This is a genomic window from Psychroflexus sp. MBR-150 (genome assembly GCF_053628795.1).
On sequence record NZ_JBRJHB010000007.1, the window covers coordinates 57,672 to 115,342 of the forward strand.

The following is a 57,671-nucleotide window of genomic DNA, read 5'->3' on the forward strand; positions in this document are numbered from 1 at the left end:
CAATTTTTTCAATGGAGGTCAAGACATCATAAACATTTTCAAGCCCTAAAATGAGTTTTTCAACAGAATTTATCATTAATAAAATCACAATTTCAGCAGCTACAAATTGGCCAATATTCATTTGTTGATTGATGACTAATAATCCACCAATGAACAATAAGCCAGCTGTAACAATAGTTTTAAAGCCTATCATTTTAAAAAACTGCAATTTCAAGATGGCAAAATGATCTTCTCTTGCTTTTAGATAATCTGATGCCAATTGGTCATTTTTTTTAGAAGACAACGAAAAACTATCAGAGACCTTAAAGCTTTCGTAACTTCTGGCTATTTCTTCAATCCAATGCACATTTCTGTATTTATTTTTAGATTCTTTAAGACTGGTTTCAACACCTAAGGGTACACTATATTTGAAAACTACATAGAGTAAAATGACTAAGAAAAAGCCAAAAAGAATAAAAAATGGATGATAAAAGGATAACAAAATAAGCCCAAAAATAATCTGTAATAAAGATGCTGAAAAGTCTATTATAGCTTTAGGTAAGCCTTTTTGAATGACCATAGTGTCAAAAAACCTATTGGCTAATTCAGGTGGGTAATAACCCTCTAGAGCCTGAGATTGAATACGAGGGAACCTATAAATAAACTCAAATGAAGACCTGGTGTATATGCGTTGTTGCAAATCTTCTGCTGCTCTTAACTGCATATATCTTAGAACTCCTTGAAAAATAACTCCTAAAAGCACTAAGCTAATTAAAATAATAATCGACGCATTGAATTGCCCACCAACAACCAAGTTGATCGTAGCTTGAACCCCAAGAGGAAGAGACAGGCCTACTAATCCAGCAAAAACGGCATAGAGTAAAATCTTGAAGATGTCTTTTCGTTCAAGTTTTAGTAAATTTAATAAGCGTGTCCAAGGTGTCATCTTAATCATACCTATTGATTTAAAGTTTTAACAACCATAGCTTGAAAAAAATCGTAAACCTGACTCTCTGTTTTATGATCGTTTAATGAGCTAAAATGCCTTTGTGTATAATATTGCTGTAGTGCACCTTCTACAATATTACAAGCTAAAGCCTTTGGAAAGTTGTAATTTGGGTCAACTTTATTTATCATTTCAACGATTCTCAAGATTAAACGCTTATAGATTTTGAAATTCTCTTCTTCGTTATCAATATTTTTGTGATGATAAGATTTTGTAAATTCTTCAATTATTATATCCCTCAATTTTAATTGATCGTAATCTGCATAAGAATTAATTCTTTTTGGCTTTAAAGTTAAAATTTTGATTGCCATTTGGAGTTTTTTTGATGCATCTTCAATAGCGTTGGTTTCTATGACTAACCTGTATTCAATAATACTCCAATACATTGCTGATAGATATTGGAGTAATTTGTATTTATTTTCAAAATATCTATAAATAGAACTTTCATTAGAATCTATTTGGTTGCCCAATTTTTTAAAATTAAAATTTTCAATACCCAATTGGTGTATCATCTCAATACTTTGAGTTAATATTTTTTGACCCAATTCTGAGCTTTCTGGGTCTTTTAAATATAAGCATGAGCTAATATTTAATTTTAAAGATGATAGTAGACTTTCCATTATACAAAATAAAAATCGCTAATATAAAAGTATTACTATTATAAAATGTTAAAAGGAATATAAATATTCATAAATGAAAATAATTTTGATTATTAACATTATCAATACGAATAAACGTTTTTAAACCAGTAATGAGAATTTATGTCACACTGAGCGCAGACGAAGTGAAGAAGCGAACATTTGACTACGCTCATGGAGACATTTTAGCTTATGATTTAGAGTAATCATTATTACTGGTTTAATAGCGTAGAAATAAATACTAAATTCGAAAATCATAGTGGCTTGTTAAATCGTAGTTTAAGTTATTAAGAAAGTTTAAATTCGTTTGACTAAAATTGATTAGAAATTTATGGATAACAAAATTGAACAAGTAGAATTAAAATATCTTACATTAACTAATTTTGAAGAACTAAAAGAAGTTTTTATTGAAATATACGGCGATGCTCCTGATGTCTATTGGAAAAAAAGTGAGTTAAAACAACTCATTTCAAAATTTCCAGATGGACAAATCGTACTTTTTGTAAACGGTGAAATTGCTGGCTGTGCTTTTTCACTAATTGTTGAGTCTTCAAAAATTGATAACAAGCATACTTATGATGATATTGCAGGAGACGCCAAATTTAAATACCATAATAGCGATGGCGACATGCTTTATGGCATAGATATTATTATTAAAAAAAAATATAGAGGATTAAAATTAGGCCGAAGATTATATGATTACCGCAAAGAATTATGTGAAAAACTCAACCTTAAAGGTATAGTATTTGGCGGTAGAATTCCTAACTATCATAAATTCTCAAGTTCCTTAACACCAAGACAATATATTGAAAAAGTGCGTTTTAAGGAAATTGAAGACCCGGTATTAAACTTTCAATTATCAAATGATTTTAGACCCGTTCGGATTTTGTCTAATTACCTTGAAGGCGATACCGATTCAAAAGAATATGCCGTTTGGATGCAATGGGATAATATATATTTCACCAAAGATTCTGTAAAACCTTATACCAACAAAACCGAAGTTCGTTTAGGTTTGGTGCAATGGCAAATGCGTTCTTACGCTAATTTAGAAGATTTGCTACACCAAGTCGAATACTTTGTTCAATCACTTTCTGGCTACAGATCAGACTTTGCGCTATTTCCAGAGTTCTTTAATGCGCCGCTTATGGCGAAATACAACCACTTAAGCGAGCCTGATGCCATAAGAGAATTGGCTAAATTTACTCAACCAATCAAAGAGAAAATGGCAGAACTTTCTATTATATCAAATGCCATGGGTCAAACGGTGGCTAATGGTTTAAATATTAGTGCACTTTCATCTGGTATTTATTACGTGAAATTGAAGACCAATAAAGGCAATATTGTTAAAAAAATAATTAAAGATTAAGTCGTCTTATTTATTGATTGGATTGTTTTGTTGTTAAAGCCCAACATACCATGTTGGGTTTTCTATGCAATAATCCCATTCAATTTTCGCATTGTGGCTTATTGTCTTTCAGTTTAAATAACTTGGAATAATCTATGGTGTTTTCAACTCCATCTAGTTCACAAAGAAATGTGACTACGGCACATAACCAATTGATCAATGTATCTTTATCAGTAGGATTATTAGGCTTGATACATGCACTGTCAATAGCACTACTATGCCCACCGCAACCTTTTTAGTAATTCTAAAGAAGAATAGCCATTAAATGTCTTCCTTAGATTTTGATGGATTCTGCCATCATGATTCAGAAGGCTCATATTTCATAAAATACATTGTATCACCACTTGGATGTTGCCATTGGTGAAAGCAATTAAATTTGTATCTTCGATAGGCTATATATACTTTTTTAATTCGCGTTTCAGCGTAAATAGGCAAACCTTTTTGTCTTGAAATTTCCAAAAATTGATTTTTCATTTGGTAAGCTGTCCTTGTATTGTCAACGTCTCTTGCTTCTGGCATAATGCCCCAAAACCAACAATACAAATGTTTTTGGTCTTTTGGTCTTTGTTTTTTTACATAACTTTGAGTTTTTAGAGCTTTTAATCCTTTTTTTATACCAGTTACATTTAAGGCAAGTTTTAAATCTGTAATCAATTCTCCCCAAAAGTTGCCTTTTTGATTACCATCTTCTTCAAACATTATAGCTATGCCATTATAGTCTTCAGAAACAATTAAAGCATCACGTTCAATAGCTTTATCAATCATATGTTTAGCTAAATATCTGAATCGCTTAACTTTATGCTTGTCATTTTTTATGATTTCCATTGAAGATGGCACCTCTTGAAGCAAAGTTGCCATATTTGAAATAACCTTTTCTTTATCGATATTATCCAATTTGTTTTTTTTTCAAATGTAATTATATTGTGCTAAAGACATCGTGAGTATTTAAGATTAAATTTACAAATAATTAAAGGTTTTACAAGAGATTTACTTTTAAAATTTATAAAAGTCTTTAAGGTTTGGGAAAGAAATTGTGCTACTGCAATACATTCATTAATTATTAATAGATTTGTGTTTTTTAGCATTACTATGAAATTAAATATACAAGACGAAACATCAAGATTAAGACAAGTGATTCTCGGTAGAGCAGATAGCAATGGATCAGTTCCAAAATTAGAAGAAGCATACGATCCTAAATCTATTGAACATATCAAAAAAGGAACATATCCTAAAGAAAAAGATATGATAAAAGAAATGGATGAAGTTTTAGAAGTATTCAAAAAATATGATGTCAAGGTATATCGTCCAGAATTATTGAAAGATTGCAATCAAATTTTTTCAAGAGACATTGCATTTGTGATTGAAGATAAATTTATAAAATCTAATATTTTACCAGATCGTGAAAAAGAAATTGAAGCAATTCAATATATATTAGACCAAATTCCACAACAACAAATCATCAAACTTCCTGATGAAGCCCATATTGAAGGTGGTGATGTGATGCCACATCACGAGTATATTTTTATAGGCACTTATCGCGGTTCAGATTATCCTAATTATATCACTGCTAGGACGAATCCACAAGCGGTTGAAGCTATACAAAAAATATTTCCTCACAAAAAAGTAAAATCATTTAACCTTAGAAAAAGCAATACCGATGCCTATAATAATGCCTTACACTTAGATTGCTGCTTTCAACCCATAGGCGAAAAATATGCTATACTGCATAAAAATGGATTTCTTGAAGAAACCGAATACCAATGGTTGGTAGATTTTTTTGGAAAAGACAATATTTTTGAAATCACTGCTGAAGAAATGTATGATATGAATTCTAATATCTTTTCAATTGATAAAGATATAGTGATTTCAGATAGGTCTTTTACACGATTAAATCAATGGATGAGACATAAAAACATCACAGTAGAAGAAGTGCATTACAGAGAAATTGCCAAGCAAGAAGGATTGTTGCGTTGTTCTACATTACCTTTGCAACGAGACTGAAATTAGACACAAATGAAACAATCTACAGACAAAATTTTGATGATAAGACCCGTAGCTTTTGAAATGAATAAAGAAACTGCAGTCAACAATTATTTTCAAAAAACATTAAACTTAAATGCTGAGGCCATTAATGCTAAAGTGCAAAAAGAATTTGATGATTTTGTTGATATTTTAAAAGCCTCTGGTATTGACGTTTTTGTTTATGATGACATTGCTGATTTAAAAACACCAGATTCTATTTTTCCAAACAATTGGATTTCATTTCACGAGAATGGTAATATTGCTTTATACCCAATGTTTGCTGAAAATCGCCGTCGAGAAAGACGTCAAGATATTTTAGAAGATTTAGAACAAAAAGGCTTTCAGTTTCATCAAGTTTATGATTATACTTCTGCTGAAGACGAAAATATTTTTTTAGAAGGCACTGGGAGTTTAATTTTAGATCGAGTCAACAGAAAAGCTTATTGTGCACTTTCTCCAAGAGCTAATGAAGAATTGCTAATTGAGTTTTGCGAAGATTTTGAATTTTTACCAATACCTTTTAAAGCCTACCAAACTGTTGGTAGCAAGCGATTACCCATTTACCACACCAATGTAATGATGTGCGTTGGCACTGATATTGCTATAGTTTGTTTTGACAGTGTTGACGACAAAGCTGATAAAAAATTGCTGAGCAAAAGTTTAAAAGAAGACAACAAAACCATCGTTGAAATCTCTGAACAACAACTCGAAGCTTATGCTGGCAATATGCTTGAAGTGCAAAACAGAAATGGCGATAAATTTTTAGTCATGAGCACACAAGCCTATAAAAGTTTACAAGCAACCCAAGTTCAAACCATAGAACAATATCTAAAAATTTTGCACAGTCCATTAAACACCATAGAAACCTTAGGTGGTGGAAGTGCAAGATGTATGATAGCTGAAATTTTTAATGCAAAGAATTAAACAAACTTGAGTTCGTTGCAAAACTTCATAGATGCTAAATTTTATTAATCTATAAATTCAGAATGATTAAATATTGAAGTCTTATTTATTATTTATTCTCAGATTAATTTTCAATTAGAATGAATTGTTACTTTTTTAATGAAAGAAAAGAAGGGGCTCATTTCTTTAATGAACCCCTAACTACTACTCAAAAGGGAAGGAAAGAAGTTGCTATTTATCGATCTTCTTCTTTTTTACCAAGCAAAATTATAGGTATTTCCACTACCCATAGTTAGGGTTGCTGTTTGGTTTCCATTAAAAACTATTGTTCCTGAGTAATCATAAACGTTACCATTTGATACTTGTCCATTGAAAGCCACTGAAATACTGCCAGAAGTAATATTATGATTTGCCTTTAATACTTTTAAATTGGTTGTATTAAAGTTTAAAGAACTTGTAAAGGTATTTTGATTTCTAACAGAGGATATTTGAGTTCCAGATCTGGAATAAGTTTGATTTACAAGGTATTCTGTTTCTAAATCGTCTAATCCTGATACTACCAGAGTTCCATTAGTTGTATCATCAGATGACATTTTTGGAGAGTCATAAGAACTGGAAGCATTTAAATCAAAGCTAAAGTTTGTTGGACTATTATCATCTGTACAATATACAGTCCAACTCCATACGTAATTAATATTATAGCTATAGTTTCCGCTATCATGACTTCTTGCAAATGATGTACCATAAGTTTCCCCACATACATAATCAAAATCACTATTACTTAAGGATGTTTTACTATAATCACTAGAACTTCCTTCCACAATAGTTATGGTTTCAGTAGTCATTTCAATTAAACCTCCAGTTTCTGGCGAAACAGCCATGATAATTGCTTCCGAGGCTTCTTCCTCTGAAATGCTGGATTCGGATAAGTTATCATCATTATTATTACATGATGTAAATAAGAGTGTTGCAACACATAATCCAGTTAGTATTGATTTGTGTTGGTTTTTGAGTGTTTTTAAATTAATTGTTTTCATAATTTTATTTTTTTGATTTTCAGCTAAATTATTTAGGATATGCTTACTAAAGTTTTAAAAGTTATTGAAACTGACAAATTCAAGGATGAATCGTTATCTTTTATAATTGAATTTTTTTATAACCTGTTAAACCATAAAAATTAATAGAGAATAATTTACTGCTTATTTTACTTATATTGATTCCATGATTTGTTGTTAGAAATAAATTAAAGGAAAGTGACTTATGTAATTTTTGGATACTGTTTTATTCTGAAATTTTAGACCTCAATTTGGTTGTTCCATATCAAAATATGGATGTTTAAGATTTAAATTTTCATAAAAGAGATGATGAACAACTATTTTTAAATTAATTTAATCAGTTGATATGAAAACCATAAAAATAGTATTGGTCTTCTTCATCATGGCATGGATTACATCTTGCTCAACAGATAACAATCTAGATGAAATTGTTGATGAAAATGAGGTGTTTATTTACAGAATACCTGTTGTAGTACATGTAGTACATTACGGAGAGCCCATTGGGCAAGGAGCAAACATAAGTTATGAACAAGTAAAATCACAAATTGAAGTATTAAATGAAGATTTTAGAAAAATGGTTGGAACCAACGGGTATAATGACAATCCTGTTGGAGCAGACACAACCATAGAATTTGTTTTAGCTGATAAAGACCCTGATGGAAACCTGCTTACCGAACCTGGAATAGATCGTATAAACGGAGGACGGAGCGAATGGCCTAAAGGAGTTTTTAGAAATCCTATTGAAACCAGTTTAAAACCTACTTATTACTGGGATCCTAGTCAATATTTTAATATATGGACCATAAACTTTGGTGGTTTTGTTAGTCGTGACCTATTGGGTTATGCTCAATTTCCAAGCGAATCTGGATTGCCAGGTCTTAACGCCGATGGTGGAAGTGCTGAAACCGATGGGGTTGTTATTGGCTATAAGTATTTTGGAAGTAGTGAAAAAGGCGATTTTCCGGAGTTAGTAGCACCTTATGATTTGGGCAGGACTGCTACCCATGAAGTCGGTCATTGGTTAGGGTTAAGACATATTTGGGGTGATGGCGATTGCAGTATTGATGATTATTGTCTGGACACGCCCAATGCCTCAGCACCAAATTATGATTGTGCAAGCATAAAAATTTCATGTGATGAGCCTGAAATGCCCCAAAACTATATGGATTATTCTTACGACAATTGTATGAATATTTTTACCGAAAACCAAAAGGAGCGAATGATTACGGTATTAAAAAACAGTATTAGGAGGAAAGAATTAATCGGTTATTGATCTAACCATTTTTTAAATTCAGAGGCTTTGGCTTTGCTTATAATTATCTTATTGTGTGGTTTTGGCAGCACATTTAAAACCAGTCTGCCATTGAAATAGAAATCAATATCTTTTATGGCTTTTCTTTGAACTATAAATTGCCTGTTAGCTCTAAAGAATTGATCGGGATCAATCTCTGAGCTGATTTTTTCCAAAGTAGAATCAACAATAAACCTTGATCCTTCTTCAATATATGCATACACGAGTTCCAGTTCAGTATAAAACCAATTTATTTTGTTGATGTTTAATGGAATAAGTTTTGCTTGATAATGGACTAAATAGGATTTTTTATAGTCCTGTTTAAAGTCGGATTCCTTTAAAAAGTTGAAAAGTTCCAGTATTTGAGCAGTTGCCCCTGTAAGAGCGGTCCGTGCACCATACGTATATAATAGAGTAGTGGTGGGCACGCCCATTGTTGTACGAACAATACCAGCAAGTTGGATAACAGTTTATTATGGTGGAGTTCCATATTACTATTGTGATGGCGTGTATTATGTAAAAACCGAGGTAAAGGACGAATACACACCAGTACAACCTCCTGTAGGAGCTATAGTTCCTTCTTTGCCAGAGGGTGCTATTGTAAAAACCATAGACGGCAAGGTTTACTATGAGTATGAAAAGGTACTATATAAAATGGTAACTATAGAGAATGATGTAAAATATGAAGTAGTTAGTATTAATAATTAAACAGCAAAAAAACAAAATTTATAACGGTATCTAAACTTTAAATCTCAAAAAGCAGTTTATTGCCCCAAACTTACATTCAATTCTTATTCTGACTAATGTGAAATTATTTTACTGTAAATCAGTTGTTTATATTTTATTCAAAATTTCAATTTTCAATCCTAAATTTACTTATTTTATGTTAGTCGAGAGACTAAAGTTTCTACGAGTCTATGAGGGATTTTTGGAAACAACAGTACAGAAGGGATGATTTTGAATTGACTTTTAATGATGATGACTGGACTAATTATAGGTATTTCAGTATAGTAATAAAAGTTGGGCGGTCAGCACTCAATTTACCTATTTCACTTTTAAAAAATCAATACCTTTGCAACCGCTATAATACCTTGTAAATGTCTTTTATAAAAATACTTACCGAAAAAGACTTCTTAAAAAATGCTAAAGAAGGCTATCTTTTGCGTCCGTCAGGTAATAGTGTTATTTTTTTAGTAGAAGGAACTATTGAAATGGAAATAAACGGAAAACCTGTATCTTTTGATGACGAACATATTATACTCATTTCTAAAAAAAATATATATAAGCTCGTCCGTTTTACCAAAACATTGGAGATGTATGTTTTAATACATAACAGAGAAGTTACAAGAGAAAAGGTTCAATTTAATTTCAGTAGATACGATGTTTATCAAATCATTAATGCCGAGAAAAATCAAAACATCTTTAAACTGGAAAACACTGTTTTTCATCAAACCGTGGGTTTGGTAAAGTTATTAAATTATTACACCAATCATGACATTAAATTTTCTTCTCAAGAACAAATTATAATTGCATTATTTACAGCCATTATTCATATTTTGATGGATTCTCTGGTTGAAAAACTTCAATCTGAAACCAAAATTAATACACGAAAAGAAGAAATAGTACTGCGATTTATAGAATTGGTTTCAATCCATTTTAAAACTAAAAAAAGACTTGGTTTTTATGCCGAAAAGCTACATATATCCATAAAATATCTTTCTATTTGTGTGAAAGAAATCACGCACAGACCTCCAACCGAATTTATTGCAAATGCCTTAACCAATGAGGCAAAAACATTATTGCTCAGCACAAAAAAGACAATTTCTGATATTTCATCTGAGCTAAGTTTTTCTGACCAATATGCCTTTGGAAAATTTTTTAAAAAGCACACTGGTTTAAGTCCTAAGAATTATAGAATAAAAAATGGAACCATATTTATAGATACCATTTGAACCTCTTTTATCCCTTTTTCAACCTTTTATAGCACTGCGTATCTTCTTAATCTTGCACCCCCAACATAAAAACGCATAGTTTATAATGAAGTGTCATTTTTCAAGGCATCTGTTTTGGATAACATGCCTACTATTTCCAAGTTTTTTTATTTATGCCCAAAAGCCAATACAAAAGAAAAAACTAAGCATTGACGAACTTTTTTCTTTAGTTACAGAAAATAACCCATCATTAGCGGTTTCTAAAGCAGACATCAACATTGCTAAACAAGACATAGAAGTTACAAAAAACCAAAAACTCCCTGATTTTAATATGAATGCAAGTGCTATGTATATTGGTGATGGCACTATTTTGGACAAAAACTTTTCAAATGCCACTACTGTAGATATGCCACATTTTGGAAATGTATATTCTGTAGAAGCCTCTCAATTAATTTGGAAAGGAAATGCAGTAAACAATGCTATTAAGGCAAAAACACTACAAGAAAATTTAGCTTCACTGGGTTATCAGTCCGATGAACAGAATATCAAGTTGCTTGTTTTAGGTTACTATTTGGACTTGTATAAGTTACAAAATCAAGCAAGTGTATTTCGTAAAAACATAGCACTTGCAGAAGATAGATTACAGAATATCAACCATTTTTATAGCCAAGGAATGGTAACCCGAAATGATGTGATCCGTGGCGAATTGCAAATTTCAAATCTTAATTTGTCTTTACAGGTGATAGAAAATAATATTCAGATTTTAAACAAGCAACTTACCGTGGCTTTGGGTTTACCAGAAGAAACAGAAATTGTTGCAGACGAATCTATAATAAATGAAAATCCAGAAATTTCTCTTTTAGAAACCTATCAAAATAATATTCAGACTCATCCAAGCTTATTGATGGCTAAAAAGGCAGTTGAATTATATAAAGTTTCCGAAAAAATAACCAAAGCAGAACGTCTGCCTACCTTAGCAGCTTTTGCAAATAACACACTTCAACGCCCTATTACCAGTGTTTCACCTGCTTTGGATATGTATTCAAACGGGTGGAATATAGGTTTATCATTGAGCTATAATATCGCTTCAATTTATAAAACACCAAAAAAACTTCAATTGAATAAATTTGAAACAGAACGTGCCAAAGCACAAGCCAATGAAGCAGAACAAATGATTGGAGTAGCTGTGAATGCAGCTTACATTAAATACAACGAAGCCATAACCCAAAACAAAACCTTTGAGAAAAACAAAGATTTAGCCAATGAAAATTACAGGATTATGGAGAGCAAATACAACAACCAATTAGCCATTTTGCTGGATTTAATCGATGCCAGCAACGCCAAATTAGATGCTGAGTTGCAATACACCAATTCGCAAATCAGTATCATTTTTGCCTATTACAAGTTAATGAAAGAAAGCGGAAAACTGTAAAAATGTCATTTGCTTAATTTATAAAAAAATAAAAATCATGTCACAAGATCAAGATAAAAATCAAGAAGAAGTTCAAGAAACAGATTCTAAGAAAACGACCAAATCAAAACGAAAACCTCCTGTAAAGAAAAAAAATAAGGGTAGAATTATCAGTATGGTTATTCTGGTATTTGTCTTGGTCGGGTTATACTGGTTTGTAACGGCTTACTTGAACATTGGAAACGACCAATATACCAATGCGGCACAGGTAGAATCATACATCAATCCAATAAATACCCGAGTGTCGGCTTATATCAAAGAAATACGCTTTGTAGAACATCAGCATGTGAAAAAAGGAGATACGCTCATAATTTTGGACGACAGGGAGATAAAAACACAGTTAGGACAAGCAGAAGCAGCTTATATGGCTGCATTGGCATCTAAAAATGTAACTCTAAATTCTGTAAAAACAGTTACCAACAATATCAATACCGCACAAGCCAACCTTGAAGCCGCACAAGCTAACATTGAAGCAGCACAGGCAAAACTGTGGAATGCCGAGCAAAATTATAACCGCTATAAAAATTTGTTGGAAGACGAAGCGGTAACACGCCAGCAATTCGACCAGGTAAAAACACAATATGAAGCCAGTAAAGCTCAATTGGAAGCAACGATTTCTCAATATCAAGCCATCAAAAACACAAAAGGCACAAGTGAGTTGACCGTTAAGGAAGTTCATTCTCGTTTAGAAATGAACGAGGCAGAAATAAAACGTGCCAAAAACGCACTTGAAATGGCAAAACTCAACCTTTCCTATACCGTAATTACCGCACCTCACGATGGAATTATGGGGAGAAGAACCGTAAATGTAGGTCAGTTATTAAACGCTAGCCAACAAGTGGCAACTATTGTTGATATTAAAAATATTTGGATTTCAGCCAACTATCGTGAAAAACAAATGGATGAAGTAACTGTCGGAGGTATTGCAAAAATTACTGTTGATGCTTTGGGAGGCAAAGAATTTGAAGGAAAAATAACAGCCATTTCTGGAGCTACTGGAGCCAGATATGCTGCAATACCCGTTGACAATTCAACAGGAAACTTTGTAAAAGTACAGCAGCGCATTCCCGTTCGGATAGAATTTACAGAAAACAACAAACCCGAAGACTTAGATTTGCTTCGGGCTGGTATGAATGTACAAGTAACCTTAAAATAGCAAAGTTATGTACAATAGAGGTCCGTTTGCCAATTGGGTTCCTAAGCCTTTGATGTTGCTATTGATTATTGTTTTTTTGTTTCCACTCATAGCATTGAATGGTGTTTACAGAAGCAATAGTACTGATATTTCAGGGGCATTTGCAACTTATTCAGAATACATTTCATTGGCATATAATGCGACCATTATTGGAATGGGTGTTGCCAGCACCATTGCTATGCGTATAAAAATGCGTTTTCGCTCTAAAGAAATAATTGTGTTTTGTACTGTTGTTCTTGCTGTCCTTTCTTATTTGATAGCAACAACCGATAATGTTTTGGTCGTTGTTGTGGGAAGTTTTTTTATTGGCTTTTTTAAAATGTTTCCATTTGTTGAAATGATATTACCCGTTATGTTTATTATATCACCAACAGGAGAAAGAGGACGTTTCTACTCTGTATTTTACCCTATTATATTATGCACTGGGCAATATTCTTCTTACCTGTTGGCAAACCAAGTCTTTAACAGTAACTGGCAGGCACCTTATTTTATTATAGCGATACTGTTGCTGATTGTTGCAGCACTATCGTTGATTTTTCAGCACAACCAACGCTTTAGTTTTAAAAAACCCTTGTATCAAATCGATTGGTTGTCTATAGTTTTATTTGCTCTTTGTGCTATGTGCTTTAATGCAGGACTTACCTTTATGCGTCAACAAGGCTGGTTCAGTTCTCCATTCATTACAGGTTCATTTTTGTTAGGAATGCTATTGTTGATAGTATTGATATACAGACAAAAATTCCTCAAACGCAAAATCATAAAATTTCAATTAATTGTACAAAAGAGAAATATATGGTATGCCTTGATTTTACTGTTGTTTTTGGGAGTCTATTTGGCAAGTACAGGCATCTTTACACAATATACACTTAGAGTTTTAGGATACAACAACCTTATCAATGCAAAGCTGAACCTATGGATGATTCCTGGAATTGTTATAGCAGGAATTTTAGCTTTTCTAGGGTTTACAAATAAGTGGAATCTTAAATACTATATTACTTTGGGTTTTGTTGTGTTTTTTCTTCATATTTTGATGTTATATCTGATGATTCAACCACAAATGAACATAGAATATCTTTATTTTCCTATATTTTTAAAAGGTTTAGGCATGGGAATTCTTTTTATTGGTATATGGTATTATGCGTCATTAGGTTTACAAAGAGACGATTTTCTTGGCATTATAGGCATTATGTTGATGGTAAGAACGTTTCTTGCAACCGCTATTGGTGGAGCAATTATTAGTTGGGCAACTTATCAGGGGCAATGGCAAAGTTTGAATAATATTTCGATGTACCTTGACGCAGGATATTTTAAAAACGGAATGCGTATATATCAAACAACCCAAATCAATGCTATGCTGGCTTCATTCAAAACTGTGTTGGGATATTTATGCTGGCTCATCGTTCCTATTTTGATTATTGTATTAACTCACAATTTTGGACAATTCAATAAACGAAGAATAGTGTTTTTAAGAAAAGTAATGAGAAGAAATAAATTGCAAGGTTATAGGTTTACTTAACAAATATTAAAATTATATATACTAAAATTACAAGAACTATGTTTTTAAAAAAAAGGTTGACTATCAAACATTTATTAAGCTTTTTACTGATTTTTGTGCTAAGTTTAAATCAAATTAAAGCTCAAGAAAACAAAGAAGAATCTGCTTCTTTAAAAGGAAAATTAGGCTTTTCGGCTGTTATGGGACATGCTTTTATAAAACACAACGTTGAAGATGTTGAAGAAAATGAAATCACTTCGGCTGCTGCTCTTGGACTCAATGCAAATTACTGGATTTTTGATAAATTGGCTTTAGGTGTGCATTCTGATATGATTTTTGAAAGTTTTATTATCGAGGAAAAAAACGGAGAAGAGGAAAACAATTTTATCGAGAGAGAATATCCGATATCAATAAACGCAGTAGCAACGTATAAACCCTTACATTCTTTGGGATTATTGGCAGGAGTTGGCAAAGAGTTTAGCAAGGAAAAAGACTTTTCTATGTTTCTTGTTGGAGCAGAATATATGGTGGAAATTCCACACGATTGGGAGCTTGGACTTTCTGCAACTTATGAAGTAAAACATGATGCCTATGACACATTTGTGATAGGATTAGGGATTACAAAATTTTTGAGTTTAGAAAAAAAGCATCATTTATAAAATTAGAAATGGAAAAAATATTATTTTTAACTGATTTTTCTGAAGTGGCAGAGAATGCTTTTGTCTATGCGTTGTCGCTTGCTGAAAAAATAAATGCAGAGTTACACATAGCTCACATTGTACCGATTATAGAAGTTGCAGACCCAGATGAATTAGTAAATGTGCATCCGTTTGCTCAAGATTATAACGAAACACTAGAAGATGATGAATGGGAAAAATTTAAAAACGAAGCAAGAAAACTTGAAAAAATAGCACAGGACAATAATAAATTAAACATTCCTGTAGAATTTCATTTTCAGAAAGGTGTATTACTTGATACAGTTTCTGATTATATTTACGAAAACATAATAAATGTAGTGGTAATGGGAACTTCAGGTGCTAATACCATTGATAAGAAATTGTTTGGTTCTAATACAGCCAAACTCATCAGTCATATTAATATTCCGTTATTAGCCATACCTGAAAAAGCAAAATTTGTTGCCATAAATACTGTTACCATTGCGGTTATGCTGAAATCAAATGAACATTCAATTGTTCAACAGTTGTTAGAGAACGCACAGAAATATAATTTCAGATTAAATTGCGTTCACGTAGTAGAAACCGATAGCGAGGCATCGATTTCAGAACATAAAAAAAAGATGTGGCTTGAGGATATTGGGAACAATACTCTCAACGTTGATATTGTGGTTAATACCGATGTTGAGAAAGGCTTAGAAAACTATATACAGGATAATAAAACCGATATTCTCTGCATTATGCATCGTAATTTGTCGTATTTTCAAAGAATGTTTAAATTGAATTACAGCAATCGTTTGTTACAAAATTCAAAAACAGCATTGCTTATTTATAATCATAATAATTAGTAACAATTTAAAATTTAATGCTATGGTTTCATTTTTAAAAACAATCCGTAACACTATAAATTACTGGTATGTACCAGCAATCATAGGTGTTTTGTTCATCGTATTGGGAGGCTATCTTTTTTCAGTACCTGGTGCAACCTACTTTTCGTTGGTTTTGCTTTTTAGTCTATTGTTTTTGTTTTCTGGTATCTTAGAAATTTGGTTTTCTGTGCAAAACAGAAAAGAATTAGAAGGCTGGGGTTGGTATCTTGCTGGTGGTATCTTTGCGTTACTTATTGGTATTCTGCTCATTTCAAAACCTTCAGTAGCAGCTACCACTTTACCTTTTTTTGTGGGCTTTAGCCTGATGTTTCGTTCTTTTCAAGGATTGGGGTTTGCATTTGAACTTAAAAATTATGGCGTGTTGAAATGGGGCAATCTTGCTATTTTGAGCATTATAGGAGTTGTTTTTTCTTTTATACTCATAGCCAATCCAGTTTTTACAGGTATCTCTTTGGTGGTAATAACAGCTCTATCTTTCATTTTTACAGGGATTTATGCCATTGTATTGTCATTCCAATTAAAAAAGTTAAAAACGCTTCCAAGGAAATTGGAAAAAGAATTGAAAGACAAAATAGAAGACTTAAAAGAAGAGTATTACAAGAGTATAAACGAAAACAAATAAAATATAAGTCTATTTTAATTTAACGTGAGTTCGATATAAATTCCAATAAAATATATTCATATAAAATACAGATATTTAATCATTTGTCTTGTCGTCAGAGCATAGCATGAGCGACGGGACATCTCAGTAGGATGAGATTTCTCCTCATTTTTCGTCGAAATGACAAAATTTGCTTACAAAAAGATGTAATCATCTGATTTACAGCTTTCAATAAATCGAACTCACGTTAATTTGAAAAGTTAGAGTTAAGTTGCTTATTAATAAGGCTTTATATTTAAAAATTAACAAAAAAAGAGCTACCATTTAGTAGCTCTTTTTTGAATATAAAAACCAGATTTTTAATACCGACTACCTACGGTTTCCTCGGGTATAGATTTTTCAATAAAGTCCAAATCAGCTTTTGATAGCTCAACATCATAAGCTCCCAGATTTTCTTCTAATCTGTGAATCTTTCTCGTACCAGGAATAGCAGTAATTTCATCATTTTGAGCTAAAATCCAAGCCAATGCAATTTGTGCTTTGGTTGCACCTTTGTCTTTTGCCATCTTGTCTATCACTTCAACAAATTTGTAATTTTCTTTGATAGCTTCGTCTGTATATCGTGGATGATTTCTTCTAAAATCGTCTGACTCAAAATCATCACTGCTTTTAAAAGCTCCTGTTAAAAAACCTCTACCCAAAGGACTGTATGCCACAAAAGTAATTCCCAACTCTTTGCATACATCAAAAACTTCTTGCTCAGGTTCACGACTCCAAAGAGAATATTCTGTTTGTATAGCGGTTATCGGATGCACTTTATGAGCTCTGCGAATGGTTTCAGCATCAACTTCAGACAGACCGATGTATTTTACTTTTCCGTCTTTGACTAAATCGGCCATTGCTCCAACAGTTTCTTCAATTTCCACATCTTCTGCCTGTCGGTGCATATAATATAGATCAATGGTATCTATACCCAAATTTGAAAGGCTTCGTTCGCAAGCCTTTTTGACATAATCTGGTTTTCCATTGATGCCAAGCCATTCGCCATTTTCACCTCTCACTACACCAAATTTTGTTGCCAGAACAAATTGATCCCATTTGCCTTCAAATGCTCTTCGGATTAATTTTTCATTGGCTCCCCAACCATACATATCGGCGGTGTCAAAAAAATTGACGCCCAAATCAATGGCTTTGTGCAACGTTTTAATCGATTCTGATTCATCAAAAGAACCATAAAACTCAGACATTCCCATACAACCGAGTCCTAAGCGGTTTACGTTTAGTGTACTGTTTCCTAAAGTTGTTGATTTTTTCATAGTAATGTAGTTTTTTTAAGTTTACCAAATATCAATTTTTTAATTCAAAACCATTTGTAAAAAGCAATCTAATAATTGCAAAAAACAATCAATTTCTGAATTTTAAAGGTGGAAGGCTTGTATGTTTTTTGAAAAAGTTAGAAAAATGAGCCACTTCTTCAAAACCCAGGGCATAGGCTATTTCTGTTACACTCCATTGGGTTTGTTTCAACAATATTTTAGCTTCTTCAACTATTCTGCCGTTGATAATTTCTGAAGTGCTTTTGCCTGTTGTTTCTTTTAGCACTTTGTTTAAATGGTTGATGTGTATTCCTAAGGTTTTTGCATAATCAATAGGGGCTTTTAGTTGAATAGCTTGGCTTTCATTTTCAATAGGAAACTGCCTTTCGAGCAACTCGATAAACAAAGATGAGATTCTTTGGGAAGCATTGTTGGTACTTGTTAATCTTTCAACGGGTTTCAATTTTTGTCCTGTATGGATGAGTTCTAAAACATAATTGCGTAACAAATCATATTTAAAAGCGTAGTCAGATGAGAGTTCGGTGTCCATTTTCTTGAATATCAGCTTGAGCTCGTTGTATTGCTCATCATTCAATTGATATACAAAATCGCTATTGGGTTGATATATTGGCAGTTCGTCAATTAATAAACCTGTTTTAGATTTGGATAAAAATTCTTTGGTAAAAACACAAAAGAAACCCGATTGTTCTTTGCTTTGTGGTATGTATTTGTAAGGTATTTTTGGTGTTGCAAATAGTATTCCTTGCTTTTCAATACGCACTGATTTACCTGCATATTCCACAAGGTTATTACCTTTAATCAAACTGATTTTATAGTATAATTTTCGGTTATAGGTCATTTCAGATTTTTTGTTTCCGCTGAAAAAAAACTTTTTTGTGTCAAAAACATTAAAATGCCCCAGCTCATTACTGCTATTATTTTTGAGCAAAGTGTCAATTTGTGAATTGTTTTCACCAAATATCTCTTTGTAAAAATCTTTTATACTCAGGTTTTCCATTGTTGCAAAATTCAAATATCAGCAAAGATATCAAATTGAAAGTTAATTGGGGTAAGTATAGAAAATATGTTTGTTTTTTTTAATTCTAATAGTTGTTTAAGGTATTGTTGGTTTGGTGCTAAATCAAAAGTTTTAATACATGTTGTGAAAATTAAAAAAAAAAGCTAAAAGTCTTAAAAACAGATGTTTATGTGATAGTGGGTTATTGGTAAACCTTGATTATATCGGTTTATAGATGTTGTTACAATTTATGAATTGGCGTTGCTTTTGGCTTAGGGATAGGAGCGACATCTTTTTTGAGATTTATTATAGCGGAGTTGTGTTTTGGTGGTGCTACCTTAAAGTAGCACCGCCAAAATACTTACGGATGCTTAATAAATCTCAAAAAAATATAGCGGATAGCCCGTTAAAAGCCCCTTAAATTTTGCTTTTATTTAGTTTTAATTTTTCATCACTTCTTGAGCAATACGCTTATAAACTCCTTTTTCAAGTTTTTCTCTAATAGCAGAAAAGGCTTCTAAAGTTTCTTCGATGTCTTGCATAGTATGGGTTGCTGTAGGTATCATTCTTAATAGAATCAAGCCTTTTGGAATAACGGGATAAACCACAATAGAGCAGAAGATACCATGATTTTCTCTCAAGTCTTTGACTAATGCCATGGCTTCTGGAATGCTTCCTTTAAGGTAAACGGGTGTTACGCAACTGGTGGTTGTTCCGATGTCAAAACCACGTTTTTTGAGTCCGCCTTGAAGGGCGTTGACGTTTTCCCACAATTTGTCTTTGAGTTCGGGCATGTTTTTTAGCATTTCTAAGCGTTTTAAAGCACCTTCAACCAGTGACATTTGTAGTGATTTAGCGAACATTTGTGAACGCATATTGTATTTTAGGTAATCAATAATTTCTTTATCAGCGGCGACAAAGGCTCCTGTGCTTGCCATAGATTTTGCAAAGGTTGCAAAGTAAACATCAATGCCATCTTGAACACCTTGTTCTTCGCCAGCACCAGCACCAGTTTTGCCAAGTGTACCAAAACCGTGGGCATCATCAACGAGCAATCTGAATTTGTATTTGTCTTTGAGCTCAACTATTTCTTTGAGTTTGCCTTGTTCACCGCGCATGCCAAAGACACCTTCTGATATAAATAGCACGCCACCGCCAGTCTGTTCAGCTATTTTTTCGGCTCTCGCTAAGTTGAGTTCAATGCTGTCTAAATCGTTGTGTTTATAGGTAAAGCGTTTTCCGAGATGCAAGCGAACGCCATCGATAATACAGGCGTGGGCATCTACATCGTAAACAATCACATCGTCTTTGCTGACTAAGGCATCAATTATGGAAAGAATGCCTTGATAGCCAAAATTGAGAACATAGGCGGCTTCTTTTTTAACAAATTTAGCTAATTCGTCTTGAAGTTTTTCGTGAAGTTCTGTGTGACCACTCATCATTCTGGCTCCCATTGGATAAGCACTTCCGTATTTTTTGACAGCTTCTTCATCGGCTTTTCTGACTTCAGGATGATTGGCTAAGCCGAGATAGTCATTAACACTCCAAGTGACGACTTCACGTCCTTGAAATTTCATTCTGTTACTGATTTGACCTTCTAATTTAGGGAAGACAAAATAGCCTTCAGCTTGATCAGCCCATTTTCCTAATGGTCCTTTATCTCTATAAATTTTTGAAAATAAATCTCTCATTTGCACTTGGTTTTCAAACTAACTGTCTAAAGTTAATCATTTATTTCTTTATTTTGTTAAATTATTTAACTTTTTATTAATTTTTTTTGGTTCGGGTTCTAAAAATCCTTGAGTTTTCATCCATTTATCGCTGTATATTTTGCTCATATATCGTGATCCATGGTCTGGAAAAATTACTACAACATAGCTGTTTTCATCAAATTCTCCTTCGGCATCTAATTGATAAGTGCCTTGCATAGCAGCTCCACTGGTGTAGCCTATAAACATGCCTTCGGTTACGGCAATTTTTCTAGCCATTAAGGCACTTTCTTTATCGGTAACTTTTGTAAATTTATCAATAACACTAAAATCAGTGGCAGTTGGAATCAAATTTTTACCTAAGCCTTCAATTTTGTAAGGATAAATTTCGTTTTTGTCTAATTTGCCAGTTTCGTGGTATTTTTTCAGCACTGAGCCGTAGGCGTCAATTCCAAGTATTTTAATATTAGGATTTTGTTCTTTCAGGTATCTGGCAGTTCCAGAAATCGTTCCGCCAGTTCCGCAACACGCTACAAGGTGCGTGATTTTACCTTGGGTTTGTTTCCATATTTCTGGTCCAGTTGATAGATAATGGGCTTCAATATTCAATTCATTAAAATACTGATTGATATAAATTGATGGTTTGATTTTTTGGTGAAGGCTTTTGGCGACTTCGTAGTAGGAGCGTGGGTCTTCTGGTGCTACGTCTGAAGGGCAAACATGCACTTCTGCTCCCATAGTTTTTAGCAAATCAATTTTGTCTTGAGACGATTTTGAGCTGACGGCTAAGATGCATTTGTAGCCTTTTATTGTAGCTGCCATAGCTATACTAAATCCGGTATTGCCACTTGTGGTTTCTATAATGGTATCGCCAGGTTTTAATAAGCCGTTTTTTTCAGCTTTGTTGATGATGTGTAAAGCTATTCTGTCTTTTGCTGAATGGCCTGGATTATTAGCTTCGTATTTGACGTAAAATTGACCTTTTAAATTTTCTGTTATACGGTTGAGTTTTACTAATGGTGTGCAACCGATTAAGGTCAATAAATTTTCGTGTGTGTTGAGATACTCATCTGACATGATATCGTTTTAAAATAAACTTTTAAAAAAAAAGCAAGTTGCAAATTTAAATTTTTTTTATCAATTAGCTTAAAAGCTTAGTGTTTTATTGAAGTTTAAGTTTTAGGTGAGAACAAATTTTCTATAAAATAATCAGAGTTCGGCTAAGAAAATTACATTATTTTGAGCTACTAACACATTCAATGAATGTAAGGGTTTTCAGAGCATTAGTGGCAACAGAAAAAAAATGTTATATAAATAGATGAGTGTCTTATATAAAAATGTCATTGCTAATGTTAAAAAAGTTAAAGTTGTAACTATATCATTGGCAAGTATCTGATTTTAAAATTCTGTATTGTAGTCGATACAAACATTTTTAGGTTCAGTAAAAAAACGCAAAACTTCAAAACCACCTTCACGACCAACACCTGATTGTTTAGTACCGCCAAAAGGTGTTCTTAAATCTCGATTAAGCCAAGTGTTTACCCAAACAATACCAGTTTCAAGCCTTTGGCTCATACGCATACAACGATTTAAGTTTTGTGTCCAAAGTGTGGACGATAAACCATACAAGCTATCATTGGCCATATTTAGAACTTCGTTTTCGGTTTCAAACGGCATTAAAGTGACCACTGGACCGAAAATTTCTTCTTGGTTGAGTTTGCATTTATTGTCTTTGACTTCAATTATGCAAGGTTTTAAGTAATATCCATTTGGGTATGATTTTAAAATAAGTTTTTCTCCACCACACAAAATATTCATGTTGTGATTTGTTTTAGCTAAATTGATATAAGATTCAATTTTTTCTAAATGAGCTTTAGAAACGATAGCTCCCATATCGAAATTATCATCGATTGGATGCCCAACTTTTAGTTTGCTGACACGGTTTACAAAGTCATTTTTAAATTTGTTATATAAAGTTTTTTGCACATAAATTCGAGAGCCACATAAACAGATTTGACCTTGATTGGCAAATGAAGATTTTAAAGTGGTAGTCATCATTTTTTCATAATCACAATCTTCAAAAATGATATTTGGGTTTTTGCCACCTAATTCTAGTGATAATTTTTTGAACATAGGAGCTGCTGTTCTTGCAATATGCTCACCTGTCTTAGTGCCACCAGTAAATGATATAGCTTTTACTTTAGGGTGTTCTACAATGGCTTGACCTGTTTCTGAACCCAAACCATGCACTAAATTTAAAACCCCTTTGGGCAAACCTGCTTTTTCACAGATTTCACAAAGTAAAAATGCTGTCATCGGCGTAATTTCACTGGGTTTGGCTATCACGCAATTTCCAGCGGCTAATGCAGGTGCGATTTTCCATGTTAATAGATATAACGGTAAATTCCATGGCGAAATGCAGCCCACAACACCCATGGGTTTTCTAAGGGTGTAATTAAGAGCGTTTAAACCTTGGCTTTCGTGACTTTCGCTATAAAATTGTGTTACAGCATGTGCATAAAATCTGAAGTTAGCAGCCGCTCGAGGTATATCTATGCTTTTTGATAAATGTATAGGTTTTCCATTATCAATTGACTCGGCAAGGGCCAAATCATCAAGATTTTCTTCTATTAAATCCGCAATATTTGATAGTATTTGAGAGCGTTTATTTAAGCTTGTATTGGACCAACTTAAAAAGGAATTTTCTGCAGCCATAACAGCAATATCAACATCTGATGCATTGCTACGAGTGATTTGACTGTAAACTTCACCTGTTGCTGGATTTATATTTTCTAAAAAATTATTGGATTGTGAAGCGACAAATTGCCCGTTTATGTAGTTTAATATTGTTTTCATAATTTTATAAAGTTATTAATACTTTGCTATAAGTGCCAAATATATAGCTTTAAAAAATGGGTTTTGGTTAAAATAAAACTGAAATGATAGAAAAGTGTAATACACTTTAAAAGTTTAAACAATTTGTTTACTTTGTAGAGCGTTTTAATCAAAGCAAACTAAGTATGAAAAATTTAAACCGAATTTGGGTTCTATCAATTTTACTTTTTGTCAGTGTATCTTGTCAAGATGATTTTGATGACGTGATTTCACCAGCAAGTGATTTGGAGATTCAAAATTTTGTTTGGGAAGCTATGAATTTATTTTATGTTTATAGAAGTGATGTTCCCAATTTAAGCGAGAGAAGCTCATCTGATGCTGATTTTAACGAGTTTTTGAGTAGTTTTGATTCTCCTGAAAGCTTGTTTGATAACTTGCTTAGAGAAGACGATCGTTTTAGCGTTATTGTATCTGATTTTAGGGTTTTAGAAGAAGCTCTTCAAGGACAAAGTTTAAGTAATGGTATGCAATTTGGTTTAGTTTTAATTCAAGATACCAATCAGGTTTTTGGTTATGTCAGATATGTTGTTCCAAATTCTTCAGCCGATACACAAGGTGTTGAACGCGGAATGATTTTTACTGAAATTGATGGAACAGCTCTTAGTGAAACTAATTTCAGGGAACTTCTATCACCAGAACAATACAGTATTGGTTTGGCTGAATTGCAAAATGAACAGCTCGTTTTAACTGGTGAAACTATTTTATTAAACAAATCCAATTTAACTGAAAACCCTATTCATATTGCTACAACACTTGATATTAGTGGTCAAAAAATTGGCTATTTGATGTATAACAGCTTTAGGTCAAATTTTGAATCAGAACTCAACCAAGCCTTTGGAGATTTTGTGGCAAATGGGGTTTCAGATTTAGTTTTAGATTTAAGATACAACGGTGGTGGCAGTATTGAAACCGCCAAAGATTTAGCTTCTATGATTACAGGTCAATTTGATGGTCAAGTTTTTGCTGTAGAAAGATTTAATGAAAATTTTGATGATGAGACACTTTTTTTTGATGACCAAACAGCAAACGGCGAAGATATAAATAATCTCAATTTAGATCGTGTTTTTGTTTTGACCACAGGCTCAACAGCTTCAGCAAGTGAGTTGGTTATTAATGCTTTGAATCCTTACATTGATGTCATTCAAATCGGAACCACAACTACGGGTAAATTTCAAGGTTCAACAACTTTATACGACTCGCCAGACTTTAGAAGGCAAGGGGCAAATCCTAATCATTTTTATGCCCTGCAGCCTTTGATTCTTGAGATTGAAAACGCCGAAGGTTTTACGGGATTTACTGAAGGCTTTGAACCTGATATTATTTTAGAGGAAGATTTTTTTAATCTCGGTGTTTTAGGAGATCTTTCAGAACCATTTTTGGCAAGAGCACTACAAGAAATTGGTGCTGGTGTTCAAAAACCAAGTCAGCCAGATGAAATTGTTAAATCTGTAAATTTAGAATTTAAAACTCTTGGCGAATCTGAAATGCACCAGCCTAACTACCAACGGATGTATATCAACAACTAAAACCGTTGTAGCTCTCAAATGATAAATATTCTTTCATGTTTAAAACTTTAAAAAAACTTGTATCTAATTCACCACTTTTGCAAGTTACAAGTTTTAATAGTTTAAGCATAAGTATTAAGTTGATTAGCAGCCTTGTTGTTGCTAAATTATCAGCGGTTTTGTTAGGTGCTCAAGGCGTTGCTTTGATTGGTAATTTACGTAATATTTTAAGTGTTTTTCACAATTTTTCAAGCGGTGGTTTAGATAATGCAGTTGTGAAATATACAGGTGAATTTCATACCAATCATAAGGCTTATCAGACTTTTATATCCACTTTATTTTGGGTTTTTGTCGGTTTAAGCCTCGTTGTGTTTTCTGTTGTTTTCATCTTTTCCAAATCTTTGTCAGGATTAGTTTTCAATGATGTGTCTTATGCATTTGTTTTTAAATGGACGGCTTTACTTTTGCCACTTTATGCATTAAATGTTTTTATGCTTGGCATTTTAAAAGGCTTAAGCAGATTCAAAAAAGTGATTCGCATACATATTCTATCACATTTTTTGAATCTTATTTTATTTGCTTTTGGTGTTTTAAGTTTTGGATTGTCTGGTGCTTTGATGGCTGTGGTGGCAGTTCCTTCTTTCAGTTTTTTTATAAGTTTATTTATAGCTTCAAAACATCTGAACTTAACCTGCTTTAGTTTAAAAGTTTTTTCATTTTCACAACTTAAAAATTTTGGCCAATACGCTTTTATGACTTTGATTTCTGCTATAAGTTTTCCATTGGTATTTATAGGAATTCGGCAATATTTATCTACACATCTCAGTATTGATGCCGCAGGATACTGGGAAGCCAATTTTAGACTCTCTACATTTTATTTGGTTTTTATGCAGTCTTTGTTGAATCTTTATGTTCTACCAAAATTGGTTGAAGCCAAAACTGATAAGGCTTTTCAATCAACTGTTTTAGAATTTTACAAGCAAATTATTCCTTTATTTGCTATTGGATTATTCGTTGTTTTTCTTTTAAAAAAATACATTGTTTTATTGGTATTTTCAGATGAATTTTTGCCAGTCACTTCATTGTTAGGTTGGCAAATTGTAGCTGATTTTTTTAGAATTCTCAGTTTAGTTATGATCTATCAATTTCACGCCAAAAAAATGTTATGGCATTATATTGTTACCGATTTGTTGTTAGCCTTAGGCTTGTATTTTTCGGCTATCTATTTTGTTGATATTTACGATTTGCAAGGCGTGGTTATTGGTCATGCTTTGACCTATATTTTGTATTTTGTGTTGATCCTATTTTTGTTTAGAAAACCACTATTTAAACCACAATTATGATTCAAACTTCTGATATAGAATTTTTGATTTCTACGATGAATCGAAGTGATTTTGATTTTTTAGAAAAGATGTTTAAATATCATAACTTGTCAGATTTGAATATTTTGATAATTAATCAAACTACAAAAGACAAGATTTTAAAAACTAATAGAAAAAATATAAGAGTAGTCAATGTATTTGAAAAAGGACTGAGTAAAAGTAGAAATCTCGCTATAAAACACGCCAAAGCCAAAATATGTTTTATAGCCGACGATGATATTGAATATTTGCCTAACGCTATTGACACGGTAATACAAGCCTATCAAGATTATCCCGATGCAGCTTTGATTTCTTTTCAATTTCTAAGAGAAAACAATCAGCCTTATAAAATTTATAAATCACAATCAGGTTATCAAAATAGATTATTACATCAGCAATCTCTTTCATCTATAGAAATAAGTTTCAACCTAAAACTTGTTAGGAATAATGATATTGCTTTCAATAATTTATTTGGTCTATGGGCTCGTTTTGTTTGTGCGGAAGAATCCGTTTTTCGGGATGATATTATAAGAAAACACCTTAAAGTTGTTTATATTGATAAGCCCATTGTGAAGCATTACGGCAAAACAACTGAACCAGATGAAGGTTCTAAGGCATACACTCAGGCTTTGACTGCCCAAAAATATTTACAACACAAAAACCTTATTTATCTTTGGTTGATGCGTTATATTTGGCTGTTGCTAAAACGTAAAGTGATTAAACCTTCGCAAATCTCTCAAATTTGGAATTATGGCGTTACCGCTGTTCAAGATTATAAAAAACTTAGTTCAGAGCAATAGAACAGCAATTGTATATTGGCTTTTGCCTTTATTTTTGTCTTTACTATTTCAGGCGTATGGTTTTGGTTGGAATCGTATTTTACCAAGAAATTTTGTTGAAAACGTTGCTACACTTATCATAATTGTTTCTTTTAGTCTGTTGTTTAAAAACCAATGGCGGAAGTTTTTTCAAATTTTAGGCTACATCTTATTCGTATTTAATAATCTGTTTGAAAGTATTTATTACTATTTATTTAAGGCCAATATTAGTGCGTCTTCAATTTTTATTTTATTAGAAACTAACCTTGCCGAAGCTAGAGAATTTGTTGAATTTTATCTCAATCCATTTATTGTTATTGCCATAGTTACTTATTTAGTTGTGTTGATTTTCTATTTAATTAAAAGACCTGTATTTACTTTTCCTAAAACATTCAAATACCAATATGTAATTTACACTGCTGGCGTATTGATTCCTCTTGCTTTGATGATATATAGAGGATTTCAGCAATACAATTTTTTATATTTAAGTGTTTCATCAGTTTACGAATATATTGAGGAGCAACAAAAAATGCTTCAGTATAATATTGATGAGCCATTGGCAGATGTTGATGGTTTTGAATTTCGTAATAAAAATGATACGGCAACTTATGTTTTGATCATTGGCGAATCAACCACAAGACGACGAATGAGTGTTTACGGTTATAACCGAAAGACAACTCCTTTTTTAGATAGTTTGAAATCTGATTTGTGGCTTTATAATAATGTCATAAGCTCTCATGCTCATACAATTGGTGCTTTAAAAGATGCCTTAACACTCAACAGTTTATCAACTGATAAAGATTTTTCTATCATTCAATTGATGAATCAAGCTGGATTTAAAACCTTTTGGATTTCAAACCAAAGACCCATTGGTCAGTATGAAAGTTTGGTAACTCTTATTGCACGTAGTAGTGATAAATATCTGACAAAAAACACAGCTAAAGATGGAGCTATTACGCCTTATGATGAAGTTTTATTACCAGAATTTAAAAAGGCTTTAAAAGACAAAGCATCCAAAAAATTCATAGTATTGCATCCTTTAGGAACTCACTTGCTTTACAGTGATAGATATCCTGAAGAGTTTAAAAAATTTGTTGGCAAAAGTCCTTCAAATTTTGATCATCAACAAGCTCATCGTCGATCTAATGCTTATGATAATTCAGTTTTATATCACGATTATTTTTTAAAACAGGTCATTGATGAAGTAGCAAAAATAGAACATCCCGTATATGTGCTTTATTTTTCTGACCACGGCGATGAAGTTTATGAAAGCATTGATTTTTCTGGACATGCCGAAGAAAACCCTACAAAATCTATGCTTGAAATTCCTTTTTTTATATGGATGAACAAAAGTTTTAAAAACGAATTTAAAGCTCAATACATACCAGAAAACCCTTATATTTTAAGAGATTTTATGCATACTTTTTCTGAATTAAATGGAATTCGATTTAGGCAATTTGATTCTACTAAAAGTATATTTCACAAACAGTCAAAAAATTTGAAACCTAAGGTCTTAAAAGGTATATATTATAAAGATTTGCCATAAAAAACTCCCCTAATTGATTAGAGGAGTCTATATAATGTGGATATATTCTTTTTTTAAATTTTAAATGTAATTACTGGTAACGTAGAGTGATTAACAACATCTTCGCCAATACTACCATTAAAGAAGTGTGATAAGCCTTTTCTACCGTGAGTTGGCATAGCAATTATGTCTGCTTTTAGAGCTTTTGCACCGTTGATTACACCAAGTTCTATCGTATAGTCATTGTAGATTTTAATATTTTCAAAATCAGACATATTAGCTTTGTCTAAGAAGCTTTTAATCTGATGAGTGATTTCTTCAGAGCTATAAAATTGATTGCCTGGCAAGTTGACATACAATAAATGCAGATTGGCATCAAAACTATCAGCAAAAGATTTTGCTTTTTTAAAAGCATTTAGATTTTCTTCATCAAAGTTTGATGCAAACACGATGTTGTTGATTTCTAGTTTTTCAAGCTCTTGCTTAACTACAAGAACAGGAACTTTTGAGTGTCTTACTACCTTTTCAGTGTTAGAGCCAATGAGAATTTCATCAATACCGCTAGCACCATTTGAACCCATAACGACAAAGTCAATCTCTTTTTCTTCTTGAAGTTCTTTGATACCCATAGTTGGTGAACCTAATTCTACTGTATCTATGACTTTTAAACCTTCAAGATAAGGCTTGTCTAAAAACTTGGTAAAGCGTTTTTTGGCCATTTTCATAAAGAAAACGATTTGTTCGTCGTTGATATTAAACTGTTCCGTGCCAAATAGGGTTTCGGCCATTTCTACGACGTGTAGAACATATAGTTCAGCATCATTCTTTCTAGCCAATTCAGCTGCAACTCTTAGTGCATTTTCTGATGGTTTTGAAAAATCGACAGGTATTAAAATTTTTTTCATTGTATTAGGATTTATAGATTAAATTGTCATTGAAAATAATTGTGTGTTTGGCTTTTTTCTTAGCATTCTTACATCAAAAGCCATACAGATGTTTCTGATGAATGCTTTAGAAGTATCATAGACTTTTATGTGTTTATTTTTGATTTCAATTAAATCATCATCAACAAAAGTTTGAAGATTTTGGTATATGAGTTGAAGTGTTTTGATATGTAATTTAGTATTTGTTAAATCCGTTTCAAATTTAGTCATTAAATTTAAAATATGTTGACGAATTTCAAGATCTTCTGATGTTAAAATGTGTCCGCGAAAAACAGGAATTTTATTTTGTCTCAACCTATTGTAATATTCTTCTAAAGTTTTTTCGTTTTGAGCAAAGCCAAACCACGCATCGCTAATTGAAGAGACGCCAAGTCCTATGAGGTGTTTTGTTTGTTGTGTAGTGTAGCCCATAAAATTTCGGTGAAGGGTTTTGTTTTGCTTTGCTTGATATAATTCATCATCAGCCAATGCAAAATGATCCATACCAATTTCTTGGTAGCCGTTGTCTTCTAATATTTTTTTGCCTAATTCATATTGCAATCTTTTGGTTTCGGCATTGGGTAAGTCAGAATATTTAAAACCGCGTTGACCATTGCCTTTTATCCAAGGCGTATGAGCATAACTGTAAAATGCAATGCGGTCTGGTTTGAGTTCAATAGTGCTTTGGATAGTGTTTAGAATATGCTCCACAGTTTGAAAAGGTAAACCATAAATCAAATCGTGACCTACTGATTTATAGCCAATTGCTCTAGCGGTTTCGGTAACATATTTTACATTTTCAAAGCTCTGAATACGATTTATGGCTTTTTGAACACTTTCATTGTAGTCTTGAATTCCATAGCTGACACGGCTAAAATGGTAATCATGCAAAACTTTTAAGTGTTCAAAAGTGGTGTTGTTAGGATGACCTTCAAAACTGAATTCAGCATCATCAGCGATAAAAGTGCGTTCAAAAATGCCTTGTAAAAGCTTAGCTAAATTTTCTGGCGAAAAAAATGTTGGCGTGCCACCACCAAGATGGATTTCCTTAATGGTAAGTTTGAACCCATAAACAATTGTGTATAGATCTAATTCTTTTAAAAGGGCTTTGATGTAGGGTTTTTCTACATTATGTCTTTTGGTAATTCTTTTGTTACAAGCACAAAACGTGCATAAACTTTCACAAAATGGTAAGTGAATATAAAGACTTATAGAGTCGTTAGGACAAGCTGATTTTTTGATCGTAGCCAACCATCGGTTGTGCGAAAATGACTCGTCGTCCCAATAAGGCACCGTAGGATAACTGGTGTATCGCGGTCCTGCAACGTTGTATTTTTTTATTAAATCTTGCATTTTTACTGGGTTTGTTATACAAATTTAATTCATAAAAAGGTGTTTAAAAATGACTTTGCTCATATAAGTTGAAGATAAAACAGAAGTGAATAACTGATAAGAATGTAACTCTTGTTACAAGCCTTCAAGACAGATTATAGTATTTTTGTATTATGGATAAATATTGGGACATATTTTTAAATTCTTTTGTTGGTTATTTCAATTATCTTGTTGAGGAAATCACCCACCCAAAACTTACTGGATATTTTTATTGGCTGATAGGATTATCGCTATTAGTGATGATTTTAGAAGTCATTTTTCCTTGGCGAAAACAACAGAAATTTTTTAGACAAGGTTTTTGGTTAGATTTGTTTTATATTTTTTTTAATTTCTTTTTGTTTTCTTTGATAGGTTATAATGCAGTGTCTAATGTGTTTGTCAATTTGTTTAACGATGGATTGGCTGCTATAGGTATAAAAAATTTGGTTGCTGTCAATATTGCAACTTATCCTGTTTGGTTTCAGCTTTTTGTCATGTTTGTTATTGCTGATTTTATCCAGTGGAATGTTCATGTGCAGTTGCATAAAAGAAATTGGTTATGGAAATTTCATAAAGTGCATCACAGTGTCAAGGAGATGGGATTTGCAGCACAGTTTCGTTTTCATTTTATGGAAACTGTCGTTTACAAATCCGTTCAATATATTCCATTAGCAATGATTGGTTTTGGTATTCAAGAATTCTTTTTGGTGCATATGATTGGAGTTTTCGTAGGTCATCTCAACCATGCTAACGTGGGTTGGAGTTACGGTGTTTTCAAATATATTTTAAACAACCCAAAAATGCATATCTGGCATCACGCTAAAACTTTACCAAAACAGCATCAAAAAGGAGTCAATTTTGGTTTGTCTTTAAGTGTTTGGGACTATATTTTTGGAACCGCATACATACCAATAGAGGGCAAAAACATTGATATTGGTTTTGAAAATGATGAGAATTATCCAAAAGGGTTTTGGGAACAAATGAAGCAACCTTTTAAAGAGTAATTTTAAGAATCTTAATCTATATGCTTAATCACACGAAGTTGATGTGAATAAGTTTTGGTTTCAACATTAAAAATTCCGGTATGATCTAATCGGTCTATGCGAACTTGTCCGTGGGCGTGAATGATGTAATTGTTATCCATTATCATACCGACGTGAATAATATCGCCATCTTCATTATCAAAAAATGCTAAATCGCCCGGATGGGCTTCTTCTATAAAGCTTAAATTTTCTCCTTGTTCAGCTTGTTGCGAAGCATTGCGTTTAAGAGATATTCCACAAATTTTATAGACCATTTGTGTGAAACCGCTACAATCTATTCCAAAAGGACTTTTGCCACCCCATAGGTAAGGTGCGTTGAGATAGAGTAGAGCAGTAGGCACAATTTTGTCACGTTGGATTTTACCCTTGCTCAAGTTAACATCAAATTTATAATCTAATGTAGAAAGACCTTCTAAAGATGAACCTATAACTATTGGTATCAACTGGTTTTTTGGACTTTGAACATACTCCACAAGATCTGTAGAGCAGTTCAAATGTTGAGATTTGATGTTGTTGAATTGTTGTAAATTAATGGATAAATACTGATTAGAATCTATCCATCCTTCATAATCATCAAAGGCGTTTTTGATTTTAATCCATTTTTTGGTTTGTTCTAAAATTTCAAATACATCGCCAAACAGCAATTGCGTCACCATTTCTGATTTATCGTTTGCACTTGCTCTAACGGGAACAAGACTGAGGTGACAACATCCGTAAGCCATTTATAAAGTTGATTTAGCGTTCAAACACCATTGCTGAAGCACCGCCACCACCATTGCAAATGGCTGCCGCACCAAACTTGGCATCGTTTTGTTTTAAAATGTGCAGTAAAGTTATGATAATTCTTACGCCTGAGCAACCCAAAGGATGACCTAATGAAACTGCACCACCATTGACATTGACATTTTTATCTGTAAGACCTAATAATTTCATATTAGCCAAACCAACAACAGAAAAGGCTTCGTTGAATTCAAAGTAATCGATATCTTTTAAATCTAATTTTGCTTTTTTAAGAGCTAAAGGTAAAGCCTTAGCAGGAGCAGTTGTGAAATGTTCTGGCTTTTGAGCCGCATCGGCATAACTTCTAATGGTGGCAAGTGGTTTTAAGTTGAGTTCGTCTGCTTTGTCTTTACTCATTAAGACAACCGCACCAGCACCGTCATTGATGGTTGAAGAGTTGGCTGCAGTGGCTGTACCATCTTTGCTAAAAGCTGGTCTTAATTTGCTGACTTTGTCAAATTTGATGTTTTTATATTCTTCATCTTCTTTAACAATTAAAGGCTCGCCACGACGTTGAGGAACTTCAACTGGCACGACTTCGTCTTTGAATTTGCCAGATTGCCAAGCTTCGGCTGAGCGTTTGTAAGATTGAATAGCAAAGGCATCTTGGTCTTCTCTTGAGAAATTGTGGTCTGTAGCACATAAATCTGCACAAGTTCCCATAGCTTGATTGTCGTAGGCGTCAGACAAACCATCTCTTTGCATGCCGTCAACCATTTGGGTTGGGCCGAATTTATGTCCATTTCTGAGATGCAGATAATGAGGAATTTGACTCATACTTTCCATTCCGCCTGCAACAATAATATCAGTATCGCCGAGGGCAATGCTTTGAGTCGCTTGCATCACAGATTTCATTCCGCTGGCACAAACTTTATTGACCGTTGTACACGGCACAGAATCTGGAATACCAGCACCGAGAGCCGCTTGACGTGCAGGGGCTTGACCATTGTTGGCTTGAACCACATTGCCCATCAAAACTTCTTGAACGAGTTTTGGGTCTAAATTAATTTTATCTAAAGCACCTTTGATGGCTATTGAACCTAATTGAGTGGCTGGAATTGAGGATAAACTTCCGAGAAAACTCCCTATTGGTGTTCTAACTGCACTGACTATAACGACATCTTTCATTTTATAAATATTTAAAAATTCAACAGATGTAAAAATAAATAAAATATAATTATAAGCCTGAAAAATGCTTTGAGATTAAGGATAATTTAAAGTTTGGAGTTAAAACTTTTTAATTGTTTAATTGATTGGTGATGGTTCAAGTGAGTTTAAGCTTAGCTTAGGGATTCCTGAAAAAATATTAAAATAATGTGAGTTCGATTTATTGAAAATTGTAAATCAGATGATTACATTTTTTTGTAAGCAAATTTTGTCATTTCGACGAAGAATGAGGTGAAATCTCATCCTACTGAGATGTCTCGTCGTTCATGCTTCGCTCTGTCGTCATGACAAATGATTAAATATCAATCTATTTTATTGGAATTGATATCGAACTCACGTTAAAAAAAATATCCATAGGGACAAGATACGCGACATCTCTTAGATTGTGCAGGAATATAGTCTGCCCAAGTCAGCAGACCTGTTAAAATCCCACTAAATCAAACCTATTTGAGATAATCGATAAATTTTTGTAGTGCCAAGTTGCGGTGGCTGATTTGGTTTTTGGTATTAGCATCTAATGCGGCAAAAGTTTCTGTGTAGCCATGAGGTTTAAAAATAGGGTCATAGCCAAATCCAGATTTGCCACTCGGTGTTTTGGTGATTTCGCCTTTGCAAATGCCGGTAAATATCTTTTCTTCGTTTTGAGTTTTGAAAGCGATGACGGTTTTAAAATATGCACTGCGGTCTTGAACATGATTGAGGTTTTGCATAAGCTTTTGTATATTGGCTTGAGCATTTTTTTGTCCACCAGCATAACGAGCAGAATAAACCCCAGGTTCGCCGTTGAGTGCGTTAACAAATAAACCTGTATCGTCTGCAAAGCATGGTAAGTTATAGTTTTTGAAGACATATCTGGCTTTGAGTTGAGCGTTGCCTTCAATGCTATTGGCGGTTTCTGCAATGTCTTCGTGGCAGTTGATGTCGTTGAGCGAAAGCAGCTCGATAAATTGAGGTAGAATAGCTTTAACTTCTGTGAGTTTGTGATGATTATGAGTCGCAAAAACCAATGGCATAATTATTTTTTTAAAAAATCATCTCCGAGATGTTTGATGGCCAACTCGATGTATTTGATTTTAGACTGCTTAACTGAAAGGTGTCTGATTTGAAACAAAGCATTCATTTTAAAGGCATTGACTAATTGCTCACCGTTGTGAGGATGATGTTTTAGGTTTAAATTGAATTCTTTGGTGGCGTGTTTGTAGTAGGCATAAAAATAGAGCAGTGTATCTTGTTGAAATCCTTTATCGGTTTCACTTACGGCTTGATATGCCTTTTGAAAAGCTTGCTCTAATTCTTTTGCATTTAATTGACTTAAATCCATTTTAACTTATTGATGCTATGGAAGTTAAACCACCTTTAACTTTTTGATTGATTTCAACTTCAATTTTAGATTCTAAGGGTAAAAATACATCAACACGTGACCCAAATTTTATAAATCCTGAATCTTCGCATTGAATGGCTTTATCGTTGACTTTAGCATAATTAACAATACGCCTTGCCACTGCACCAGCAATTTGACGATAAGCAACGTTACCAAATTTTTCTGTTTTTAATGCAACGGTGGTTCGCTCATTTTCTGTGCTGGATTTGGGATGCCAGGCTACGAGATATTTGCCTTTGTGGTATTTGCTGTAATAAATTTCACCTGTAAACGGATGTCTTGTGATGTGAACATTAAGTGGCGACATAAATATGGACACTTGAATGCATTTTGTTTTTAAAATTTCATCTTCAAAGACTTCTTCTACAACAACCACTTTGCCATCAACAGGCGAAAATGCTTTTGTGTTATCTCGTTTAAAGTTTCGTTTTGGATTTCTAAAAAATTGTGCCACTAAAACAAACATAATTAGCGTTATACCAAAAATAGTATAATGCAAAATAGGATTGTTGATAAAGTTAATACTCAATAAGTTGATAACTATAATTGATACTAAAGCAAAAACTAATATTTGTTGACCTTCTCTATGAAACATGATTGATTAAAAATAAAAATCCATATACAAAGGTACTTGAAAAAATAATACTATCCATACGGTCAAAAACACCACCGTGACCAGGCATGATTTTTCCACTGTCTTTGACTGAAGCTTTTCTTTTAAATTTGGACTGTACCAAATCGCCTAAGGTACCAAAAACAGAGACTAAAATACCAACAACAACCCAATTGTAAAAACTGATAGTTTGGTCGAAATAGCTAATTATAATACCTGCTATGATAGTAAAAATAAATCCAGCAAGAAAACCTTCTACTGTTTTTTTGGGTGATATTTTTTCAAATAATTTTTGTTTTCCAAAATGTTTTCCAATTAAAAATGCAAAGGAATCATTGACCCACATCAATACAAAAACATATAGCAAAATATAAGTATTGTAGCCAGTATATAATTTTGGAATTAAGGTTAAAAACACCATAGAAGGCACGATATACATCAAAGTGATGAGGTGTTTTTTTTGCCTAAAAGCATTTCTGCCTTTCAGTGAAAACAAATCTCTTAAAAGCAATAGCTTTACAAATAAACAAGCAATGATAAATAAAAAAATTATTTTGTCATTAGTATTGAAATAGTTAAAATATATCAAGGCAATTGGAAATACAAAATAAGAGACGTAATTTCTAAAACTGAGCAATTTTTGTAATTCAAAAAGGCATATTAAACCTAAAATCAAAAAAAGAATGCTTGTTGCCAATTTGCCAGACCAAAGGGCTAAAAATATAGCAGTGGCATAAATAATTCCAGAAGTAATTCTAGTAAAAAGTTCATTCATTAAGTTACAAATCTTCTAAGAGCAACAAATATAAGTTTTTTTGAGTGCTTCCGTAACTTAAAAAGTCAGAATCGGTTTTTTCTTCAAATGTCTTTAGGGTTGTGATACTTGCAGGAATCTTTGATTGGTGCTTTTTTTTGATGAGTTGAAGACCTTCGCCAAGACTTTCTAAAAGTTGACTTGTCGTGGCATAAACAATAAAATTATGAGGTAATTCTGAAAGTTTGCCTTCACCAATTTGCTTAGCACAAACCATAATTGCACCAGTATTAGCAATGAGATATTCACAGTTGCTCACTAATGCTTCTACATTTTTATCAGTGGTGAAATCAAGATTGAGATCTTTCAAAAAGTTTTGATCTTTGTCAATTTGATGAGAGTAAAGAGGTTTAGATTTCCAATTGTTTTCTTGTAAAATGGCATCGAAGTTATCTAATAATTCTGTTTTGTTTTCGCAATAGATAAATTTACCGCCATTTTTTTTAAAATTAATCATAAACAATTCGTCTATTGGTGGTTTTTCTGTAGGCATAAATCTATTTTTATCAGCATTGTTTTCTTCTGCTGATTTCTTAGATTTGAGTCCCAATAGACGTTTAAAAAAACTCATATATTATTAGCTTCAATCAATTCTTTTCAGGTATTTCATTTTTGGCTTGCTTATCATCAGATTGTTTGTTGTCTTCAGATTTTGCATTGTTTTCTTTTTTGCTAGATTGAGATTGATTGTTTGAAGTGTTTTCAGAGGAGTTGTTATCTTCTGTTTTGGGTTTGTTTTGACCGTTTTGTTTGTGCTTTGGAGTAATCATTTCTGGTTTTTTAAAAGGTCTTTTACCAAAAATATCTTCCATATCATCTTTAAAAATGACTTCTCTTTCAATGAGAAGTTCTGCTAATTTTTTGAGCTCTTTTTTGTGTTTTTCTAAAATACTCAAAGCTCGCTGATATTGAGTTTCTATAATTTTAGAAATTTCTTTATCAATAATTTCCGCCGTTTTTTCGCTATAAGGTTTAGTAAAATTATAGTCTGCTTGACCAGTAGAATCATAATAAGTTAAATTACCGACTTTTTCGTTCAAGCCATAAATGGTTACCATAGCTTTGGCTTGTTTGGTCACTTTTTCTAAATCGCTTAATGCACCAGTAGAAATTTTATCAAAGATGATTTTTTCTGCAGCTCGACCGCCCATAGCTGCACACATTTCGTCTAACATTTGTTCGGTTCTTACAATAAGTCGTTCTTCGGGTAAATACCAAGCTGCTCCAAGTGATTGACCGCGAGGAACAATAGTAACTTTCACAAGTGGTGCTGCGTGTTCAAGTAGCCAACTTACTGTGGCGTGACCGGCTTCGTGATAAGCAATGGCTTTCTTTTCATCGAGCGTCATGATTTTGTTTTTCTTTTCTAAACCACCAATAATACGGTCAACGGCATCAAGAAAATCTTGCCTTGTTACTTCTTTATTGCCTTTTCTTGCAGCAATCAAAGCAGATTCATTACACACATTAGCAATGTCTGCACCTGAAAATCCAGGAGTTTGTTTGGCTAAGAAATCAGTATCAATGTCGTTACTTATTTTTTTCAAAGGTCTGAGATGGACTTCAAAAATTTCTTTTCGCTCTCTGATATCTGGCAAATCCACATAAATTTGACGGTCAAATCTACCAGCTCTCATCAGTGCTTTATCCAAAACATCGGCACGGTTTGTTGCTGCTAAGACAATGACATTGGCATTATTACCAAATCCGTCCATTTCTGTAAGGAGTTGATTTAAGGTGTTTTCGCGTTCGTCATTTGAACCAGAGAAATTGCTTTTTCCCCTTGAACGGCCAATGGCGTCAATTTCATCAATAAAAATGATAGAAGGTGATTTTTCTTTAGCTTGTTTAAATAAGTCTCTAACACGAGACGCACCAACACCGACAAACATTTCAACAAAATCAGAACCTGATAAGGAGAAAAATGGCACATTAGCTTCGCCAGCCACAGCTTTAGCTAACAAGGTTTTACCCGTACCTGGTGGACCAACTAATAATGCACCTTTAGGGATTTTTCCGCCGAGATTGGTATATTTTTCAGGAAATTTTAAGAAATCAACTATTTCTTGAACTTCTTCTTTTGCACCTTCAAGACCTGCAACGTCTTTAAATGAAGTTTTAATGTCGACTTTTTCATCAAACAATTTGGCTTTTGATTTACCGATATTAAAAATCTGACCACCAGGACCACCGCCAGCACCGCCACTCATGCGTCTCATAATGAAAATCCAGATTCCAATAATGATAATAAAAGGAAGTAAAGTGATTAAAATATCGCTAAATAAAGTGTCTTCTTTTTCAAAATTAACTTCGGTTTTAAGATTGTATTCTTCTTTGATTGACTTGACATTTTTCTCAAAAAGCTGAAGGTCTCCAAATTCAAACTTGTAGTCAGGTACGCTTGCTCCTGGAAAAACATTATCGTTGCTTTTACCTTTGTGTTCGGGTTGAGATTTAGCTTCTTGAGTAAGATAAACTTCTGCTCTACCTGCATTTTTGATGATGACGACTTTATCAAAATCGCCTTCTTTGAGATAACTTTCAAATTGGGCTATACTGATGTCTTTTGCACCGCTACCAAAGCCATTGCCTACAAAAAATTGAAGTCCAAAAAATAATATTACAATTCCGATGATGACATAAAAATTGTAACCTGGCTTTTTAGGATTAGGTTTATTTGAATTTTTAGTCGCCTTGTTTTTAGGCGGTGTATTTGATGTTTTTTGAGCCATCTACTTTTTTTAATCTTAAATTAATAATTAGTTTCAATTTGAGTGATTTTGGCATCACCCCATAAGCTTTCTAAATCGTAAAAATCTCTAGCTTGCTGCTGAAAAACATGAACAACAATATTGACATAATCCATCAAAACCCATTGAGAATTACCATGACCTTCTATGTGCCAAGGTTTGTCTTTAAGTTTTTTGCTCACATGCTTTTGAACGGAATTTACAATAGCATCTACTTGGGTATTTGAGCTACCAGTGCAAAGGATAAAATAATCACAAACATTATTTTCGATATCTCTTAAGTCTAACAACTGAATATCATCACCTTTTACATTTTCAATTCCTTCTATGATTAACGTTATGAGCTGATTATTATCTTTTACCAATGCTGAAATTTAATTTTAAAGTTTTACAAAAATAGGTTTTTTTAACGAAAATTGTAATGACTTAACAAAACATTATTCAATGATGTTTGTTACACATTCTTGTTTAAATTTGCTCCAAAATCCTATTTAATGAATATTGTCAAAGTTGATGCCACAACCTCTACCAATGCACTTGCAAAAATTATAAATAAAGATATAAAAGAAAAAAAATTTTGTTTATCAGCAGAATTTCAAACTCAAGGTCGTGGTCAACTCAACAGTTCTTGGCAAAGCTCAAGGTCGGAGAACTTAATGTTTACGGTTGTTTTTAATGATATTAATCTCAAAACAGAAAACCAATTTGCACTTAATGCTTTAGTATGTTTGGGTATTTTAAGGGTTTTAAAAGCTTACAACATTCCAAATTTACGCTTTAAATGGCCTAACGACATTTTGTCAGAACAGTTTAAAATTTGTGGTATTTTAATTGAAAACACCCTAAACAAAAACTTGATTAAAACCACTTATATTGGAATAGGCTTAAATGTCAATCAAACCTATTTCGAAAATTTACCTAAAGCCAATTCACTAAAAAGGATTAAAAACATTCATTTTGATAGAGATGAACTTCTTGATAAATTGGTTGACGAATTAGATGATATTCCTAAAGAACTCAATTTACATTCAGTTGAACATATCATTAGTGTTTACAAAAGATATTTGTACAATTATAAAAAACAAACCCGATTTGTTTTGCCTAATGGAGATTTGTTTGAAGGTCAAATTAAAGATATAGTTACTGATGGTCAATTGCTTGTTAAAACAAATTCAGGAATAGAAAAATTTTATGCTCACAAAGAGATAAGTCAAGTATATTAAGACATTAGTTTATTGAAATTTTCTGATAAGGTATGAATAAATTTGTTGATTGGTGATTTGATCATCATACCCATCATGGCATTAAATTCGCCATCAAATTTGAGTTGAAATTCGGTTTTTTCTTCACCAACGGCATCAAAATAAGCGGTTAAACTAAATGGAAATTTACCGCCATCAGCGACTAAAACGATTTTGCCAAATTCTTCTTTTTCTTTAAACGCTAATTGTATAACTGGCATACCTTTAAGTTGAAATAGAAAACTGTCTTCAGTCAAAACTTCAAATTTTTCTACACCATCGGGCATAATATTGAGGTAATTATCTGCTTTCGACAAGTAAGTGAATAATTCCTTTTGCGATTTATTGATGGTAATTTTAGGTGTTTCTAAATTCATGAGTAAGGTTTAAAAGCGTTAATTGTTTTCCCATTTTTCGGGATTGAGATGCCATGATTTTAACAAATTGAGTTCATCACGATTCAAATATCTTGTATCATAAGCTATTTGAATAAGATGTTCATAATTGCTCAGTGTATTGAGTTGAATTTTGGCTTTTTCGAAGTTTTTTATAGCCGAATCAAAGCCATAAGAAAATATAGCCAGTAAACCTTTAACGTGAGCTTGGGCTTCAGATTGTAATGCTTTTACAGCATTAAGACTACTTTGTCCAGTGCTGATTAAGTCCTCAATCACCACCACATTTTGGTGTGGTTCAAGTTGACCTTCAATTTGATTTTGTCGCCCGTGCGATTTGGGTTTGGGTCGCACATAAACAAAAGGTAATCCCAAAGCATCAGCCGTTAAAGTGCCAATCCCAATGGCACCTGTTGCGACACCCGCAATGACATCGGGTTTGCCGTAAAGTAGTTCTACTTGTTTGGCTAAACTATCTTTGATGTAGTTACGAATGGGCGGATAAGACAATATTATTCTATTGTCACAATAAATTGGCGATTTCATTCCACTCGACCAGGTAAAAGGCTCTTGTGGTTTCAATTTTATTGCGTTTATTTGTAGAAGTAATTCTGCAGTTTCTTGGGCTGTATTTTCATCTAAAATCATAAGTGCAAATGTATAAAGTTTTTGTCAATGATGTGCCAATTATTTTGTCAACGCAAAAGAAAGTTGGTACGAAATACACTTCTTACAAGATTAAACATGTTGATATAGAAAATCTTATCAATGATATTGTCGATAAAAAAATTCACTACGTCAATTTATATCACAAAAAAGACGAAAAATTACTGTATCATTTGAAAAAAAAGCTAAAAGTCATCACGGCTGCTGGCGGAATGGTATTTAACCCTAAAAAAGAAATCCTTTTTATTCATAGAAAAGGCCGTTGGGATTTACCTAAAGGCAAAGTGGATAAAGGCGAGACGCTCGAAAAAGCCGCCATCCGAGAAGTTTGGGAAGAAACAGGCGTTGAAAATTTAGAAATTAAACGGTTTATTGACACCACGTATCACATCTTAAAACGCAACGGCAAATACAAACTTAAAGAAACTTACTGGTATGAAATGTTTTCAGATTTTGATGGCGAATTGGTTCCAGAAACCTCTGAAGGCATCAAAAAAGTAAAATGGAAAAACTTTGAAAAATCTCAAAAAGCCATTCATAAATCTTATGAAAATATCAAATTGCTCTTTCCGCCCGAATACCTCATCAAACACCCGAAAGACCGGATAGTTTAGATATGATTTTTTGTAATGAATTTTTTTTAAAAATAATTTGGGTGGATACAATATCGAACGTCAGTTTAATATTTCACTTTAGCCACGAATGCACTAATACATCTCGTATCCATTAGTGAATTAGTGGCTTAAATAAGTCGTTTTCTATTAATTTTAAACATCTAACCAAACACCCGAAAGACCGGATAGTTTAGATTTGGTTTTTTGTAATGAATTTTTTTTAAAAATAATTTGGGTGGATACAATATCGAACACCAATTTAATATTTCACTTTAGCCACGAATGCACTAATACACCGTTTGTGTGATGAGTAATGCGAGAAAAGAATGCGATTAACTTTTAAATTTAGCACAAACCCGAGCGAGCAATTTTTGATTTATCCTAAATCTCTTGCATTATTTATAACCTCGTATTGGTAACAGGCTTTATTTATTACGTTTTATTTTATCAGGAAATTGTTGTGTATCAAAAACGTCCATTATTTCAATCCGCTTTTGATCTTTGTTAATCCAGTAAATTATTTTATAAGTTTGATGAACTAAATAGCGAAGCTCTTTTTTTCTGTTTTTTAGTTTTGGCTCAATTTGACCAATTTCAGGTTGTTTTTTTAATCGTAATGTTTCAAGAACTATTTTTCGATTTTCGATTTTTGCAACTCTATAACTTGCATTTTCAGCTAAATATTTGAAATTTTCCCTAAGCTCTGCTTTAGCGAAATCAGTCCAAAATATTTTTAACTCCATTTTTCTATTTCAGCTAACAAATCATTCGCTTCCGTTAATCTCCCGTTTTTTGAATCTTCCATTGATTTGTCAATTCTTCTATTTAATTCCTGAACTGACATTGGTTCAACTCTTCTTTTGATATTTTGATTTTTTTCAGTTCTTAATATTTTTTCAAATTTTGATATGACTTCATCGCTTTGAATTTTCAAAAATTCTTGAACAAATGATATTTTTCGTGTTTCTAAATTCATAATATTTTGATTTAATCAAATATACAAAAAATTCAATTTATTATCCATTTCATTTTTAAAACTAAATCTTTTATAACTTTTTGCCAACTTATATTTAATAGTGGATTTTTTTAAGATAAAGTAGGTGAATAAAATATCAAACATCAATATAATATTTCACTTTAGCCACGAATGCACTAATACATCTCGTATCCATTAGTGAATTAGTGGCTTAAATAAGTCGTTTTCTATTAATTTTAAACATCTCACCAAACACCCGAAAGACCGGATAGTTTAAATGGGCTTTTTCATATAACGGACTTTGTTTTGAAGTTACTTTGTTGTTGTAATGCAAATAATAACCTTCGTATGGCGAATTAATTGTTTTATAATCTTTAATGCGGTAATGCTCGACTTCCATCAAACTATCGTTATCAAGATGTTGCATTTTTACTTGATTGGTTTTGATTGTTCATAAGAATAGATTAGGAGAAGTAATGTCGTGAATAAAAGAAATGCTCTAATTTTTATCATCATTTAAAATCTTAGATTTGTGGAAAAATACAATATATTGAAATTATTTACTGTTTTTTTACTCATTTTATCGTCTTTTCAAGTTTTTTCGCAAGTCAAGGTTTCAGATACAACACAACTTGAAACGGTAACTCTGAAAACAAAATCTTCTCAACTTTCAAACTTTATTACAACTTCAATATCTTCTGAAGATATTCAGTCTAATAACACGGTGATATTAACTCCAATTTTAAATCAAATCCCAGGCGTGTCGATGCAGCAAGGGACTTTAAATACCAATCGAATTACCATACGTGGCATTGGGGCAAGGTCTCAATTTTCAACCAATCGACTTAAACTTTACATTAATAATGTGCCGTTAACCAATGCTAATGGCGTATCGGTGCTTGAAGATATTGATTTGAGCAGTTTGGGACAGCTCAGCGTCATTAAAGGACCAAAATCTTCAGTTTTAGGGGCTAATTTGGGTGGCAATATTGTTTTAAAAACACAAAATAAAGAAAGAAACCTAGGTCTGATGACGGGAATAGGAAGTTATGACCGTTATCAACTTGGTTTTAACGTCGCCGAAAATTTAGGACAAACCCAGCTACAGGCTTATGCCAATCATATTCAATCTCACGAATACCGATATAATGCCGATTATGAAAGACAAAATTTTACATTGTTATCAGATACGGAACTCAATTCATCGTGGCAATGGCAAAACTTGATGATTTTCACTCGTCTTAAGGCGTTTATTCCGAGTTCTTTATCATTAACAGATTTTCAAAATAACCCGCAAAAAGCAGCAGATAATTGGAATGCGGCTGCTGGATTTGAATCTTATGACAAACTGTTTCTATCCACGACTTTGAACCATAATTTTAAAAATTCTACCCAATGGATAACTTCAGTCTCGTTTAATCTTCGCGATGCTTACGAACCAAGACCTTTTGATATTTTAGATGAAAGTGAAATTGGTTTGGGATTGAGAAGCTTGATAAAACATAACTTCCAATGGAATGCAAAAGCCTTAACCACCCAAATTGGTTTTGAATGGCAAACCGATTGGTATGAGGCTCAAAATTTTAATAATTTGTTTAGAAATACTCCAGAACGTGGCAGTATTCAAGGCGATTTGGTCAATGCTTTTGATCAAAATAGAATGCGATTTAATGCTTTTTTGACCGCCAATTACAATTTTACAGAGAGATTTGAAGTTGCAGCAGGATTAAACCTCAACTTTGCCAATTACGAAACCGATGACCAATTTTTTGACGATGGTTTAAATCAAAGTGGCGATTTACAATATGACCCTAAATTGTTGCCCAACCTCAATTTTTCATATAACCTTAAGAATAACTTTGGTGTTTTTGCCAATTACAGTATGGGTATCGCCACGCCAAGCATTGATGAAAGCTTAGATGACAACGGATTTTTCAACCCTGAACTTCAACCCTCTTTTGGGCATAACTTTGAGTTAGGAAGCCGATGGATTTCAAAACAAAAAACACTTGATATTCAATTGAATGTGTTTAGAATGTATGTTGAAGATTTGATTGTGGCTCGACGTGTAGAGGAAGACCGTTTTGTAGGTATTAATGCTGGACAAACTCAACATACAGGCGTTGAATTTTCTGCCAATTTTCAAAAGTCTATATCTGAAAATTTAGAACTTAAGGGTTTTACCAACATTGTTTTTAACGACTTTGAATTTACAGATTTTATAGAAAGTGATGAAGACTTTTCAGGCAATCAAATACCAGCCATACCCGAATACGATTTGAATTTTGGCTTTCAATTATTTTACAAACAAAATTGGTCGTTCAGATTAAACACAGAATGGGTTGGACGAATGCCTTTAAATGATGCCAATACACTTTATACCGATGCTTACGAGCTCGTGAATTTGAATATTGGACATCAAATGCAATGGTTTGACACCCAAACGCAATTCAGTTTTGGACTTAATAATGTTTTAGATAAAGATTATGCTGCCAGTGTGTTGCCCAATGCCGTTGGGTTTGGTGGTGCGGAACCCCGTTACTTTTATCCAGGAATGCCTCGTCAATTTTATTTTAAAGTCTTAATAAATTACAAGCTTTAAATTTTTAAAAATTTTAAATTGCTAAAAAATATTAGTCATCAAATGAATAACCTAGAAAACTATAGAAAATCTTACAATAAAGCAGCTTTAATTCGATCTGAATTAGAAGAAAATCCTTTTCAGCAATTTAGAAAGTGGTTTGTAGAAGTGGTTGAAGCAGGCAATGTAGATGAAGCCAATGCCATGACCATCAGCACTGTTGGTAAAGATGGTTTTCCGAAATCCAGAGTGGTGTTGTTGAAATCTTATGACGAAAATGGATTTGTGTTTTATACCAATTACAACAGCGAAAAAGGACAAGCCATATTAAACAACCCCAAAGTGTGTTTATCCTTCTTTTGGCCACAGGTTGAGCGACAAATTATCATCAAAGGCAAAGCCAAAAAAACATCTAAAGAAGCCTCAACACGCTACTTTCAATCCCGTCCAAAAGGCAGTCAGTTGGGTGCTTTGGTTTCCCCACAAAGTCAAGAAATACCCAACCGTAAAGTTTTAGAAGATAAACTCAAAGCTTTAGAGCAAGAATATGCCAACAAACCTATCGAAAAACCCAAAAACTGGGGTGGATTTTGTGTGGAGCCAGTGTCTTTTGAATTTTGGCAAGGTCGCCCCAACCGTTTACACGACAGATTTGTTTATGAACTCAACAATTTAGACTGGAATATAAAACGATTAGCACCATAAACTATAAAACAAAAATTATGTTTAGATTAATATTTTTTTCATTGAGCTTATTCTTTTTTTCAGCTTGTTCAAATACTGATGATGAATTGACAAAAAATCAAGAGGCTAAGCTATTAGATGAGATGTTTAGTGAAATAGAAAATTTAGCTTTAAGTCAGGAGTGTGATGATCCTACAGAATGGAGAATCACAAGCTATGGCAGTAAGGCTTGTGGTGGACCAATAGGTTATTTAGCTTATTCAATTAATATAGATACAGTATCATTTTTAAATAAAATAGAAAAACATAGAATTGCTCAACAAGCATTTAATGAAAAATGGGATATAATAAGCGATTGCTCAGTACCTATTCAGCCTGAATCAGTGATATGTGTTGATAGTAAACCCATTTTAGAATAAATTTAATTTCACCCTAATCAAAATATAAATTATGCCCAAAACCCTAATCTTAATGCGACATGGAAAATCGTCTTGGAAAGAAAATCTTCCTGATGATGAAAGAATTTTAAAAAAACGTGCTTATAGTGATATCGAGTTGGTGGCTTCGGCTTTTAAAAATTCTATAAACAACAATATCGTGTTCAAATCCAGTTATGCCAAAAGAGCCGAAAGCACCGCAAAGCACTTTTTAAAACAACTGAAAATTCCAGAAACTCAATTACAAATAGAATCGGCTTTATACACTTTTGATGTTAAAAGCTTAAAGACTTTTCTTTATACCGTTGACGATTCTATTGACACTTTGATGTTATTTGGGCATAATCCTGCGTTTACCAATCTTGCCAATAGCTTAGGTAACGAACAGTTTGACAATGTCCCAACTTCTGGATTGGTGAAGATCAATTTTGAAAATTCATCTTGGAAAGATTTGGCAAATGGAGAAACTGTCTTACATTTATTTCCTAAAAATTTGTGCCAATGACAAATGACCAGTTTCACAATAGAGAACTAAGTTGGCTGGCTTTTAATGCAAGAGTTTTACAAGAAGCTTCAGACTCTAATGTGCCACTATTAGAGCGATTGCGGTTTCTTGGAATTTTCTCAAACAACTTAGATGAATTTTTTAGAGTGCGTTACGCCACCGTCAAACGCATTGATATGGCAGGAAAAGCGGGAAAAAAAGTACTTGGTGGTTATAAAGCCTCAAGACTGCTCAAAGAAATCACACAAATTGTTATCAATCATCAAACCGAAAGTCTTGAGATTTTAAGCGAAATTCAAAATAAACTTAAAGATCACAATATTCATATCGTTAATGAAACTGAAGTAGGCGAGCAACATCAAGCTTTTTTAAAACATTATTTTTTAGATACAGTCAGTCCATCTTTGGTTACTATTATGCTTAATGACATAGAAAAAGTACCAAACCTTAAGGACTCAGCAGCGTATTTGGCGGTAAAACTCGTGCAAAAAATGCCCGACGGCAATCTTAAAAATCGTTATACTCTTGTAGAAATTCCAACCAATCTTAACCGTTTTGTGGTTTTGCCTTCTGAAGGCAACAATCAATATGTGATTTTGTTAGATGATTTAATTCGTTATAATTTGGATGTGATTTTTAATATATTTGAATACGAAAGTATTTCGGCACATATGATAAAAATTACCCGTGATGCTGAACTCGATTTGGAAGGCGATTTAGACAAAAGTTATATCGAAAAATTAATGAGCAGCGTAAAACATCGTCGAGAAGGCGATCCTGTGCGTTTTGTTTATGATAAAACTATTGACCAAGACACTTTAGACTTTTTATTACTCAAACTCGGCATTGACAATACCGACAGCTTAATTCCTGGTGGTCGTTATCACAACCGAAGAGATTATATGAAGTTTCCCGATTTGGGAGCCAAACATTTGCTCTATGATGAAATTGAACCTTTGCCTGTACCAGGATTGGAATTGCAGGGAAGTTTATTCAAAAAAATTGCTGAAAAAGATTATTTACAGTTTGCCCCTTATCAAACCTTTTCTTACACTGTAAGATTTTTACGTGAAGCGGCTTTAGACCCGAATGTGAAATCCATAAAAATCACTATTTACCGATTAGCTTCAGTTTCTCAAATAGCCAGTTCGCTCATCAATGCGGCTAAAAATGGAAAAAAAGTTACTGTTTCCATAGAATTAAAAGCCCGATTTGATGAAGCCAATAACATAAGATATTCTGAAAAAATGCAACGCGAAGGCATCAAAATCATTTTTGGTGTTACAGGTTTAAAAGTCCACGCCAAGTCTTGTGTGATTGATCGCTTAGAAAACGGAAAATTAAAACGATATGGGTTTATCAGCACTGGAAATTTTAATGAAAATACAGCAAAAATTTACACCGATTATACTTTGTTTACAAGTCATAGCGGTATTTTAAAAGACATTGATAAGGTGTTTGATTTTTTTGAAGTCAATTATAAAATTAAAAAATACAAGCACTTGATTGTTTCGCCTCACTACACTAGAGGGTTTTTTTATAAAAAAATTGAGGAACAAATTCGATTGGTTAAAGAAGGAAAAGAATGTGGTATGATGTTGAAAATGAACAGCTTATCAGATTATGATGTGATTAGCAAATTGTATGAAGCCAGTCGTGCTGGGGTTAAAATACAGTTGATTGTAAGGGGTATTTGTTGTTTGATTCCAGAAGTTGAAGGCATGAGTGAAAACATTAAAGCCATCAGTATTGTGGATAAATTTTTAGAACATCCACGATTGTATATTTTCAAAACGCCAAAAAATAAAGAAGTTTACATTTCTTCAGCAGATTTGATGACAAGAAACCTTGACCACCGCGTTGAAATTACTTGCCCTGTTTATAACGATAATATTAAAGCAGAATTGATAGATACCTTTGATATTTGTTGGCAAGACAATGTCAAAGCCCGTAATCTTGCTTCTCACGATAAGAATGAATATGAGAGAAATGATAAAGATGACTACCGCAGTCAATTCAAAATGTATGATTATTATAAAAATAAGCTTAATTAAAACTAAACATTCGTGCTCAGTATAAAAAAATATGCCGCCATAGATATTGGCTCAAATGCTGTAAGATTATTAATTTCAACCATTACAGAACCTGCAGATAAACCTGTTACTTTCAAAAAAACATCTTTGGTTAGAGTGCCGATTCGTCTCGGTCAAGATGTGTTTGTCAACGATTATATTTCTGACTACAATTTTTCTAGAATGAAACAAACCTTGAAAGCCTTTCAACTCTTGATGAATTGCCATAATGTTGAAAAATACAGAGCTTGTGCAACTTCAGCTATGCGTGATGCCAAAAATTCGAAAGCCTTAGTTGAAGACATTAAAGCAGATACTGATATACATATAGAAATCATTGACGGCAACGATGAAGCGGCCATCATTGCAGCTACCGATTTACACCAATTGATTCAAACCGAAAAATCATACATTTACGTGGATGTTGGCGGTGGTTCAACTGAAATCACAATTTATTATAACGGCAAAACTGTAGCTTCAAAATCTTTTAATCTCGGTACAGTTAGATTACTGAATAATTTAGTTTCAGAAACCGATTGGGAGCAATTTAGGTTGTGGATTAAAGAACAAACAAAATCGTTTTCTAAAATTGAAATGATTGGTTCGGGTGGCAATATCAATCATATTTTTAAAGCGAGTGCTAAAAAAACAGGCAAACCCTTATCGTTTTTCTATTTGAGTTCTTATTACCAACTGCTTAAATCGCTGACCTACGAAGAACGCATCGCTCAGCTTGATATGAATCAAGACCGAGCTGACGTGATTGTGCCAGCAACAGAAATCTATCTTACTGCTATGAAATACAGTAAAGCCAGAAGCATTCACGTACCAAAAATTGGCTTGTCAGACGGGATTATTAAGTCGATGTATAATGAGAATAATTGAATTAAATATAATTTTTTACAATTGTATTGCACTGAAGACCAAACAACTATAATAGCTGTCAAGCATCAGAAACTTTCTAAAATCCGCCTTCGCCACCATCAAAATCACTATCACCACGGCTTCTAGTATTGCGTTCTTTTTTGCGATTAAAGCGATAAATAACAGTTGCTGTAAATTGTCTTTCTCTCCATTGAAAAGAACTATCACGAGTAAAGGTTTGAGAAACAGTAAATTGATCTCTTTTTCTAGAATTGAATAAATCTCTAATACTCAATGAAAGTGTAAGGTTTTCATTTTTCAAGAAATCTTTACTAAAAGCGATATCCATAGATGCAATTGGGTCTGTTTCAGTTTGTGCATTTTCTCGTGGACCTCTGTAAAAAGCATTGGTTTGCCATTGAATTTTTCCAGGTAAAATGACATTTGAACTGAATCTTCCAAAATAACTTTCGTTGGTAGCTCCATATTCTTTGCCTTCAAATGAACCATTACTTTCAAATCTAAAGTAATTGAAACTCAAATTTGTTCTTAACCATTTCACGGGATTGTAAAGCAAGCCAAATTCAGCACCAAAGCGTTCTTCTGTGGCAAGGTTTATAGGTATATTTTCTATAATTATAATGTTATCTTCTTCTGTTCGTCTGCCTGTATCTCTTTCTACACGTTCAAAAGCATCGGTTTCTTTTTGGTAGTAAACAGAAGATGTTAAGGTGATTTTTTTCCATCGTTTTAAATAGCCCAGATCAAAAGCATCAGCAAATGAAGGATCTAAATCTGGGTTGCCCTGAAAAACATTAACACGGCTAGATTGAGAAGGAAAAGGATTTAAAAACCAACTTCTTGGTCTGTTGATTCTTCTATTATAACCTAAGGAAATATTCTCGTCTTCACCTATTTCATAGACAAGATTTACTGTTGGAAATAAATTATCAAAATTTTTATCAAAATCAAAATTTCTGTCAAAATTTTCAGGGACTAAAGGTGTTGTCTTTCCCTTTAATTGGGAGTTTTCGTATCTTAAACCTAAGAGATAAGAAAATTTTCCTATTTTGTCGCCATATTGGGTATAAATTGCAGTAACGTTTTGTTGAAAATCGAAATCACTTGACACAAATTCATCTACTACTAATTCATTGGTAGTCAGGTTTTGTTTTTGAACTAAAAAAGATTGGGTTTGGTCAGAATAATCACCTCTAAAGCCAAATTCAAACTGTGCATCGCCCATAGGTCTTACATAATCTGCTTGTATAAGATAGCTATCTCTTTTTTCAGTCTCTAAGTTATCCTGAAAAGCAACTAATGAATCTACAGGATTAGTTTGATTTTCGTCAATAGTAGCTACTTGACTTTGGTCGCTTTTAGAATATTGAAAGTCGGCAGTTAATTTATGATCTCTATTGTCTTTATCAAATCGTTTTACGTAGTTTAAAGCATATTGATATCTTTCATCATCATCTAACTCTTCTTCAATTCTGATAGTTCTGCTATTTTCTAAGCCGTTAGCAAATCTTTTATTGGTGTTTGTTGTGATATCTCTGTCGTCTCCTGTTCTGGTAAAAAAACTAGCCGTTATAGAAGACATGTCATTTATAAAATATTCTACACCAGCATTTAGGTTAAAATTTTTATCATTTCTATCATAATCTCTATCTTCAATAATTCTATCAAAATTTAATGAATCAGTTTCAGTATATCGGGTATCAAAATTTGCGTTTCCTGGTCTGTTTCTTTCGGTATAGCCAATACTGGTAAACACATTAAAATTATCCGTTCTTAAATTTAGATCGGCAAAAACTCCAGAGTTTTTAGGTTCACCGAGAGTTCCTCTAAAAGAGCCGTTAAAGCCTAAAGTTTTTTCTCTTTTGAGGATAATGTTTATGATTCCAGCCGTTCCTTCCGCATCATATCTTGCCGATGGACTTGTGATAACTTCTACAGATTCTATGGCATCTGCAGGAAGTTGTTGAAACACATCTTGATCGCCAAAACCAGCTATTGATGAAGGCTTGCCGTTTATTAATATTCTTACATTTTCATTCCCTCTTAAACTTATAGCACCGTCTATATCTACAGTTACCGAAGGCACATTTCCCAAAGCATCGCTTACCGTGCCACCTGAAGTTGTCAAATCTTTACCAACATTGTATATTTTTTTATCTAAACGTACTTCAACTTGTGTAGTTTCAGCAACAACATTGACTTCATCTAATTGGTTTTGTGCAAATTTTAATTTGATATCACCTAAATTTTTGTTAGAAGTAATACTTATGTTTTTTATGATTTTTGGTTCATAAGAAATGTATTCAAATTTGATATCATATTGACCGTTTTCAACATTTATAGAGAAATTTCCATCAGAATCAGTAATTCCACTAGTTACAATGTTTTCGGTACCTGGTTCTAATATAGCTATGGTGGCGTAGGCGAGTGGTTCGTTTTGACTGTTGTCTAAAAGTTTTCCTGTCAATTTGTTTTGTTGAGCAAATACGCTAAAAGAAATGATTGTAAGCAAATAGGTAAGAAAATACTTCATAAGTTTGTTTGCGTATTTGACAAAAATTGGGTTCAATTGTTAAATTAAGCATGCGTTAAAGTTGAGTTAAGGTAATTAAAAGCTTAAATATAGATTTGTTCTCGTAAATCATAGTGAAACACTTTATTTTAGTTTTTTAATTCAAATAAAAATGAAAACAAGAAGTTTATAAACAAATTGAAAACACAATTCATCTCGCAGTACAAACATTTTAAATTTTTAAGATTGATTTAAATGAAAAAAATATTAGTCATTGATAATTATGATTCTTTTGTTTACAACTTGGTGCATTATCTCGAAGCTTTTGATGCTCAAGTCGATGTGGTTAGAAACAAAAGTATCAACATTGAAGCAGTAAAACAATACGACAAAATTCTCATATCACCAGGACCAGGCATTCCAGACGAAGCTGGGCAACTCAAATCTGTCATAAAAGAATACTATCAAACCAAACCTATTCTTGGGGTTTGTCTCGGTCAGCAAGCTATTATGGAAGTTTTTGGTGGAAAATTAGAAAACTTATCAACCCTTTATCACGGTATTGCCACTTCAATAAATATTACAGCAAAAGATGAAGTTTTATATCAAAGTTTACCCAGCCAAATTGAAGTTGGTCGTTATCATTCGTGGGTGGTTCAAAAAACTTTACCCGAAGTTTTAGAAGCCACTTCGGTTGACAAATCTGGACATATCATGTCGCTTAGGCATAAATATTACGATGTGAGAGCAGTTCAATATCATCCAGAGTCTGTGTTGACTCCACACGGTAAAACCATTATTCAGAATTGGCTAAATTCTTAAATAGGGTTTCTCAGAAAGTCAGAATTTAAAGTTATAGATTTCTATTTAAAACTGTTGAAACGCTTAGGATTTCGTATTAGCTATGGTTTGCAAATATTCGATTGTGAATGGATTTATCCATTTTCTATGATTTCAATTTCTTCCCTGTAAGTATTCAAAAAGTCAAAAAAAAAAAAAAACCGTTGAAACAAATTTCAACGGTTTACAAATTAAAAAACAGGACTTAAATTATCCTAAATATTTTTTAAGCATTTTGTTTTTAGATTGATGTTTGAGTCGTCTAATGCCTTTTTCACGAATTTGACGAACACGTTCACGGCTTAAGTCAAACATATCTCCGATTTCCTGAAGTGTCATAGCAGGTTGGTTACCGATGCCATAATTTAGCCGAATTACATCAGCTTCACGTTGAGAAAGTGTATCTAAAGCACGATTGATTTCAACGCTTAAAGAATCTTTCATCAGCTGATCGTCTGGATTAGGAGATTCTGCAGAACTGAGCACATCGTAAAGGTTTGAATCGTTTTCACCTTCTTTAAATGGTGCGTCCATAGATAGATGACGACCAGAATTTTTAAGAGCAACTTTAACTTGAGATTCAGACATGTCAAGCTCTTTTGCTATTTCTATAGCAGAAGGAGGACGTTCGTTTACCTGTTCTAAATGAGAAAAGGTTTTGTTAATTTTGTTGATTACACCGATTTTGTTAAGTGGTAAACGAACTACTCTAGACTGTTCAGCAAGCGCTTGAAGTATAGATTGTCTAATCCACCACACGGCATAAGAAATAAATTTAAACCCTCTTGTTTCGTCAAAACGTTTGGCAGCTTTGACTAAACCAACATTACCTTCGTTGATTAAATCTGGTAATTTTAAACCTTGGTTTTGATATTGCTTAGCAACAGAAACTACAAAACGTAAATTGGCATTTGTCAATTTTTCTAAAGCCACTTGGTCACCTTCTCTGATACGTTGAGCCAACTCTACTTCTTCTTCGGCTGTTATAAGGTCAACTTTACTGATGTCTTGTAGATATTTGTCTAATGATTTAGACTCTCTGTTGGTAACCTGTTTTGTTATTTTTAGCTGTCTCATATATATTGAAATTAATTTAGTCCGACATAATATGTTTTTTATTTAACATGACCAAATAAAATTTAATAAATAAGTAATATTTAAGATTTATGATTTATAAATATTTTCAACCAATTTTATTTAACACACTTATTTCTATGTATTTAAACAATATTTTTCCCTTTTATCAGTAATACATAAATAAGCACTACGTTCATTAGTGACTTAAAAAAAAATCACTTTTTATTAAATGAAATTTTTTAATTATCAGAAACTTAAAATATCACAATTTTAATAATTGAACGTGAGTTCGATATAAATTCCAATAAAATATATTCATATAAAATACAGATATTTAATCATTTGTCATGACGACAAAGCGAAGCATGAGCGACGAGACATCTCAGTAGGATGAGATTTCTCCTCATTCTTCGTTCGAAATGACAAAATTTGCTAACAAAAATATGTAATTATCTAATTTACAACTTTCATTAAATCGAACTCAGGTTAATTGAACTCGATTTGTTTAACATCATCAAAGATGGATAAAATCTTTATAATATTACATAAAAACCCTGCAGAGCTAATCATGCAGGGTCTTCAATCAATCATAAAAAACTACTACTTATTCCATTTTCGACTTTCAAACATTTGGTCTAAAGGTGTATTGGCAATATGGTTGATGTAATTTGAAAATGTTTTCATACCTACTGCTGTTACGACACCAGCGATGTGTTTATCTGTATAGCCCTGATTTTTTATAGCTTTTGTAACTTCTTCAGAAGGATAGCCTCTATGTTTTACAACCGACTTGGCATATTGACTCAAAGCCTGAAGTTTAGCATCTGGAATTTCTTTACCATCTCTTATGGCATTGGTAACTTCTTTTGGTACATTACTTTGATTGTCAGCAATAAAAGAGTGAGCCGCAACACAATAGGTACAGCCATTTTCTAAAGCAATGCTTAATAATAAAACTTCTTGCTCTACAGGGGAAAAGCCAGAATCTTGTCTAAAAGTTTCATCAGCAGAAGTATAAGCTTTTAACAAAGAAGGATTATTTGCCATAACTGCAAATAAATTAGGTATCATACTCATATTGTCTTTTGCTGATTGAAGAATTGGTTTTGCTTTTTCATCAGCGTTTTCGATTGTTTTTAATTCAAATGTTGACATAAAATTTATTTTTTGAAATAGTCGATAATTTTTATATCATCTTACAAAACATACAACTTTTTAGATAGATTTGATTTTTTTTAAAAATCTTATCTCTTTTTTAATTTCTTATACTTAATCCGCTTCGGCATTGTATCGCCGAGGCGTTTTGTTTTGTTGTCTTCATATTCGCTGTAACTGCCTTCAAAAATTATAGGCTATTGAATTAGGAACAGCAATGTTTAAGCTTTCAAATTCAATTATATGCGTCTAAAAATGTTAAAATCTGAATAATTTGGTGTTTTAAAAAAAATACTATAAATTTGATTTAAAATATCTTAAATGTTAACAAATAATACTCGACACTCGACACTCGACTACGAGGTTAACATTATATTTCTCTAAACCTTTTGAATTTACATAGCTTAAAATCTAAGAACTCCAATGATTTTAAAAATTAAGTTTAACTAAAATATTTTAACTATGTATAATTTACTAAAATTTCCACTACTATTTTTTATATTAAGTCTTTTTCTTGTTGGCTGTACATCAGAAGAGGTTAGTCAAAACTTAAACGAAATAACAAATGAAGAAACAAGTTTTGCTAAGCGTGTTGATTTCCCTGATTTAAACACTTATCTAAGCAATAAGTATCCAAACGGCTATACTTTTGGTTATGAAAGAACATTTACAGAAGATGATGATACGTTTGTTGTCAAAGAAGTGTTTGCCAATGGAGCCACAGAAGTGACTGGCTTTGTGAACCAAACAAATGATGATTTCACACAGTATTTAGAATTGCAAAGAGCACGTGATATGATTTGGATAGATGATTTTGTAGATGGCGAGTTATATGAGTTTGATGCCAGCGATCCTGATAATCAAGAATTTTTTGATGAAGGGTTTTTAAAGGATCTAAACGAGCCTGTAGAAACTGCTGGCAAGCGTTTTTGGGGTTGGTCTGAATGGGATTGTAACCCTATTGGAGCTAATCAATGTTGGTGTACAAGAAAATATAGAGCATTTTTTATTAAGATAATAAGCCAGAATGGACAATTTACAGGTGATGGAAATGGGGGTTGTTCAAATATTAATTAACTTTAAAACTTCCAAGATTTAATTAAATCTTGGAAGTTTTATATTACAATAATTTTGATTAAAAAAAAATACATCAATTTTATCTTAACATTAGCTTGCTTTACTAGTCTCAATGCTCAAAAGTATATAGTTGTTGACTCATTGACTAAAAGACCTTTAAAATTTGCAAACATTCAATTTTTAAAAGTAAATAAAGGTACATATACCGACTATGGAGGCTTTTTTTTTATAAAAAATAAAATATTAGACAGCATTTCAATTTCTCATTTAGGTTATACTACAAAAAAAGAAAAGGTTCTTAGACTGGATGATACAGTTTTTTTGACACCTAAAATAGAGAATTTAAAAGAAGTGATTTTAAAAGAAAAAATTAATTTTAAGGAAGTTGGACTTCATAAAAAGAGATCAA

Annotated in this window: 57 protein-coding genes (2 of these 57 cut by a window edge); 28 read left to right on the forward strand and 29 right to left on the reverse strand. The window is 32.8% G+C overall.

The genetic code is table 11. The features are described from left to right. Together ACSSV5_RS05625 and ACSSV5_RS05630 are read right to left on the reverse strand one after the other, a co-directional pair. Nucleotides 1-934, reverse strand: the 5' portion of a protein-coding gene (locus ACSSV5_RS05625; RefSeq protein WP_454245104.1) for a peptidase domain-containing ABC transporter. It extends 719 nt beyond the left edge of the window; the window shows 934 of its 1,653 coding nt (coding positions 1-934); its start codon is at nt 932-934; the stop codon falls past the left edge of the window. 2 nt (nt 935-936) lie between these two features. Continuing rightward, nucleotides 937-1,605, reverse strand: a complete 669-nt coding sequence (locus tag ACSSV5_RS05630; protein ID WP_454245105.1) for a TetR/AcrR family transcriptional regulator — start codon at nt 1,603-1,605, stop codon at nt 937-939. Between the two features lie 349 nt (nt 1,606-1,954). On the opposite strand from ACSSV5_RS05630, the gene ACSSV5_RS05635 reads away from it, so the two are divergent. Continuing rightward, complete coding sequence (locus ACSSV5_RS05635; RefSeq protein ID WP_454245106.1) at nt 1,955-2,989, forward strand: GNAT family N-acetyltransferase; 1,035 nt, start codon at nt 1,955-1,957, stop codon at nt 2,987-2,989. Nucleotides 2,990-3,325: 336 nt separating this feature from the next. Here ACSSV5_RS05635 and ACSSV5_RS05640 read toward each other — a convergent pair whose 3' ends face one another. After that, entirely contained in the window at nt 3,326-3,922 is a 597-nt protein-coding gene (locus tag ACSSV5_RS05640) for a hypothetical protein (RefSeq protein ID WP_247653559.1), read from the reverse strand. A gap of 195 nt (nt 3,923-4,117) precedes the next feature. Here ACSSV5_RS05640 and ACSSV5_RS05645 point away from each other — a divergent pair, with 195 nt between their 5' ends. Together ACSSV5_RS05645 and ctlX are read left to right on the forward strand one after the other, a co-directional pair. Further along, entirely contained in the window at nt 4,118-5,029 is a 912-nt protein-coding gene (locus ACSSV5_RS05645) for a dimethylarginine dimethylaminohydrolase family protein (RefSeq protein ID WP_454245107.1), read from the forward strand. 12 nt (nt 5,030-5,041) lie between these two features. Next, nucleotides 5,042-5,974: a citrulline utilization hydrolase CtlX gene (gene ctlX, locus ACSSV5_RS05650; RefSeq protein ID WP_211065775.1), complete on the forward strand. Its 933-nt coding sequence runs from the start codon at nt 5,042-5,044 to the stop codon at nt 5,972-5,974. A gap of 233 nt (nt 5,975-6,207) precedes the next feature. On the opposite strand, the gene ACSSV5_RS05655 is transcribed toward ctlX, so the two are convergent. Then, a complete protein-coding gene (locus ACSSV5_RS05655) occupies nt 6,208-6,990 on the reverse strand; it encodes a hypothetical protein (protein ID WP_211065776.1) in 783 nt (260 codons plus the stop codon). A gap of 364 nt (nt 6,991-7,354) precedes the next feature. On the opposite strand from ACSSV5_RS05655, the gene ACSSV5_RS05660 reads away from it, so the two are divergent. Beyond that, on the forward strand, nt 7,355-8,281 hold the full coding sequence (locus ACSSV5_RS05660) for a zinc metalloprotease (protein WP_454245108.1): 927 nt from the start codon (nt 7,355-7,357) through the stop codon (nt 8,279-8,281). On the opposite strand, the gene ACSSV5_RS05665 is transcribed toward ACSSV5_RS05660, so the two are convergent. Beyond that, nucleotides 8,275-8,733: a LytR/AlgR family response regulator transcription factor gene (locus ACSSV5_RS05665; protein WP_211065778.1), complete on the reverse strand. Its 459-nt coding sequence runs from the start codon at nt 8,731-8,733 to the stop codon at nt 8,275-8,277. The genes ACSSV5_RS05660 and ACSSV5_RS05665 overlap by 7 nt on opposite strands. On the opposite strand from ACSSV5_RS05665, the gene ACSSV5_RS05670 reads away from it, so the two are divergent. The 8 genes from ACSSV5_RS05670 (at nt 8,720) to ACSSV5_RS05705 (ending at nt 16,577) form a co-directional block, all read left to right on the forward strand. Next, the gene (locus ACSSV5_RS05670; RefSeq protein WP_454245109.1) at nt 8,720-9,007 is read left to right on the forward strand and encodes a DUF6515 family protein; all 288 of its coding nucleotides are present in this window, start codon (nt 8,720-8,722) and stop codon (nt 9,005-9,007) included. The two genes, ACSSV5_RS05665 and ACSSV5_RS05670, sit on opposite strands and share 14 nt — an antisense overlap. 389 nt (nt 9,008-9,396) lie before the next feature. Beyond that, on the forward strand, nt 9,397-10,251 hold the full coding sequence (locus tag ACSSV5_RS05675) for a helix-turn-helix domain-containing protein (protein WP_211065780.1): 855 nt from the start codon (nt 9,397-9,399) through the stop codon (nt 10,249-10,251). A gap of 85 nt (nt 10,252-10,336) precedes the next feature. After that, nucleotides 10,337-11,662, forward strand: coding sequence for a TolC family protein (locus tag ACSSV5_RS05680; RefSeq protein WP_454245110.1), 1,326 nt, complete (start codon nt 10,337-10,339; stop codon nt 11,660-11,662). A gap of 37 nt (nt 11,663-11,699) precedes the next feature. Beyond that, nucleotides 11,700-12,857 (forward strand): HlyD family secretion protein, encoded by a 1,158-nt coding sequence (locus ACSSV5_RS05685; protein ID WP_454245111.1) that lies wholly within the window; start codon nt 11,700-11,702, stop codon nt 12,855-12,857. A 7-nt stretch (nt 12,858-12,864) separates the two neighbouring features. Next, a complete protein-coding gene (locus ACSSV5_RS05690; protein WP_454245112.1) occupies nt 12,865-14,412 on the forward strand; it encodes an MFS transporter in 1,548 nt (515 codons plus the stop codon). 38 nt (nt 14,413-14,450) lie between these two features. Further along, nucleotides 14,451-15,050 carry a hypothetical protein gene (locus tag ACSSV5_RS05695; protein ID WP_454245113.1) on the forward strand — a complete coding sequence of 200 codons (600 nt, stop codon included), beginning with the start codon at nt 14,451-14,453 and terminating at the stop codon, nt 15,048-15,050. An 8-nt stretch (nt 15,051-15,058) separates the two neighbouring features. Beyond that, nucleotides 15,059-15,913, forward strand: a complete 855-nt coding sequence (locus tag ACSSV5_RS05700; protein ID WP_454245114.1) for a universal stress protein — start codon at nt 15,059-15,061, stop codon at nt 15,911-15,913. A gap of 22 nt (nt 15,914-15,935) precedes the next feature. Further along, nucleotides 15,936-16,577, forward strand: a complete 642-nt coding sequence (locus tag ACSSV5_RS05705; RefSeq protein WP_454245115.1) for an HdeD family acid-resistance protein — start codon at nt 15,936-15,938, stop codon at nt 16,575-16,577. Nucleotides 16,578-16,915: 338 nt separating this feature from the next. On the opposite strand, the gene ACSSV5_RS05710 is transcribed toward ACSSV5_RS05705, so the two are convergent. The 5 genes from ACSSV5_RS05710 to ACSSV5_RS05730 form a co-directional block, all read right to left on the reverse strand. Then, nucleotides 16,916-17,872, reverse strand: coding sequence for an aldo/keto reductase (locus tag ACSSV5_RS05710; protein WP_211065788.1), 957 nt, complete (start codon nt 17,870-17,872; stop codon nt 16,916-16,918). An 88-nt stretch (nt 17,873-17,960) separates the two neighbouring features. After that, a complete protein-coding gene (locus ACSSV5_RS05715; RefSeq protein WP_454245116.1) occupies nt 17,961-18,890 on the reverse strand; it encodes a helix-turn-helix domain-containing protein in 930 nt (309 codons plus the stop codon). A gap of 440 nt (nt 18,891-19,330) precedes the next feature. Beyond that, a complete protein-coding gene (locus ACSSV5_RS05720; RefSeq protein ID WP_211065790.1) occupies nt 19,331-20,581 on the reverse strand; it encodes an aminotransferase class I/II-fold pyridoxal phosphate-dependent enzyme in 1,251 nt (416 codons plus the stop codon). Nucleotides 20,582-20,629: 48 nt separating this feature from the next. Further along, nucleotides 20,630-21,676 carry a PLP-dependent cysteine synthase family protein gene (locus tag ACSSV5_RS05725; protein WP_454245117.1) on the reverse strand — a complete coding sequence of 349 codons (1,047 nt, stop codon included), beginning with the start codon at nt 21,674-21,676 and terminating at the stop codon, nt 20,630-20,632. Between the two features lie 321 nt (nt 21,677-21,997). Next, complete coding sequence (locus ACSSV5_RS05730) at nt 21,998-23,455, reverse strand: aldehyde dehydrogenase (protein WP_454245118.1); 1,458 nt, start codon at nt 23,453-23,455, stop codon at nt 21,998-22,000. A gap of 164 nt (nt 23,456-23,619) precedes the next feature. Here ACSSV5_RS05730 and ACSSV5_RS05735 point away from each other — a divergent pair, with 164 nt between their 5' ends. From ACSSV5_RS05735 to ACSSV5_RS05750, 4 genes are read left to right on the forward strand one after another with little or no spacing between them, the layout of a single operon-like run. Continuing rightward, the gene (locus ACSSV5_RS05735; protein WP_454245119.1) at nt 23,620-25,020 is read left to right on the forward strand and encodes a S41 family peptidase; all 1,401 of its coding nucleotides are present in this window, start codon (nt 23,620-23,622) and stop codon (nt 25,018-25,020) included. A gap of 35 nt (nt 25,021-25,055) precedes the next feature. Next, on the forward strand, nt 25,056-26,342 hold the full coding sequence (locus tag ACSSV5_RS05740) for an O-antigen translocase (RefSeq protein ID WP_454245120.1): 1,287 nt from the start codon (nt 25,056-25,058) through the stop codon (nt 26,340-26,342). Then, entirely contained in the window at nt 26,339-27,160 is an 822-nt protein-coding gene (locus ACSSV5_RS05745) for a glycosyltransferase family A protein (RefSeq protein ID WP_454245121.1), read from the forward strand. Before ACSSV5_RS05740 ends, ACSSV5_RS05745 begins: the two co-directional genes overlap by 4 nt. Beyond that, on the forward strand, nt 27,111-28,724 hold the full coding sequence (locus ACSSV5_RS05750; protein WP_454245122.1) for a sulfatase-like hydrolase/transferase: 1,614 nt from the start codon (nt 27,111-27,113) through the stop codon (nt 28,722-28,724). Before ACSSV5_RS05745 ends, ACSSV5_RS05750 begins: the two co-directional genes overlap by 50 nt. A gap of 53 nt (nt 28,725-28,777) precedes the next feature. On the opposite strand, the gene ACSSV5_RS05755 is transcribed toward ACSSV5_RS05750, so the two are convergent. Both ACSSV5_RS05755 and hemN read right to left on the reverse strand, forming a co-directional pair. Then, on the reverse strand, nt 28,778-29,608 hold the full coding sequence (locus ACSSV5_RS05755; RefSeq protein ID WP_454245123.1) for a universal stress protein: 831 nt from the start codon (nt 29,606-29,608) through the stop codon (nt 28,778-28,780). A gap of 18 nt (nt 29,609-29,626) precedes the next feature. After that, a complete protein-coding gene (gene hemN / locus ACSSV5_RS05760) occupies nt 29,627-30,979 on the reverse strand; it encodes an oxygen-independent coproporphyrinogen III oxidase (protein WP_454245124.1) in 1,353 nt (450 codons plus the stop codon). Between the two features lie 152 nt (nt 30,980-31,131). Here hemN and ACSSV5_RS05765 point away from each other — a divergent pair, with 152 nt between their 5' ends. Beyond that, complete coding sequence (locus ACSSV5_RS05765; RefSeq protein WP_454245125.1) at nt 31,132-32,001, forward strand: sterol desaturase family protein; 870 nt, start codon at nt 31,132-31,134, stop codon at nt 31,999-32,001. An 11-nt stretch (nt 32,002-32,012) separates the two neighbouring features. Here the strand turns inward: ACSSV5_RS05765 and ACSSV5_RS05770 are convergent, their stop codons facing one another. The 9 genes from ACSSV5_RS05770 to rsfS all read right to left on the reverse strand — a co-directional run bounded on the left by ACSSV5_RS05770 (nt 32,013) and on the right by rsfS (nt 39,910). Next, complete coding sequence (locus tag ACSSV5_RS05770; protein WP_211065797.1) at nt 32,013-32,762, reverse strand: C40 family peptidase; 750 nt, start codon at nt 32,760-32,762, stop codon at nt 32,013-32,015. 13 nt (nt 32,763-32,775) lie between these two features. Then, nucleotides 32,776-33,948 carry an acetyl-CoA C-acyltransferase gene (locus ACSSV5_RS05775; protein ID WP_454245126.1) on the reverse strand — a complete coding sequence of 391 codons (1,173 nt, stop codon included), beginning with the start codon at nt 33,946-33,948 and terminating at the stop codon, nt 32,776-32,778. Between the two features lie 482 nt (nt 33,949-34,430). Continuing rightward, nucleotides 34,431-35,000, reverse strand: a complete 570-nt coding sequence (locus ACSSV5_RS05780; protein WP_454245127.1) for a non-canonical purine NTP diphosphatase — start codon at nt 34,998-35,000, stop codon at nt 34,431-34,433. Between the two features lie 2 nt (nt 35,001-35,002). Continuing rightward, nucleotides 35,003-35,308, reverse strand: coding sequence for an acyl-CoA-binding protein (locus ACSSV5_RS05785; protein ID WP_454245128.1), 306 nt, complete (start codon nt 35,306-35,308; stop codon nt 35,003-35,005). A gap of 1 nt (nt 35,309) precedes the next feature. After that, complete coding sequence (locus ACSSV5_RS05790) at nt 35,310-35,963, reverse strand: phosphatidylserine decarboxylase family protein (protein WP_454245129.1); 654 nt, start codon at nt 35,961-35,963, stop codon at nt 35,310-35,312. After that, complete coding sequence (locus ACSSV5_RS05795; protein ID WP_454245130.1) at nt 35,953-36,756, reverse strand: phosphatidate cytidylyltransferase; 804 nt, start codon at nt 36,754-36,756, stop codon at nt 35,953-35,955. Before ACSSV5_RS05795 ends, ACSSV5_RS05790 begins: the two co-directional genes overlap by 11 nt. Before the next feature lie 4 nt (nt 36,757-36,760). After that, the gene (locus tag ACSSV5_RS05800; RefSeq protein WP_211065802.1) at nt 36,761-37,366 is read right to left on the reverse strand and encodes an LUD domain-containing protein; all 606 of its coding nucleotides are present in this window, start codon (nt 37,364-37,366) and stop codon (nt 36,761-36,763) included. Between the two features lie 16 nt (nt 37,367-37,382). Beyond that, nucleotides 37,383-39,527 carry an ATP-dependent zinc metalloprotease FtsH gene (ftsH, locus tag ACSSV5_RS05805; protein WP_454245131.1) on the reverse strand — a complete coding sequence of 715 codons (2,145 nt, stop codon included), beginning with the start codon at nt 39,525-39,527 and terminating at the stop codon, nt 37,383-37,385. Between the two features lie 20 nt (nt 39,528-39,547). Beyond that, nucleotides 39,548-39,910 (reverse strand): ribosome silencing factor, encoded by a 363-nt coding sequence (gene rsfS, locus ACSSV5_RS05810; RefSeq protein ID WP_454245132.1) that lies wholly within the window; start codon nt 39,908-39,910, stop codon nt 39,548-39,550. Between the two features lie 129 nt (nt 39,911-40,039). Here rsfS and ACSSV5_RS05815 point away from each other — a divergent pair, with 129 nt between their 5' ends. Beyond that, nucleotides 40,040-40,768 carry a biotin--[acetyl-CoA-carboxylase] ligase gene (locus tag ACSSV5_RS05815; RefSeq protein WP_211065804.1) on the forward strand — a complete coding sequence of 243 codons (729 nt, stop codon included), beginning with the start codon at nt 40,040-40,042 and terminating at the stop codon, nt 40,766-40,768. Here the strand turns inward: ACSSV5_RS05815 and ACSSV5_RS05820 are convergent. Both ACSSV5_RS05820 and pyrE read right to left on the reverse strand, forming a co-directional pair. Beyond that, nucleotides 40,765-41,163: an SRPBCC family protein gene (locus tag ACSSV5_RS05820; RefSeq protein WP_211065805.1), complete on the reverse strand. Its 399-nt coding sequence runs from the start codon at nt 41,161-41,163 to the stop codon at nt 40,765-40,767. The two genes, ACSSV5_RS05815 and ACSSV5_RS05820, sit on opposite strands and share 4 nt — an antisense overlap. An 18-nt stretch (nt 41,164-41,181) precedes the next feature. After that, nucleotides 41,182-41,829, reverse strand: coding sequence for an orotate phosphoribosyltransferase (pyrE, locus tag ACSSV5_RS05825; RefSeq protein ID WP_454245133.1), 648 nt, complete (start codon nt 41,827-41,829; stop codon nt 41,182-41,184). 8 nt (nt 41,830-41,837) lie between these two features. Here pyrE and ACSSV5_RS05830 point away from each other — a divergent pair, with 8 nt between their 5' ends. Then, nucleotides 41,838-42,461: an NUDIX hydrolase gene (locus ACSSV5_RS05830; RefSeq protein WP_454245134.1), complete on the forward strand. Its 624-nt coding sequence runs from the start codon at nt 41,838-41,840 to the stop codon at nt 42,459-42,461. Between the two features lie 425 nt (nt 42,462-42,886). On the opposite strand, the gene ACSSV5_RS05835 is transcribed toward ACSSV5_RS05830, so the two are convergent. The 3 genes from ACSSV5_RS05835 to ACSSV5_RS05845 form a co-directional block, all read right to left on the reverse strand. Then, nucleotides 42,887-43,204 carry a type II toxin-antitoxin system RelE/ParE family toxin gene (locus ACSSV5_RS05835; RefSeq protein ID WP_454245135.1) on the reverse strand — a complete coding sequence of 106 codons (318 nt, stop codon included), beginning with the start codon at nt 43,202-43,204 and terminating at the stop codon, nt 42,887-42,889. Continuing rightward, nucleotides 43,195-43,437, reverse strand: coding sequence for a hypothetical protein (locus tag ACSSV5_RS05840; protein WP_454245136.1), 243 nt, complete (start codon nt 43,435-43,437; stop codon nt 43,195-43,197). The genes ACSSV5_RS05835 and ACSSV5_RS05840 overlap by 10 nt, the downstream gene beginning before the upstream one ends. A gap of 211 nt (nt 43,438-43,648) precedes the next feature. Beyond that, entirely contained in the window at nt 43,649-43,864 is a 216-nt protein-coding gene (locus ACSSV5_RS05845) for a hypothetical protein (protein WP_454245137.1), read from the reverse strand. A 123-nt stretch (nt 43,865-43,987) separates the two neighbouring features. Here ACSSV5_RS05845 and ACSSV5_RS05850 point away from each other — a divergent pair, with 123 nt between their 5' ends. From ACSSV5_RS05850 to ACSSV5_RS05875, 6 genes are read left to right on the forward strand one after another with little or no spacing between them, the layout of a single operon-like run. After that, on the forward strand, nt 43,988-46,039 hold the full coding sequence (locus ACSSV5_RS05850; protein WP_454245138.1) for a TonB-dependent receptor: 2,052 nt from the start codon (nt 43,988-43,990) through the stop codon (nt 46,037-46,039). A 42-nt stretch (nt 46,040-46,081) separates the two neighbouring features. Beyond that, nucleotides 46,082-46,723: a pyridoxamine 5'-phosphate oxidase gene (gene pdxH / locus ACSSV5_RS05855; protein ID WP_454245139.1), complete on the forward strand. Its 642-nt coding sequence runs from the start codon at nt 46,082-46,084 to the stop codon at nt 46,721-46,723. Between the two features lie 17 nt (nt 46,724-46,740). Next, on the forward strand, nt 46,741-47,121 hold the full coding sequence (locus tag ACSSV5_RS05860) for a hypothetical protein (protein ID WP_454245140.1): 381 nt from the start codon (nt 46,741-46,743) through the stop codon (nt 47,119-47,121). 31 nt (nt 47,122-47,152) lie between these two features. Then, entirely contained in the window at nt 47,153-47,644 is a 492-nt protein-coding gene (locus ACSSV5_RS05865; protein WP_211065810.1) for a SixA phosphatase family protein, read from the forward strand. After that, complete coding sequence (gene ppk1 / locus ACSSV5_RS05870; RefSeq protein WP_454245141.1) at nt 47,641-49,698, forward strand: polyphosphate kinase 1; 2,058 nt, start codon at nt 47,641-47,643, stop codon at nt 49,696-49,698. Before ACSSV5_RS05865 ends, ppk1 begins: the two co-directional genes overlap by 4 nt. A 12-nt stretch (nt 49,699-49,710) precedes the next feature. Continuing rightward, on the forward strand, nt 49,711-50,601 hold the full coding sequence (locus ACSSV5_RS05875; RefSeq protein WP_454245142.1) for a Ppx/GppA phosphatase family protein: 891 nt from the start codon (nt 49,711-49,713) through the stop codon (nt 50,599-50,601). Between the two features lie 76 nt (nt 50,602-50,677). Here the strand turns inward: ACSSV5_RS05875 and ACSSV5_RS05880 are convergent, their stop codons facing one another. Beyond that, nucleotides 50,678-53,134, reverse strand: a complete 2,457-nt coding sequence (locus ACSSV5_RS05880) for a TonB-dependent receptor domain-containing protein (RefSeq protein ID WP_454245143.1) — start codon at nt 53,132-53,134, stop codon at nt 50,678-50,680. A gap of 234 nt (nt 53,135-53,368) precedes the next feature. Between ACSSV5_RS05880 and ACSSV5_RS05885 the strand changes: the two genes are divergently transcribed. Further along, nucleotides 53,369-53,935 (forward strand): anthranilate synthase component II, encoded by a 567-nt coding sequence (locus ACSSV5_RS05885; protein WP_454245144.1) that lies wholly within the window; start codon nt 53,369-53,371, stop codon nt 53,933-53,935. A 228-nt stretch (nt 53,936-54,163) separates the two neighbouring features. Here ACSSV5_RS05885 and ACSSV5_RS05890 read toward each other — a convergent pair whose 3' ends face one another. Together ACSSV5_RS05890 and ACSSV5_RS05895 are read right to left on the reverse strand one after the other, a co-directional pair. Next, entirely contained in the window at nt 54,164-55,030 is an 867-nt protein-coding gene (locus ACSSV5_RS05890; RefSeq protein WP_454245145.1) for a sigma-70 family RNA polymerase sigma factor, read from the reverse strand. Nucleotides 55,031-55,630: 600 nt separating this feature from the next. Beyond that, nucleotides 55,631-56,185: a carboxymuconolactone decarboxylase family protein gene (locus ACSSV5_RS05895; RefSeq protein ID WP_454245146.1), complete on the reverse strand. Its 555-nt coding sequence runs from the start codon at nt 56,183-56,185 to the stop codon at nt 55,631-55,633. Nucleotides 56,186-56,647: 462 nt separating this feature from the next. Here ACSSV5_RS05895 and ACSSV5_RS05900 point away from each other — a divergent pair, with 462 nt between their 5' ends. Beyond that, nucleotides 56,648-57,262: a hypothetical protein gene (locus tag ACSSV5_RS05900; RefSeq protein WP_454245147.1), complete on the forward strand. Its 615-nt coding sequence runs from the start codon at nt 56,648-56,650 to the stop codon at nt 57,260-57,262. A gap of 54 nt (nt 57,263-57,316) precedes the next feature. Then, on the forward strand, nt 57,317-57,671 hold the 5' portion of the coding sequence (locus tag ACSSV5_RS05905; protein ID WP_454245148.1) for a carboxypeptidase-like regulatory domain-containing protein. The gene runs 542 nt beyond the window's last position; only the first 355 of its 897 coding nucleotides appear in the window; its start codon is at nt 57,317-57,319; its stop codon lies off the right edge, out of view.

Excerpts from the sequence above, each read along its gene's own strand:
- ACSSV5_RS05630 (WP_454245105.1), bottom strand. The coding sequence starts at position 1,605 with ATGGAAAGTCTACTATCATCTTTAAAATTAAATATTAGCTCATGCTTA.
- ACSSV5_RS05815 (WP_211065804.1), top strand. The coding sequence starts at position 40,040 with ATGAATATTGTCAAAGTTGATGCCACAACCTCTACCAATGCACTTGCA.
- ACSSV5_RS05830 (WP_454245134.1), top strand. The coding sequence starts at position 41,838 with ATGTATAAAGTTTTTGTCAATGATGTGCCAATTATTTTGTCAACGCAA.
- ACSSV5_RS05865 (WP_211065810.1), top strand. The coding sequence starts at position 47,153 with ATGCCCAAAACCCTAATCTTAATGCGACATGGAAAATCGTCTTGGAAA.
- ACSSV5_RS05675 (WP_211065780.1), top strand. The coding sequence starts at position 9,397 with ATGTCTTTTATAAAAATACTTACCGAAAAAGACTTCTTAAAAAATGCT.
- ACSSV5_RS05745 (WP_454245121.1), top strand. The coding sequence starts at position 26,339 with ATGATTCAAACTTCTGATATAGAATTTTTGATTTCTACGATGAATCGA.
- ACSSV5_RS05840 (WP_454245136.1), bottom strand. The coding sequence starts at position 43,437 with ATGAATTTAGAAACACGAAAAATATCATTTGTTCAAGAATTTTTGAAA.
- ACSSV5_RS05800 (WP_211065802.1), bottom strand. The coding sequence starts at position 37,366 with ATGAGTTTTTTTAAACGTCTATTGGGACTCAAATCTAAGAAATCAGCA.
- ACSSV5_RS05740 (WP_454245120.1), top strand. The coding sequence starts at position 25,056 with ATGTTTAAAACTTTAAAAAAACTTGTATCTAATTCACCACTTTTGCAA.
- ACSSV5_RS05755 (WP_454245123.1), bottom strand. The coding sequence starts at position 29,608 with ATGAAAAAAATTTTAATACCTGTCGATTTTTCAAAACCATCAGAAAAT.
- pdxH (WP_454245139.1), top strand. The coding sequence starts at position 46,082 with ATGAATAACCTAGAAAACTATAGAAAATCTTACAATAAAGCAGCTTTA.
- ctlX (WP_211065775.1), top strand. The coding sequence starts at position 5,042 with ATGAAACAATCTACAGACAAAATTTTGATGATAAGACCCGTAGCTTTT.
- ACSSV5_RS05780 (WP_454245127.1), bottom strand. The coding sequence starts at position 35,000 with ATGCCATTGGTTTTTGCGACTCATAATCATCACAAACTCACAGAAGTT.
- ACSSV5_RS05835 (WP_454245135.1), bottom strand. The coding sequence starts at position 43,204 with ATGGAGTTAAAAATATTTTGGACTGATTTCGCTAAAGCAGAGCTTAGG.
- ACSSV5_RS05665 (WP_211065778.1), bottom strand. The coding sequence starts at position 8,733 with ATGGGCGTGCCCACCACTACTCTATTATATACGTATGGTGCACGGACC.
- ACSSV5_RS05655 (WP_211065776.1), bottom strand. The coding sequence starts at position 6,990 with ATGAAAACAATTAATTTAAAAACACTCAAAAACCAACACAAATCAATA.
- ACSSV5_RS05695 (WP_454245113.1), top strand. The coding sequence starts at position 14,451 with ATGTTTTTAAAAAAAAGGTTGACTATCAAACATTTATTAAGCTTTTTA.
- ACSSV5_RS05795 (WP_454245130.1), bottom strand. The coding sequence starts at position 36,756 with ATGAATGAACTTTTTACTAGAATTACTTCTGGAATTATTTATGCCACT.
- ACSSV5_RS05735 (WP_454245119.1), top strand. The coding sequence starts at position 23,620 with ATGAAAAATTTAAACCGAATTTGGGTTCTATCAATTTTACTTTTTGTC.
- ACSSV5_RS05820 (WP_211065805.1), bottom strand. The coding sequence starts at position 41,163 with ATGAATTTAGAAACACCTAAAATTACCATCAATAAATCGCAAAAGGAA.
- ftsH (WP_454245131.1), bottom strand. The coding sequence starts at position 39,527 with ATGGCTCAAAAAACATCAAATACACCGCCTAAAAACAAGGCGACTAAA.
- ACSSV5_RS05705 (WP_454245115.1), top strand. The coding sequence starts at position 15,936 with ATGGTTTCATTTTTAAAAACAATCCGTAACACTATAAATTACTGGTAT.
- ACSSV5_RS05900 (WP_454245147.1), top strand. The coding sequence starts at position 56,648 with ATGTATAATTTACTAAAATTTCCACTACTATTTTTTATATTAAGTCTT.
- ACSSV5_RS05645 (WP_454245107.1), top strand. The coding sequence starts at position 4,118 with ATGAAATTAAATATACAAGACGAAACATCAAGATTAAGACAAGTGATT.
- ACSSV5_RS05720 (WP_211065790.1), bottom strand. The coding sequence starts at position 20,581 with ATGAGAGATTTATTTTCAAAAATTTATAGAGATAAAGGACCATTAGGA.
- ACSSV5_RS05750 (WP_454245122.1), top strand. The coding sequence starts at position 27,111 with ATGGCGTTACCGCTGTTCAAGATTATAAAAAACTTAGTTCAGAGCAAT.
- ACSSV5_RS05765 (WP_454245125.1), top strand. The coding sequence starts at position 31,132 with ATGGATAAATATTGGGACATATTTTTAAATTCTTTTGTTGGTTATTTC.
- ACSSV5_RS05860 (WP_454245140.1), top strand. The coding sequence starts at position 46,741 with ATGTTTAGATTAATATTTTTTTCATTGAGCTTATTCTTTTTTTCAGCT.
- ACSSV5_RS05710 (WP_211065788.1), bottom strand. The coding sequence starts at position 17,872 with ATGAAAAAATCAACAACTTTAGGAAACAGTACACTAAACGTAAACCGC.
- ACSSV5_RS05715 (WP_454245116.1), bottom strand. The coding sequence starts at position 18,890 with ATGGAAAACCTGAGTATAAAAGATTTTTACAAAGAGATATTTGGTGAA.
- ppk1 (WP_454245141.1), top strand. The coding sequence starts at position 47,641 with ATGACAAATGACCAGTTTCACAATAGAGAACTAAGTTGGCTGGCTTTT.
- hemN (WP_454245124.1), bottom strand. The coding sequence starts at position 30,979 with ATGCAAGATTTAATAAAAAAATACAACGTTGCAGGACCGCGATACACC.
- ACSSV5_RS05725 (WP_454245117.1), bottom strand. The coding sequence starts at position 21,676 with ATGTCAGATGAGTATCTCAACACACACGAAAATTTATTGACCTTAATC.
- ACSSV5_RS05660 (WP_454245108.1), top strand. The coding sequence starts at position 7,355 with ATGAAAACCATAAAAATAGTATTGGTCTTCTTCATCATGGCATGGATT.
- ACSSV5_RS05785 (WP_454245128.1), bottom strand. The coding sequence starts at position 35,308 with ATGGATTTAAGTCAATTAAATGCAAAAGAATTAGAGCAAGCTTTTCAA.
- ACSSV5_RS05690 (WP_454245112.1), top strand. The coding sequence starts at position 12,865 with ATGTACAATAGAGGTCCGTTTGCCAATTGGGTTCCTAAGCCTTTGATG.
- ACSSV5_RS05700 (WP_454245114.1), top strand. The coding sequence starts at position 15,059 with ATGGAAAAAATATTATTTTTAACTGATTTTTCTGAAGTGGCAGAGAAT.
- ACSSV5_RS05885 (WP_454245144.1), top strand. The coding sequence starts at position 53,369 with ATGAAAAAAATATTAGTCATTGATAATTATGATTCTTTTGTTTACAAC.
- ACSSV5_RS05880 (WP_454245143.1), bottom strand. The coding sequence starts at position 53,134 with ATGAAGTATTTTCTTACCTATTTGCTTACAATCATTTCTTTTAGCGTA.
- ACSSV5_RS05895 (WP_454245146.1), bottom strand. The coding sequence starts at position 56,185 with ATGTCAACATTTGAATTAAAAACAATCGAAAACGCTGATGAAAAAGCA.
- ACSSV5_RS05730 (WP_454245118.1), bottom strand. The coding sequence starts at position 23,455 with ATGAAAACAATATTAAACTACATAAACGGGCAATTTGTCGCTTCACAA.
- ACSSV5_RS05845 (WP_454245137.1), bottom strand. The coding sequence starts at position 43,864 with ATGCAACATCTTGATAACGATAGTTTGATGGAAGTCGAGCATTACCGC.
- ACSSV5_RS05775 (WP_454245126.1), bottom strand. The coding sequence starts at position 33,948 with ATGAAAGATGTCGTTATAGTCAGTGCAGTTAGAACACCAATAGGGAGT.
- ACSSV5_RS05790 (WP_454245129.1), bottom strand. The coding sequence starts at position 35,963 with ATGTTTCATAGAGAAGGTCAACAAATATTAGTTTTTGCTTTAGTATCA.
- ACSSV5_RS05680 (WP_454245110.1), top strand. The coding sequence starts at position 10,337 with ATGAAGTGTCATTTTTCAAGGCATCTGTTTTGGATAACATGCCTACTA.
- ACSSV5_RS05770 (WP_211065797.1), bottom strand. The coding sequence starts at position 32,762 with ATGGCTTACGGATGTTGTCACCTCAGTCTTGTTCCCGTTAGAGCAAGT.
- ACSSV5_RS05890 (WP_454245145.1), bottom strand. The coding sequence starts at position 55,030 with ATGAGACAGCTAAAAATAACAAAACAGGTTACCAACAGAGAGTCTAAA.
- pyrE (WP_454245133.1), bottom strand. The coding sequence starts at position 41,829 with ATGATTTTAGATGAAAATACAGCCCAAGAAACTGCAGAATTACTTCTA.
- ACSSV5_RS05685 (WP_454245111.1), top strand. The coding sequence starts at position 11,700 with ATGTCACAAGATCAAGATAAAAATCAAGAAGAAGTTCAAGAAACAGAT.
- ACSSV5_RS05635 (WP_454245106.1), top strand. The coding sequence starts at position 1,955 with ATGGATAACAAAATTGAACAAGTAGAATTAAAATATCTTACATTAACT.